We start from the raw sequence: 55,748 nt of genomic DNA on the forward strand, positions 1-55,748 counted from the left end.
ATCAACTCAGGCTTCGTAAGCTGCTCAAGTTCCTCGCGATTCATGGATAGTGTGAATCATAGACGCGACCCCTTGGCAAGGGGGTGGGTAATTACATCGAAGACGTGCGCCAGTGTGGCGAAACAAGGATGTAACGGAACGTCACAAGCATCCAGTTTCAATCCACCATCCCCACCATCATCACCCCCCCGCGCCGCCGCCTCCGGCTCAGCATCGCTCCTTCAGATACGCCCGCATCGCGGGCGGAGGCATCATCCGGCTGGTTCTGCAATCGGTGAGTGCGCCGCCCCATTAGCCCCCGATCAACCCGGCGACGATCACCGGAAACTCGTCAGGATCATTCGGATGGGCTCTCATCGCCAACATGGTCGCCTTGTTGAAAGGCATTACCCCGCCGTTCGACAGCCGCTCACGGCCCTTCCTCAACCACCCAAACCGACCCCTCCCAAAATCCTAACAAATAATTTACCCACCACCTGACCCGTTCACCCGCAATTCCGCGCTTATCCCTGTGAGGGCCGCATCCCGCTGTCCGGAAGGGGAATCATCATGTCGCGTATCGTCACCCGCGCACTGCTCATCGCCACTGCAGCACTCACCATCAACACCGCCGCCAACGCCGCCTATTTCGTCCGTCCCTATCTCTCCTACGATGGCGAGATCGTCGATGGCCTCATCCTCAATGGTGACACTTCGTCCAGCCAGAGCTTCAGCAACGGCTTCGTCTCGCTCCAGTCCGAAGCCAATCTGTCCGATGGCACGGTCAAGGCCTATCTCGACATGAGCGGCCCCAGCACCTCGTTCGGCATCGCCGCCGGCGTCATCGGCGAGCGCATCCGCTATTTCGGGGAGACCGGCACCGACGTCGAGTTCAACTTCAACATCGATGGCACGATCAGCGCCTATCAGGATCTGCTCGGCGGCACCGAGCCCGCCGGCGATCGCCAGATCCTCATCAATGCCTTTTTCGCCGTCTACGATTCCGCCGTGGGCGCCACATGGGACAATTGGAGCGTGGGCGGCAGCAAGTCGGAGTTCGCCCTCATCTCCCAGAACGTCCTGCTGCCGTTTTCCTCAAGCGACGAATATTTCTACGAGAACGTCTTCAACGACGAGCTCGGAGGCATCCTCAATCTCGTCAACGGCAATTCCTATGATGTCTTCGCCTCCTACAATCTGATCGCCATCGCCGGCTCCGATCCGGGCTATGTCACCATGGATTTCCTCAGCACCGGCAGGCTGGGCATTTCCGACAACCAGTTCACGTCGCAATCCGGCGCGTTCCTGGGCTTCGCACAGACCTCCGCCGTCCCCGAGCCCGCCTCCTGGGCCATGCTCATCGCCGGCTTCGGCCTCATCGGCGGCGCCGCCCGCCAACGCCGCCGGCGCACAGCGATCGCCTGATCGCACCTGACTACAAGCCTTTTGGGGTGCCCCCCCGCCGCCCGCCGGTCTAGAATCGGCGGGCGGCGACCAGGAGGCAGCACCGATGACGGAAGGCTTATCCGCGCTCACCGAGAAGGAGAAGGCGGTCCTGCGCCTCCTGCTCGGCGGCCATGATGCCAAGTCGATGGCGCGCCACCTCGGCCTGTCGGTCCACACCATCAACGAGCGGCTGCGTGATGCGCGCCGCAAGCTTTCCGTGTCGAGCAGCAAGGCTGCCGCGCGCATCCTGTTCGAGGCGGAAGGCGGCACCCCCCAATTGCTTGGGGACAGCGATTCAGGGGGTGCCGACCCGGTGCCCAGCGATCACACCACGCCCCGACGGCCAACCCGGGCCGCTGCCATCGGAGGATCCGCCATGATCGCCCTTTTCGTTGCCGCCCTTGCCCTTTCAGCCCCCCAGAACACCCCTTCCGCACCCCCCGCACCCACCCCGCAGATTGCCGAAAGCGACGCCACCCGCGCCGCCCGCGCCTGGCTGGCCCTCGTCGATGCCCGCGATTGGCAGGCAAGCTGGGCCGCGACCGGCGCCTCCTTCCGCACGGCCAACACCCTCGCCACCTGGCAGGCCGCCGCCGAAACCGTCCACGCCCGCTTCGGCCCCGCCCTCTCGCGCAATCTGGAGAACGACGAAGACATTCCCGCACCCCCGGGCAACTTCCGCAGCGTCCGCTTCCGCACCAGCTTCGCAAACAACCTCGGCAAGACCGAAGTCCTCTCCCTCGCCCGCGAAGGCAGCCAATGGCGCGTCGTCGGGATCTACGTCGAATGAGGACGGCCACCGCACAAACATTGTAATCGACGACGTCAATTATTGCCAACTCGCCCGCTTTGCCCCGCTGCACGAACAGTCATCCCGAATAGCATCGGACAACAGAAAAGGCCGCCGCACCCAGCGCCGACAAAGCACAACAGCACAAAACCTCGCCGGAACCGAAACAACCATTCCGATGTTCTTGGTTAATAATTCCAGGGCTTTGGGGAAATCTGCAATGGCTGTTCGGCCAGATAAAGTCTGTCATGCACCGCAGCATGGCTGAATCCGCACGCGATGCAGTCCTCGGAGCACCCTCCGGTGCTGCGGTCTCACGGCCATTCAGCATGGGTCTTCTGGCCATTCCGGTCGTCTGCGCCATGTCGCTCTGGAACGGTCATCCGCTCGTCTATGAAGACTCGCTGGCCTATATCGAGCGGCCAGCCACGGTTGCCGCAGCCCTCGGCTTCGACACCCAATGGGCAAACGACCGCAAACTGGCCTTGCTTGTCGACAAATCGGGCGAGGCGATCAATCCCGCCGCCGGTGGTGCCACCGTCCAGTCCGGCCGCTCCCTCTATTATGGCAGCGTCGCCTGGCTTCTCACGCTCGTCGGCGGACTCTGGGCAGTCGTCATCGCCCAGGCCGCGCTCCTCGGCATCGTCGTCGCCATGCTGTGGTACCGCTGCCTCGGTCTGCGCTCGCATGGCGGCTTCATCGGCGTCCTGCTCGGCCTCGCCCTCGCCACCTCCGCCGGCGTCTTCGCCAATTTCGTCATGCCGGATATCCTCGCCGGCATCCTCATCCTGTCGATGGCCATGCTGCTGGCCTTCTGGCGTCGGCTGAGCCGCGCCGAAGCCGCCTTCCTCTTCGTCGTCGCGGTCTTCGCCACACTCTCGCACGTCAGCCATCTGATCGTCGCCGCGGCCGTGCTGTCGCTGGCCGCCCTGCTCAAGCTCGCCCGTCCCGCCCGCCTTCGCTTTGAGCTGCCCAATCCGGCGCTGGGTGCCGCCGCCGCAATCACGTTCTTCGGCATCGCCGGCACGCTCGCCTTCGGCATCGTCGTCAAGTCCGTCACCGGCCGCACGCCCACGCATCTCCCGCACTTCACCGCGCATCTCGTCCAGCAGCCCATGCTCGCCGAATTCCTCCGCCAGAACTGTACCCCGCCACAGCCCCGCTGGGCGGTGTGCGCCTATCGCAACCGCCTGCCGCTGGTCTGGACCGATTTCCTCTTCAACAAGGACGCCGCGCAGGGCAGCTTCGCCACCGCAGACCCGCTCCAGCGCAGGGCAATCAGCGAGCAGGACGTGCCCTTGGCCCTCGCCGTCCTGCGCAGCGATCCCTTGCGCATGGCCGGCATGATGCTCGGCGAGAGCGGCAGGCAGCTCGCGCAGTTTTCGTACGAGGATCTTTCGCCACAGACCAAGCGCCGCTTCATCGACACCAGTTTCCCGCCCCGGGTGCGCGAAGACATCCACCAGTCCCGTCTCTGGCACGATGATTCAGCCCTGTGGGCCGGCTCGCGCATCCAGCAGATCGTCGTGCTCCTCGCACTCCCGTTGCTGCTGTTCGCCCTGCACGGCCTCGCCCGGTCGCGCAACGTCAGCAACGCGGTGCTGCTGGCAGCCATCGTCTGCAGCGGCGTCGTCTTCAACGCCATCGTCTGCGGCGTCCTCGCATCCCCCTATGATCGTTTTCAGGCGCGCGTCATCTGGCTCGTCCCGCTCCTGGCGATCACCCTTTTTGCAGCACTGCGCACGCGAGAGGCGAGTGTCCCGACAGTTGAGTAGGAGTGTTTTCCGCATGGCTTCCACAAACACCGCACGACAATCGACCCGATCGGTCCGCCTGGCCGACTATGTCGCGATCGCGCGGCTGGACCACATCACCAAGCAGGTGTTCATCATCCCGGGCATCGTCCTGGCCTATCTCATCAGCGAAGTCCGCTCGCCCGATGTGGTGATGACCGTCCTGCTGGGCTTCGTCTGCGCCATCAGCATCGCCTCCGCCAACTACACCATCAACGAATATCTCGACCGGGATTTCGATGCGCTCCACCCCACCAAATCGGCACGCACCGCCGTCCAGGTCGGCCTCGATCCGCGCATGGTCGCGCTGCAATGGCTCGTGCTCGTTCTCGTCGGGCTCGCAGCTGCAGGCTTCGCCGGCCGCGTCATGTTCATCATCGCCTGCGTGTTCGCCGCCCAGGGCATCGTCTACAATGTCCGGCCATCGCGCTCCAAGGATGTCCCCTATTTCGACGTCATCAGCGAGGCGATCAACAACCCGCTGCGCATGATGATCGGCTGGGCGATGATCGATCCCTACACGATCGCGCCCTCGTCGATGCTCCTCGTCTACTGGACCGGCGGCGGCTTCCTGATGACGGCCAAGCGCCTGTCCGAATATCGCGACATCACGGCGTCGCACGGTCGTGACCTGCTCGCCCGATACCGCGCCAGCTTCGCCGGCTATACCGCGGAAAAGCTCATCGTCGCCTGCCTCATCTACGCGCTGCTCAGCGGCTTCTTCCTCGCCGTGTTTCTCATCAAGTATCGCATCGAATATGTGCTGGCACTGCCGGTCTTCGCCGCGCTGTTCGGCCATTACATGTCCCTGTCGCTCCAGGCCAATTCGGTCGCGCAAAAGCCCGAGCATTTGTTCCGCGAAAGGCGGCTGATCGCGGTCGTGGCCATCCTCACCATGGTCCTCGCCTTCTGCACCTTCGTCGAGATGCCGTGGCTGGACATCCTCCTCAGAAAAAGCGTCATTGTCATCGCATGACGATGATGGACCCTGATTGGCAATCGATCCGGCTTGTCGTCTTCGACATGGATGGAACGCTCTACCGCCAGCGCCCCGTCCGCCTGGCGATGCTGCAGATGCTGCTTCGCGATGTGTTCCGCTCGCGCAGCACCCGGACGCTGCGAGTCCTCGCCGATTATCGCCGCACCCGCGAGCAACTCGCCGACGCCCGCACCGAGGATTTCGATGCCCCGCTCGTCGCCCGCGTCGCCGCACGCGCCGGCATCACCCAGCACGCCGTCGAGCAACTCGTCGAGGACTGGATCGAAACCCGCCCTCTCCCCCATCTCCGCCGCGCCATGGTGCCCGGCGCCGACGCATTGTTCGCCGCCCTGCGGAATTCCGGCCGCCGGATCGGCGTGCTGTCGGACTATCCCGCCGCCGGCAAGCTCGCCGCCCTCGGCCTCGCGGCCGATCATGTCGTCGCGGCACGCGATGTCGGCGTGATGAAGCCGCATCCCCGCGGCCTGCAGGCACTGATGGCAGCCGCCAGCGTCGAACCCGCCCATACGCTGATGATCGGTGATCGCCTCGATCGCGACAGCGCCGCCGCCGCAGCATGCGACGTTCGCGCACTTCTCCACAGCCCTGCCCCCATTGCCGGACAGCACTGCTTCACCAGCTTCCTCGATCCGCTGTTCGCCCCCCTGCTCACCCAGCCTCGCGCAACGGCCACAGCATGACCGGCAGCCGTCTCGCACGCCAGGGCAGCCGCTATCTGCTCACCGGCGGCACCGCTGCAGTCGTCGATATCGGCCTGTTCTGGGCCTTCACGACTGCGGGCATGGCTATCGTCACGGCAGCGCTGCTCAGCTTCCTCATCGCCACCGTCGTCAACTATCGCCTCACATCGCGCCATGTCTTCGCCACCCCGGCATCGCTGCGCGGCTATGCGAAATTCCTCGCGGCCGCCGGCCTCGGCCTCGTCCTCAACGTCGCCCTCACCGGGCTCCTGGCCGCCAACACCGCCATGCCGCCGCTGCTCGCCAAGATCATCGCCGTCGGCATCGCGTTCGTCGCCAACTTCCTGATGAACGCCTTGGTCGTCTTCCACAAACCAGCCGCACAACCCCCGTCCGACCGCCCCACCCGGTAGCGCCCGCTGCGAGCCCGCAACAGCCAACCGGCCATGGCTCGCAGCGCGCTTCGCCTACTTCGCAGGCACGATCGCCGGCATCATGACCGCGACGGGCGTCGCGACGACAGCAGCAGGAACCGCCACCGCAACCCCCAGCGGCGCCACTGGTGCGGCTGCAAACTGCAGCGGCACGTCTTCGTCGATGAAACTCTTCACCACCGTGCCGATCGGCAGCTTGGCGCTGGTCCCGGTCATGAAGAACCCGGCAGGCAGAAACACGACCGCCGAAACCGCGACCGCGCCGATTCCGCCGGCAACGCCCTTGTCATCGAATGCCCCGGTCAAGCGGATCTGCCGCCCATTGGCAGTCATGTAAAGAACTCGACCGGACAAATGGCCGGACTTGCCCCACATGCCCTTGTTCGTGATGTCGGTGATCTCGCCGACTGCAGGGCTGCCGGAAGGCACGACTGTCACTCCCTGCACGATCACCGCTTCCGATGTTTCAAGTCGGAAGCGCTGGCCGACCCGCAATTTCTTGCCTTTCGTCGTCAACTCTTCAACCAGCCGCAGCGGCACTTCTGTTCCAGTCCGCAACATCGCGCGGTCGCTTGCTGGCGCCGCAATTGCCGGAACGTCGGCAGTTGGCTGAATTTGTGCAAGCACCGGAGACTGTGCCAGCATAGCTGCGCACAACAAAAGGCCGATTTTCATGAAATACCCCCAAGTATCAGCCGACGCTGATACTGCCATTGCTACGATTTCATTAACGACGGTGTCAATGCACAAAACCCGCTGAATTTTCATATATTTCAGCGATGAATCCCAAAGCGTTGGAAGGCGCGCGCCAACCCCCGCCGCGGTACCCGACCCCCCTGCATCCGGCTATCCAACCGCCCCGCCCACCGCTACCATCGCCGGGCCAAAAGGATGCCCGCCAATGATGCTCTACACTGCCGCCGATCCCGCCCCCAACCCCCGCCGGGTCCACCTTTTCCTCGCTGCCAAGGCGCTCGAGCTTCCCCGCACCGAGCTGTCGCTCCTCAAGCGCGAGCACAAGTTGCCCGAGACGCTGGCGCGCAATCCGCGCGGCCAGGTGCCCTTTCTCGAACTCGATGATGGCCGCGTGCTCGCCGAGACCATCAGCATCTGCCGCTACCTCGACGAGCTGCATCCCGAGCCGCCGATGTTCGGCACCACCCCCTTCGAGCGCGCCGAGACCGACATGTGGATCCGCCGCGTCGAATCCGCCCTCGGCGTGCCCGTCGGGCTTGTCTGGCAGCATGGCCATCCCCTCACCGCCAGGCTCGTCACCCAGATCCCGGAGATGGCCGCCCAGGCACGGCTCCGCGTTGCCGAAGCCATGACGTGGCTCGATCAGCAGCTCGGCGAGGGCGCGTGGCTCGCCGGCGCGCGGCCGACCATGGCGGACATCACGCTGCTCACCACCCTCGATTTCGCCGGCTGGATCGGCCTGCCGCTACCCGAAACCCTCCCCGCCCTCCAGTCATGGCACGGCCGCGCCACCGCGCGTTTTGCAGCCCAGCCAGTCACGACCAGCTGAATCCCCGCCCGGCAAACCCCGCTTCATCATCACCGGCCCCGGCGGCCTGCCAGCGGAGACGCTTCATCGTCCGGCATAGCCGTTCCGAAAAGACTGAAGATCAGCGCGCGCTCCGCCGCCGAAGTCCGCGGCGGCACCGCCATCGCCGTCCCCGGCACCACCGAGTCCGGCGCATCCAGAAACCGCCCCAGCGCCGCCTTGTCCCACACCAGCCCCGCCGCACCCGCCGCCCGCATCGAAGGGGAATAGTCGAAATCCGGCAACGATCCCGCCCGTCGCCCCATCACGCCGGACCGGTTAGGTCCCGGCAGCCCGGTCTCGCCCGCCGTCACCGAATGACAGCTCAGGCACTTCTGGAACGCCCGCGTTGCCGCCGGATCAGCCGCGACGGCCGCCAGCACCAGCGCCAGGATCATCCGCCCGTCTGCACCAGCATCAGCCGGTCATGCGCCGATTCCGGCAGCCACACCTCGCCCTTGCGCCCGAGGATCTGCCGCACATTCGCTCCCGCCATCGACCCCGGAATCGTGGTCACGAACTTTTCCGTCTTCGGGTCGAACGCCAGCGTCGCATTGGCGCCCCAGTCGGACACCCAGACCATGTCGCGCTCGTCGACATACACCGCATAAGCGCGCGGCTTTTCGCCGGGCAGCTTCCACCGACTCCACGCCTTGGTCGCCGGCACGTAGCGCGCCAGATAACCGGTGTTCCATTCGGATACCCAGAGGTCGCCCTTGCTGTCAGCCCACACCCGCCGCGCGCCCTGCCCGCTTTCCGGATGCTCGATCATCCGTGCTTCCCCCGTGGCCCGGTCGATCTTCGCCAGATGGCTGCCCGCCAGCGACACATAGAAGATCTCGCCATCGGGCGAAGCATCGATGCCATAAGGCCCGCGCCCCTTGGGTGCGGCCCACACCCTCACCTCGTCGGTGCGCGGATCGACCTTGCCGTAAAAGCCGCTCTGTCCGGTAAACCAGATCACCCCGTCACGGTCGAACGCCGCGGTGTTGAGGTTGGCATAGCCGGTATCCTCGGGCAGCTTCCAGGTCTTCAGCGCCCGCGTTGTCGGGTCCCAGCGCACGATCGCATTCAGCCCGGAATCGGTGATCCACGCCGCCCCGTCCGGCCCCATGATCACGCCATGCGGCGCCGAGCCTTCGCCCAGCGGCACCTGCTCCACCTTGCCCGTGGCGGGATCGAGAATCCCGAGCGCCCCAAGTCCTTGTGCGGTGTACCACACCGTCCCCCCCGCACCGGGGGACACGTCATGCGGCTTCGCACCCTTGGGCACGTCGAAAACCTTGGTGGTCTGCGCCGCAAGCGGTGATGCGACAAGCAGCAGCGATGCGATGATCCGGGCAAGCATGGCGGGTCTCCTTCACCCGCCATTCTCGCCAATCGCGCCGCCGATGCAAGTCAGCGCGGAAGTGGCTTGCCACCCGGCAGATCGTCCACGGTCACCCAGCCAAAGACATAATTGGCAAAGAACACCGCAAAGATGGCCGCCGAAATCACCGTCGTCAGCAACAGCTTGCGGCCAAGCTGCGGGTTGCTCGGCGCCGAATCGGCCTGCCCCGCCACCTTGTCCTCGCCGGCCTCGTCGCTGGTCTTCACGCCGAGCGGCAGCACCGCAAACAGCGTCAGCACCCAGAACAGCAGGTAGATCGCCGCGACCGAGACCGGCTTCATCGCGCTCAGCCGAGCCGGACGATCTGCACTTCGGTCACCGGCTTCTTGCCCGTCCACTCCCGCGCCACACGCCGCACCGCCACACGCACATCATCGACCATCTTGTCGCCGCTCGGCGCATCGCCGTCGCCGCGCCCGCCCCGGCCATTACGACCGCCGCGTGGGGGACGTGCCGGCTTGCCGCCACCCTTCACCGCAGCGGCTGCCGCATCCGAGCATTCGGCCAGAAAGGCCTCCTTGTCGGCCTCCACCGGCACGCCCTGGGCATTCACCACCGGCGCCGCCGCCAGCTTGCCGTCGCGGTCGAGCACCACCGCCACTGCCATCAGCCCGTTCATCATCAGCCGCCGCCGCTCGACGATCGTCGCCCCATCGGCAGGCAAAATCACATCGCCATCGAGCAACAGCCGCCCGGCCTTCTCATGCCCCAGCAGCACCGGGCCATTGGGAGCCAGCCGGATGGCGGAGCCGTTGATCGGCACCATTGTCTTCTTCACCCCGCATTCGCGCGCGAAGCGCGCATGCTCTTCCATGTGGCGGCGCTCGCCGTGCACCGGAATCGCGATCTCGGGCCGGATCCACTCATACATGGCTTCCAGCTCGGGGCGGCCGGGGTGGCCCGACACATGCACATGCGCCTGCCGCTCGGTCACCACCTCGATGCCGCGCGTCGCCAGGGCATTCTGCACCCGGCCGATCGCCAGCTCGTTGCCCGGAATCTGCTTGGAAGAATAAACCACCAGGTCACCCGGCTCGAGCCGCAACGCCGGATGATTGCCCTCGGCAATCCGGCTGAGCGCCGCTGCCGGCTCGCCCTGCGCACCGGTGCAGAGGATGAGCAGCTTCTCCGGCGCCATGCCGCTCGCCTGGTCCCAGCTCATCACCGGCGGCAAGTCCTTCAGATAGCCGGTCGCCTTGGCAACTTCGGTGATCCGGTCCATCGAGCGGCCGGCGAGCACCAGATGCCGCCCGGTCTCCTTCGCCACATGCCCCAGCGTCGCGATCCGCGCCGCGTTGGAGGCAAAGGTCGTCACCAGCACCCGGCCTTTCTTGCGGGTCTTCACCAGCTGCAGCAGCCCGGCGCGCACATCGCTCTCGCTGCCCGACGCTTCCATGTTGAACACGTTGGTCGAATCGCCCACCATCGCCAGCACGCCGCTGTCACCGATGTCGGTCAGCATCTCGCCGCTCGCCGGAACCCCGAGCAGCGGGCCGTCATCCAGCTTCCAGTCCCCGGTGTGGAACACCCGGCCATAGGGCGTGTCGATGATCAGCGCATTGCCCTCGAGGATCGAGTGCGCCATCGCCACATAACGGAAGCCGAACGGCCCCAGCTGCAGCGATCCGCCCATCGGAATGATGTTGAGCTCGACTTCGCGCTCGATGCCCTCTTCCTTCAGCTTCTTGGCGATCAACCCGGCGGTGAACGGCGTCGCATAAAGCGGCACGCCCAATTCGGCCGCCATGTACGGGATCGCGCCGATATGGTCCTCATGCCCATGCGTCAGCACCACGCCGAGCAGATCGGCCCGCCGCTCCTCGATGAAAGCCAGGTCGGGGAGCACCAGATCGACTCCGGGGTAGCTCGGATCGGCAAAGGTCATGCCCAGGTCGACCATCACCCACTTGCCGTTGCAGCCATAGAGGTTGACGTTCATGCCAATCTCGCCGCTCCCGCCAAGCGGCAGGAAAATCAGTTCTTTACCAGGTTTCATTCATTTTTCTTTTCGTTGATTGCGTGGATGCGGATCAATCCGCTGATAGTCAGGTCACCGTCCACCACGTCGATGGTGGATGTATGCCGATTGAACAATGTGGCAAGACCGCCGGTGGCGATCACCGTCACCGGCTCGCTCATTTCGGCCTTGATGCGCTGAACCAGCCCTTCGATCAACCCCACATAGCCCCAGAAGACGCCGGACTGCATGGCATGCACGGTGCCCCGGCCAATCACCCCCAGCCCGTCTGCCGGCGGCTCCACCGCAATCCGCGGCAGTTTCGCCGCTGCCTGGTAGAGCGCCTCCATGCTCAGATTGATGCCCGGCGCAATCACACCGCCACAATAGGCGCCCTCGGCCGCCACCACATCGAAGGTCGTCGCAGTGCCGAAATCGATCACGATCAGATTGCCCGGATAGGCATGGTGCGCCGCCACCGTATTCACCAGCCGGTCCGCCCCCACTTCGGCCGGGTTCGGCACCGCCACCTTCACCCCCAGGTCGAGCGACCCCATCGCGACCACCATCGGCTCGACGTTGAAATACTTCCGGCACAGCCGCTGCAGGTTGAACAGTGTCGGCGGCACCACCGTGGCGATGATGGCAGCACTGATGTGCGTCCGCTCCACCCCCTCCAGCGCCATCAGCTGGTGCAGCCACACGGCATATTCATCCGCCGTCCGCTGCCCATCGGTGCTGATCCGCCACCGCCACCTGATCTCGTCGCCCTCGCAGATCGCAAAAACGATATTGGTGTTCCCCACATCAATCGCCAGCAGCATCTCGCCCTCCCAAAGCAAACACCTCGCCGGCATGCACCGGCCGCACGCGACCATCCCCCATCCGGAGCAGCAGCGCCCCATCATCGCCAAGCCCTTCGAAGATCCCGGTCAATGTTTCATGCCCCAGCCGCACCTCGATCCGACCACCAATCCCCTGCGCCGCCGCCAGCCAGGCCGCACGCACCGGCGCAAAGCCCTCCATTGCCCAGCGCCCGCGCCAAAGCGCGAAATGCCGGGCAAGCGCTGCAAAAAGCACCTCCACACTGCCCCCCACCGCCACCGCCGGCCGCTCCAGATCGTCCGGCGCCCAGCCGACATTCACCCCGATGCCCACCACCAGCGCATCGCCGGCGCGCTCGAGCAAGATCCCGCTCACCTTGGCGCCGTCGAACAGCAGGTCATTGGGCCATTTCAGCCGCGTCTCCACCCCGCACGCCTCGGCAATCGCGCCGCGCAGCGCCACCGCCGCCACGAACGAGAATTGCTGCACCGGACCTTCCGCCTTGACCAGCACGCTCGCCATCAGATTGCCGGCACCATCATGCCACACGCGCCCCCGCCGCCCGCGTCCCGCCGTCTGCCGGTCGGCGCGCACCCACCAGCCATCGGGCAGATCGGCGGCATGCGCCAGCAGCCAGTCATTGGTCGATCCCACCTCGGCAAGGTGGGTATGCACCGGCTCAGCCAAGCCCGAACAAGCTTGCAGTGGCGCGGCCGGTGGCCGCCGCGATCGGCGCCATCGCCAGCATCCCGATCGGCGAGCAGAACAGCGCCGCCCCCAGGATCATCACGCCATTGGCCCGGCTGCCGTCGGAGACCAGCCCCACCTTGTCCTCATCGAAATACATGATCTTGACGAGGCGAAGGTAATAATAGGCCGCCACCACCGACAGCACGAAGCCAATCACCGCCAGCTCGATCAGCCCGGCATCGATCACCGCCTGGAACACCGCCAGCTTCGGCCAGAACCCCAGCAGCGGCGGAATCCCCGCCAGCGAGAACATGAAGATCGCCATCGCCAGCGCGAGGCGCGGCTGCGAGCGCGAGAGCCCTGCCAGATCGGCCATCGCCTCCACCGGCCGGCCATCGGGGGTGCGCAGCTGCATCACCACCATGAAAGTGCCCAGCGTCATCGCCAGATACACCGCCAGATAGAAGAGCAGCGCCTCGATCCCCGTCGGCGTCGCCGCCGTCAGCCCCACCAGCGCAAAGCCGATATTGGCAATCGACGAATAGGCCAGCAGCCGCTTCAGGCTCGTCTGCGCAATCGCCGCCACGGCCCCCAGCGCCATCGACGCCACCGCCAGAAACGCGACGATCTGCTGCCAGTCGAACACCGCCGGCCCGAATGCCGTCACCAGCACCCGCACCATCAGCCCCAATGCCGCCGCCTTGGGGGCTGCCGAAAAGAACGCCGCCACCGGGGTGGGCGCGCCCTCATACACATCGGGCGTCCACATATGAAACGGCACCGCCGAAATCTTGAACGCCAGCCCGGCGACGATGAACACCAGCCCGAACACCATGCCAAGCGACTTCGATCCATCCGAAAGTGCCAGCGCAATCCCGCCGAAGTTCGTCGTGCCTGTAAATCCATAGATCAGCGTGATGCCATAGAGCAGAATGCCGCTCGCCAGTGCCCCCAGCACGAAATACTTCAACCCCGCCTCGGCCGATCGCCCCTCGCCGCGGTGGAACGCCGCCAGCACATAGGCCGCCAGCGACTGCAGCTCGAGCCCGAGATACAAGGACAGCATGTCGTCCGCACTCACCATCAGGCACATGCCGAGCGCGGCCAATGCGATCAGCACCGGATATTCGAAGCGCAGCGTCGCCGCCGCCTGCAACCATGGCAGCGCCAGCAGCATCGACGCCGCCGCGGCGCCCAGGATGAGCACCTTCAGGAACGCCGAATAGCCGTCCGCCACATAAAGCCCGGCAAACGCCTCGAAGCGCCCCGCCGGTGCATCGATCACCGCCCAGCCGGCAATGCCGAGGATGATCACCGCCGCCAGCGTCACGCCGCGGGCATTGATCACATTGCCCGGCGGGTTCGCGCCGCCGCCATAGGTGCCGAGCAGAAGCAGGAACAGGCTGCCCACCGTCAGCACCAGCTCGGGCGCTGCAATGATCGCGGAAGAGAAGATCGGATGCATCAGTGCGCCGCCTGCGTCTGAACAAGATGCCGCGCCGCCTGCCCCGCCGGCACCGGCTGGGGTCCCGCCGCCTGCAAGATGGTCATGTCGGTCGGCAGCGTGGCGAGCGCCACGCCATCGAACTTCGCCACCACGGCTGCAATCGCGGGCCGCATCGGGTCCTGGAATGCCTTCGGGTAGATCCCCATCCACAGCACCGCCGCCACCACCGGCAGCAGGATCACCACTTCGCGCGCCTTCAAATCGGGCATGGCGCGGGTATCATCCCCGGCCGCCGCCCCATAGGCCACACGGCGATACAGCCACAGCATATACGCCGCCCCCAGGATGATCCCGGTGGTCATCACCAGCGCCGCCCAGGTCGAGGTCTGGTAGAGCCCGAGCAGCACCAGAAATTCCGCCACAAAGCCGCTGGTCGCCGGCAGGCCCACGCTCGCCATGGTGAAGAACAGCAGCAGCAGCGCATAGCGCGGCATGGTGTCCGCCAGCCCGCCATAGCGGCTGATCTCGCGAGTGTGCAGCCGGTCATAGATCACGCCCACGCACAGGAATAGTGCCGCCGCCACAAGCCCATGGCTCAGCATCATCACCATGCTGCCCTCGATGCCCTGCTCATTGAGCGCAAACAGCCCGGCGGTCACGAACGCCATGTGCGCCACGCTCGAATAGGCGATCAGCTTCTTCATGTCCGCCTGCACCAGCGCCACCAGCGAGGTATAGACCACCGCCACCATCGACAGCCCGAACATCAGCCAGATCAGCTGCGCCGAGGCCTCCGGGAACATCGGAAGCGAAAAGCGGATGAAGCCATAGCCGCCGAGCTTCAAGAGCACGCCAGCCAGCAGTACCGACCCCGCGGTCGGCGCCTCCACATGCGCATCGGGCAACCAGGTGTGCACCGGCCACATCGGGATCTTCACCGCAAAACTCGCGAAGAACGCCAGGAACAGCCAGAATTGCGCCTGGACGCTGAAATCATGGTCGGTCAGCACGCCGATGTCGGTCGAGCCGGCATCATTGATCATCCACAGCATGCCCACCAGCATCAGCACCGATCCGAGCAGCGTGTAGAGGAAGAACTTGTAGCTGGCATAGATCCGCCGCGCCCCGCCCCACACCCCGATGATCAGGAACATCGGGATCAGCCCGGCTTCGAAGAACACAAAAAACAGCAGCATGTCGCGCGCCGCAAAGGTGCCGATCATCAGGCTTTCCATCACCAGGAACGCCGCCAGATATTCGGGCACGCGCTTCTGCACGCTCTCCCAGCCCGCCAGAATGCACAGCGGCATCAGGAACACCGAAAGCAGGATCAGCATCAGCGCAATGCCGTCGATGCCCAGATGCCATTCGAGCCATGGCCCGAACAGCGGCAGCCGCTCGACGAACTGGAAGCCGGCAGCATCGGTGGCATAGTCCTGCCAAAGCTGCATGCCCATCACGAACAGCAGAAGCGTCGTCGCCAGCGCCGTCCAGCGGGCAGCCCGCGCCTTGCCAGCCTCATCGCCCGGCAGCACCAGCACCAGCATCGCCGCGATCAGCGGCAGAACCACCATCAGGCTCAGGATCGGAAAGCCCATCACTGCACTAGGCCCATGAAGGCTTCGGGCACGAACCACGCCGCCACCGCCGCCAGGCCGATCAGCATCACCAGCGCATAGGCATAAAGCTGCCCCGATTGCAGCCGCCGCGCCGCCAATGCCCCGCCGGCAACCATGGCCGCAGCACCATCGGGCCCCAACGCATCGATCGTCTTCTGGTCACCGCGCACCCAGAAAAAGCGGCCGAGCGCCTTCGAAGGCTGCACGAAAATCCGGTCGTAAAGCCGGTCGAAATACCATTTCTCGCACAGGAACCGGTAAAGCGCCGGCACCGCCGCCACCACCGCCCCCGGCAGCCCCGGCCGCGCGATATACGCCACATAGGCCCCCACCAGCCCGGCAAAGAACGCCACGCTCGGCGCCGCCACCACCCAGCCCGGCACATGGTGGAGCGCATCCATCAGCGCCACATCGAAGGCAATCGACTGGTTCCAGAACGCCACCCCGCCTTCGGCACCCACGAATCCATCATGGAACACCCAGCCCGCGAACAGCGCGCCGACAGCCAGCAGCACCAGCGGCAGCGTCATCGTCCAGGGGCTCTCATGCGGATGATAGCCCGCTGTCGGATCGTCCGAATGGCCATGCTGGTGGCCATGGTCGTCATCATGCCCGTGCGCCGCATGGGCGATATGCTCGGAGCCCGCCCAGCGCGGCTTGCCGAAGAAGGTCAGGAACACCAGCCGCCACGAATAGAAGCTCGTCATCAGCGCCACCAGCGCACCCACGAAGAAGGCGAACTGCCCGGCATCGGTGCCGCTGGCAAACGCCGCCTCGAGGATCGCATCCTTGGAATAATAGCCCGCGGTGAAGAAGAAGCCCGTCAGCGCCAGCGTCCCCACCGTCATCATCGCGAAGGTCAGCGGGATGTGCTTCCGCAGGCCCCCATAGAAGCGCATGTCCTGCTCATGGTGCATCGCATGGATCACCGAGCCCGCACCCAGGAACAGGAGCGCCTTGAAGAACGCATGGGTGAAGAGGTGGAACATCGCCGCCCCATAGGCGCCCGAGCCCGCCGCAAAGAACATGTAGCCGAGCTGGCTGCAGGTCGAATAGGCGATCACCCGCTTGATGTCGGTCTGCACCAACGCCACCGAGGCCGCGAACAGCGCCGTCGCCGCGCCCACATAGGTCACCACCGCCAGCGCCGTCGCCGAAGCCTCGAACATCGGCGAGAGCCGGCACACCATGAACACGCCGGCCGTCACCATCGTCGCGGCATGGATGAGCGCCGACACAGGGGTGGGCCCCTCCATCGCGTCGGGCAGCCAGGTGTGCAGCCCGAGCTGCGCGGACTTGCCCATGGCGCCGATGAACAGCAGCAGGCACAGGCATGTCATCACATCGACGCGCGCGCCCAGAAACGAGAAGGTCGATCCCTGCACAAGCGGTACCGCGGCATTGATCGCATCGAGCGACACCGTGCCGAACACCATGAAAGTGGCGAAAATCCCGAGCGAAAAGCCGAAATCCCCCACCCGGTTGACCACGAACGCCTTGATCGCCGCCGCATTGGCCGAAGGCTTGTGATACCAGAAGCCGATCAGCAGATACGAGGCAAGCCCCACACCCTCCCAGCCGAAGAACATCTGCACGAGGTTGTCGGCAGTCACCAGCATCAGCATCGCGAAGGTGAACAAGGACAGATAGGCGAAGAACCGGCTCTGCGACGGGTCCTCCTCCATATAACCCCAGCTGTAGAGGTGGACGAGCGCCGAGACACTCGTCACCACCACCAGCATCACTGCGGTGAGCATGTCGACCTTGAGCGCCCAATCGACCGCCAGCGTCCCCGAGCGCATCCATTCGAGCACCAGCACCGTGCCCGGCGTCGAGCCACCCTGCCAGAATCCGATGAAGATCACCCAGGCGAGCGCTGCCGAAACGAACAGCCCGCCGGTGGTCACCAGCTTGGCCGCAGTCGCACCGATGATGCGGCCACCAAGGCCCGCGACCAATGCCGTGATGAGCGGCAGAAAGACCAGAAGCTGAATCAATGCGCTCAGCCCTTCAGCATCGTCGAATCATCGACGGCAATCGTGCCGCGATTCCGGAAATAGATAACGAGGATCGCCAGCCCGATCGCCGCCTCGCCCGCCGCCACGGTCAGCACGAACATCGCGAAGATCTGGCCATGCACCTGCCCCAGATGGCTGGCGAAGGCGACGAAGTTGATGTTCACCGCGAGCAGGATCAGCTCGATCGACATCAGGATGATGATGACGTTCTTGCGGTTGAGGAAGATGCCGAGCACCCCCAGCACGAACACCACCGCCGACACGGTGAGATAGTGCGAAAGCCCGATCACTTGTCCATGCCCTTCAGGTCGACACCGCCGCCGATCGCCGGCTGCACGGCCCGCGTCGACCCGCCCGGCGTCCGCGCGATCTGCGCGCCGATGTTCTGCCGGCGAACCCCCTCGCGGGTGCGGTGCGTCAGCACGATGGCGCCGATGAGTGCCACCAGCAGCACCATGCCGGCGGCCTGGAACACCAGCAGATAGTCGGTGTAGAGCACCGCCCCGATCCACTGGGTGTTGCTCATCCCCGCCGGCGGACCGCCGGGCTGCGCGCCCATCGCCACGACCCGCGCCGGCTCCCAGACGCCCACCGCCAGCACCATCTCGGCCAGGATGACACCCGAGACCGCCAGCCCCAGCGGCAGATTCTTCCAGAAGCCCTTGCGCAGCGTATCGAAATCGATGTCGAGCATCATCACCACGAACAGGAACAGCACCGCGACCGCGCCGACGTAAACGATGATCAGCAGCATCGCCAGGAACTCGGCGCCGAGCAGGATGAACAGCCCGCCGGCGTTGAAGAACGACACGATGAGCCACAGCACCGAATGCACCGGGTTCTTCGAAGTGATCACCAGCACCGCCGAGGTGATGAGCACGAAAGCGAAGAGGTAGAAGGAAAAGATTGCCGTCGTCACGAAACCATCGCCCCGGCTTGCCCGAGCGTCCCAAACTGCCGACACGATGTCGCAGGAGTCGCAGCGGCAGTTACCGCCACCGCGCGTCCGCCGCAAGGTTCGCAGCGATCGCCCGCTCCCATTTGTCGCCATTGGCGAGCAGCTTGTCCTTGTCGTAGATCAGCTCTTCGCGCGTCTCGGTCGAAAACTCGAAGTTCGATGTCTCCACGATCGCATCCACCGGGCACGCCTCCTGGCACAGCCCGCAATAGATGCACTTGGTCATGTCGATATCGTAGCGCGTCGTCCGGCGGCTGCCATCCTCGCGCGGCTCGGCCTCGATGGTGATGGCAAGGGCCGGGCACACCGCCTCGCACAGCTTGCACGCAATGCACCGCTCCTCGCCATTGGGGTAGCGCCGCAGCGCATGCTCGCCGCGAAACCGCGGGGAAAGCGGCCCCTTTTCATAAGGATAGTTGAGCGTCGCCTTGGGCTTGAAGAAATACTTCAGCGTCAACCCGAGCCCGCCGATGAACTCGAGCAGCAGCAACGACTTGGCGGCATTCAGAACGGCACTCACAGCAACACCCTTCCCGGCACGGTCGCGAACTTGTCGGTGAAGAACATCAGCCAGCCGCTCACCACGACCACCCAGAACAGGCTCAGCGGCAGGAAAACCTTCCACCCCAGCCGCATCAGCTGGTCATAGCGGTAACGCGGCACCGCCGCCTTCACCCAGGCGAAGCAGAAGAACATGACCGCCATCTTCGCCAGCATCCACACGAACCCCGGCACCAGATACAGCGGCGCCCAATCGAGCGGCGGCAGCCAGCCGCCCAGAAACAGCACCGGAATCAGCGCGCACATGAAAAGGATGTTGGCATATTCGCCGAGGAAGAAGAGCGCGAAGCTCATGCTCGAATATTCGACCTGATAGCCCGCCACCAGCTCTGCCTCGGCCTCGGGCAGATCGAACGGCGGCCGGTTGGTCTCCGCCAGCGCCACGATGAAGAACATGATCGCCATCGGAAACAGCAATGGATTGAAGATGTTGCCGTTCAGGATCCCCAGCACGTTGCCCTGCTGCGCCATCACGATATCGGACAGGTTGAGCGACTGCGCATACAGGATCACCGCCACCAGGATGAACCCCATCGACACTTCATAACTGACCATCTGCGCCGCCGAGCGCAGCCCGCCCAGAAATGGATATTTCGAGTTGGACGCCCAGCCCGACATGATGATCCCATAGACCCCCATCGAGCTTACCGCGAACACATAGAGCAGCCCCACATTCAGGTCCGCCAGCACCACCCCGGCATCGAACGGCATCACCGCCCAGATCGCCAGCGCCAGCACGAACGAGATCATCGGCGCCAGCATGAACACCGCACGGCTCGCCCCGGCGGGGATGATCGTCTCCTTCAGGAACAGCTTGGCGGCGTCGGCAAAGGTCTGCAGCAGCCCGAAAGGCCCCACCACATTGGGCCCACGCCGCATCTGCATCGCCGCCCATATCTTGCGATCGGCATAGACCGCCATCGCCACGCCAACCATCACCGGCAGCACGATCGCCAGGATCAGCGTCAGATTCGCCAGAAACCACCCCGGCCCGTCACCGAAATTGTTCTGGAACCAGCCGGTGTACGTCATTCGGCGGCCTCCAGCTGCGGCACCCCGAGAATCTGGTCAACACATTCGGCCATCGTCTCGCTGGCCCGCGCAATCGCATTGGTCAGGTAATAATTGTCGATCGACGTCCGCAGCACCCCCGATGGCGGCACCACCGGCGCCCCCAGCTTCGGCGGCGAAAAGTCGGGCACATCACCGTGCAGCACGCCGATCGCCGCCAGGTGCGGCCATTCCGAAGCTATGCGCGCCCGCAGCGACCCCAAGTCGTCATAAGGCAGCACGCCTCCCAGAACCGCACTCAGCGCCCGGAAGATCGTCCAGTCCTCGCGCGCCTCGCCGGGCGGGAACACCGCCCGCAGTCCGCGCTGCGCCCGGCCCTCCATGTTCACCCAGGTCCCCGGCTTCTCGGTGTAGGCAGCTCCCGGCAGGATCACATCGGCATGCCGCACCCCGGCATCGCCATGCGTCCCCACATAGACCGTGAACACATCCGCCAGCGCCGCCGTATCGATCTCGTCCGCCCCGAGCAGGAACACCGCCCCGAGCTTGCCCGCAGCCGCATCGTCGAGAATGCCCGCGACCCCGCCCTCGGCCACCAGCCCCAGGTCGAGCCCGCCCACGCGCGCCGCCGCTGTGTGGAGCAGGTTCCAGCCGTTCCAGCCCTCGCGCACAACATCATGCGTCCGCGCCAGCGCCTGCGCCGCCGCCCACACACCCGGTGCGCGCAGCGCCCCCATGCCCAGCACGATCGCCGGCCGCTCGGCCTTGGCCAGCGCCTCGGTCACAGCTTCGGGAAGCGCCCCCAGCAGCCCGGCATCATCGCCCAGCCATGTCGCGGGGTAGCTCAGCTCGACCGTCGGCCCGATGCCGAACACCTTCGCCCGCCGCTTCACCGCCGCCTTGCGCAGCCGCACATTGGCCAGCGGCGCCTCGCGCTTCGGGTCGGCGCCCACCAGCAGGATCACATCGGCGCTTTCGAGGCCACCCAGCCCGCTCCCCAGCAGATAATCCCCGCGCGATGCCGCCGCAATCAGCGCCCCGTCCTGCCGGCACTCGATGCGCGAAGCTCCCAGCGTGCCCAGCAAATCCTTGAACGCCACCATATCCTCGAGCGCACACAGATCGCCGGCAACCCCGGCAATCGCGCCGCCCGAAACCCCCGCCAGCCCGGCCTTCACCGCCGCAAACGCCTCCGCCCAGCTCGCCTTCACCAGCCGGCCGTCACGGCGCACCCAGGGGCTGTCGAGCCGCCGCTCGCGCAACCCGTCATGGGCAAAGCGCCCCTTGTCAGCGAGCCACTCCTCGTTCACATCGTCATTGATCCGGGGCGTCACCCGCATCACGGCCCGCCCGCGCGAGCCGATCACGATGTTCGAGCCCAGCGCATCCATCACGTCGATGCCGTCGGTCTTCTTCAGCTCCCACGGCCGCGCCTGAAACGCATAGGGCTTGCTCGTCAGCGCCCCCACCGGGCAAAGGTCGATGATGTTCGCCGAAACCTCGCTGGTGATCGCCTTTTCCAGATAGGTGGTGATCTGCATGTTCTCGCCGCGGCCGACCGCACCGATCTCCTCGACGCCGGAAACCTCCTCGGCAAAGCGCACGCAGCGGGTGCAATGGATGCAGCGGTTCATGCTGGTCTTCACCAGCGGCCCCATGAACTTGTCGGTCACCGCCCGCTTGTTCTCGTCATACCGGGATCCGCCGCGCCCATAGGCCAGCGCCTGGTCCTGCAGGTCGCACTCGCCGCCCTGGTCGCAGATCGGGCAATCGAGCGGGTGGTTGATGAGCAGGAACTCCATCACCCCCTCGCGCGCCCTCTTCACCTTCTCGGTGCGCGTGAACACCACCTGGCCATCGGCCGCGGGCATCGCGCAGCTCGCCACCGGCTTGGGCGCTTTTTCCATGTCCACCAGGCACATGCGGCAATTTCCGGCGATGCTCAGCCGCTCATGATAGCAGAAGCGCGGGATCTCGGCGCCCGCCGCCTCGCACGCCTGCAGAACCGTGGCGCCGGCAGGCACCTCGATCTCGATTCCATCAACGGTCAGCTTGGGCATTGGTCTTCCCGAAAACACCGCCGGGCGCGTCCGCCAGGCTCGGCCAAAAGGCTTGGCCGCAGGCTATAGCCATGCCTTTCCCGCGTGGGAAGCCAGCTTTCGCCGCACTTGCGAACTTGTGACCACCGCGCCATGCAGGCTGCATGACCAATCCAGTCCATATAATCGGTGGCGGCCTCGCCGGTTCCGAAGCCGCCTGGCAGCTCGCCGAGGCCGGCGTGCCGGTCATCCTCCACGAGATGCGGGGGGTGCATCGCACCGACGCCCACCACACCGACCAGCTGGCCGAGCTCGTCTGCTCCAACAGCTTCCGCTCGGACGATCCGGACAACAACGCCGTCGGCCTGCTCCACGCCGAGATGCGCGCCCTCGGCAGCCTCGTCATGGCCGCTGCCGACAAGGCGCGCGTCCCCGCCGGCTCGGCCCTCGCCGTGGACCGCGATATCTTCGCAACGCACGTCACAACCACGCTCGAATCCCACCCTCACGTCACCATCGTCCGCGAGATGGTCGAAGGCCTGCCGCCGGCCGAATGGGACAAGGTCATCATCGCCACCGGCCCGCTCACCGCCACGCCCTTGGCAGAAGCCATCCAGGCGCTCACCGGCCAGGAGAGCCTCGCCTTCTTCGATGCCATCGCTCCCGTCATCCACCACGAATCGATCGACCTCGACATCGCCTGGGCGCAATCACGCTGGGACCGCGAGAACCAGGACGGCGGCACGACCGACTATCTCAACTGCCCGATGGACAGGGACCAGTACAACGCCTTCATCGATGCGATGCTGGCGGCCGAAAAGACCAGCTTCAAGGAATGGGAAGGCACCCCCTATTTCGATGGCTGCATGCCCATCGAAGTGATGGCCGAGCGCGGCCGCAACACGCCGCGCTTCGGCCCGATGAAGCCCGTCGGCCTCACCAACCCCGCCACCGGCCGCCGTGCCTTCGGCGTAGTGCAGCTGCGACAGGACAATGCGCTCGGCACGCTGTGGAACATGGTCGGCTTCCAGACCAAGATGAAGCACGCCGAGCAGGTCCGCGTCTTCCGCATGATCCCCGGCCTCGAAAACGCCCAGTTCGCGCGGCTCGGCGGCCTGCACCGCAACACCTTCATCAAGTCGCCGGTGCTGCTCGACGCAACGCTGCGCTTGCACGCCGATCCGCGCATCAGGTTCGCGGGCCAGATCACCGGCTGCGAAGGCTATGTCGAGAGTGCCGCCATCGGGCTGGTGGCGGCCCGCTTTGCCATCGCCGAAGCGCGTGGCCAGGCCGCCGTGCCGCCGCCCGCAACCACCGCAATGGGGGCGCTGCTCGCGCACATCACCGGCGGCGCCGACGCAAAACACTTCCAGCCGATGAACGTCAACTTCGGCCTGTTCCCGCCGCTCGTCCCGCCACCGCTCTCCAAGGACCAGCGCAAGCCCCAGCTCGTCGCCCGCGCCCGCGCCGATCTGGCGGGCTGGATGGCGGCTTGAGCGGAGTCATACGCATCTTCGGCCGGCTGCGGGACTGGTCGCACACCGCCGCCGGCCGCCGCACCGGGCAATTCATCAGCATCGCCCTCTCGGGCCTCATCATCCTGCTGCTGGTGCGCGCCATCCAGCGCATCGGCTGGACCAACCTCATCACCGTCCTCCCCGATGCACCGCTTGCCGTGCTCGCCTTCTGGCTGTGCTTCGCCGGCCAGTATCTCATCCAGCCGGTGGCGGACTGGATGATCTTCCGCCGCTGGTGGAAGCTGCGCTTTGCCGATCTCGCCATCTTCCTGCGCAAGCACGCGCTCAACGAAACGCTCTTCGCCTATGCCGGCGAAGGCTGGCTGCTCGCCTGGGCCGCCCGCCGCCAGGGCCTCGAATTCGATCCCGACAACCCGCCGAGCATCGCCGGTCGCGGCACCGGCCCCGGCACCCCTCCCGGTGAAAACCCCTTCGCCGATGTGAAGGACGTGGCGATCACCTCGGGCCTTGCCGGCAATCTCTTCACCCTCGTCATGCTGCTGCTCGCCATCGCCATGGGGGCTGCGTCAGCGCTGGGCGGCAGCATCGAACCCAGCCTGCTCAGGCAGGCCGGTATCGGCTTTTCGGTGCTGGTGGTGCTCAACATCGTCATCCTGTTCAACCGCGGCCGGCTGTTCACCCTCCCCTTCGTCGCCAATGTCCGCAGCTTCGCCTGGCATTTCGGCCGCGTAAGCGTCGGCCATGCCCTGCTCGTCGGCAGCTGGATCGCCGCGCTGCCGCTGGTCGGTGTCGAAGCCTGGGTCTTGCTCGGCGCCCTGCGACTCGTCGTGGCGCGGCTGCCGCTCCCCAACAAGCAGCTTCTCTTCGCCACCACCGCCGCCGCCCTCGTCGGCGAAGCCGCCCCCGCCGTCGCCGCCCTCATGGCCGCCCAGGGCGTCCTCACCCTCGCCGGCCACGCGCTGAGCTGGCTCGCCGCCGGCGCCATCGACGCCCGCCGGGCTGCCTAACCCTCCTCCTCGCACTTGCACGCCGCCTTCGGCTTGCGCTTCACCGCCGTTGTCGCAAATTCGCGGCCATCGAGCGCCCGGTCGCCATCGCGGTCGGCCTTGGCAAAGCGTCGGCTCGTCACCACCGCAAACTCCTCGAAATCCAGCCGCCCGTCGCCATTCGCATCGGCGCGTGCAAACGCCTTGCGGCGGTTGGCCAGATATTCGTCGCGGCTGATCCGCTCGTCCCTGTCCTTGTCATAGCGGTCGAAGCGGCGCAGCTCGCGCTGTTCGGGGGTGATCTCGGCGCGCGGCGCCTTCATCGGCGGCGCATCCGCCTCCTCTTCGGCAGCGGGGGGCAGCGAGGTCTGGGCCACCGCCACCGGCCGGTCGCGCGTCCACACGAACCCCGCCGCCAGCAGCGCCACGAATGCCAAGCCAAGAGCCATCAGACGACGCATTCGCCCCCCTCCAACGACCCTTCTGCCAAGCTACTCCGGCTCAGCGCCCAAAGGCAACCGCCGCCATCATCCGCAGCTGCCGTCCGGCACTGGCCCGCGGCGCCCGCGCGCGCCCGGCCGCGGCATCGAGCGCATCGCGCACCCCCAGCGCCGCCAGCCCCAGCAGCGGCCGCAGCGTTCCCGGCACCCCCGATGGCAGCGGATCGCCCGCCGCCCAGCTCCGCCCCAAGCGCCCCGCCAAAGCCTCATCGCCGCCGAGCAGCCGCCCCGCCAACCCGAACAGCAACGCGCCACCCACCGCCTCGGCTTCATGCTCGGCCTCCGGCGACAAATCCCCCGCCAGCCGGCAGCCCCAGCGTTCTTCCAGCCCGGCCAGCTCGGCGCCGCTCATCGCCGGCAGCAGCTGCGCCGCGGCAGCCTGCAGGCGCGGCTCATCGGGCGCCCGCCCGCCATCGAGTGCGGCCAGCGCATCGCGCCACCACGCAAGCTTGATCGCCCCCACCATCGGATCGGTCGCCGTCATTGCCACCTCGGCCAGCGTGCGGTCGAGCGCGAACAGCGCCACAAGCCCCGGCCGCGCACGCGACGGGGCATACAGCGTCGCCAGCCACATCTCGCGGTCGCGCTGGCGCAGTTCGTCTGCAAGCAGGTCTGAAATCAGGCCGGCCCCATCCGGAAGGCGCACAGCTTGTTGCCATCGGGATCGCGGAAATAGGCGCCATAAAACGCCTGCTCCCCCTCCGGCCCACGCAGCCCCGGCGGGCCTTCGCAGCTGCCGCCGAGTTGAACCGCATGCGCATGCAGCGCATCGATCGCGTCACGGCTTTCCACCTGCAGCGCCACCATATTGCCATTGCCCGCCGTCGCCCGCTCGCCGTCATAGGGCGGTGCCACCGCCAGCATCGGGCTGCTCCAGTCGCGGCCCCATACAAAGCCGCCCTGCGGCATCGGCATCACCCGGCTCGCACCGAGCGGCGCCAGCAGCGCATCGTAAAAGGCGGTCGCCCGCTCGAGATCATTGGTCCCCAAGGTCACATAGCCGATCATGGTTCGTTATCCTCACCCGTGCTCGCAAGTTCCTGCATCACCATATCCTCGACCGCGCTGAAACTCGAGCCATCATGCGCCACCGAAAACGGATCTTCCGCACTTCCAGTCAGCGCATAGACGATCACCCGCCCCTTCGCCTCGTCGATCCATAGCCCGGCGAGCAGCCCATAAGCCTCGCCAAGATGCCCCCACCAGTGCGCACCCGCTACCGGCTGGTCGGTCGCCCCTGCCCGCCCCGAAAGGCACTGCGGCCCGGCAGCGTAGCAGAGCATCTGCCCCTTATACGTATCCCCCGGCACCCCCTGCCCCTCCCGCCACACCGGCGCCTTCATCGCCGCCACGGTCCCGGGCTCGAGCAGCCGCACCCCGTCCACCTCGCCCCCGCGCAGCAGCAGCCGGCCGATCTTCGCCAGCCCGAGCACCGAAATCCGCAAGCCCCCCTGCGGCGAGAAGATCGTGCCATTGGCCCCCGGCCGATACGCCGCCAGATCGCACCCCGCCCCACTGCGTGCGTCGCTGCGCACCGGGCACGCCGGCCGCACCCCCTTCATGTCATCGACCTGCGCCAGCCAGGGCGCACCCGCCTCCCATCCCCCCGGCGTCCGCCCCCGCCTATACAGCACCGCCGCCTGCGCCACCGCCGCGTCGCTCGCCCCCTGCCAGTTGTACCCGGCATCGAGCCCGAGCGGTGCCAGCACCAGCCGCGTCATCAGCCGGTCGAAGCGCTCCCCCGTCGCCGCCTCCATCACACTGGCGATGACGCCATAATTGAGATTGGCATATTCAAACCGCTGCCCCGGCGCCCCCGGCCCCCAATGCGCCGGCACCAGCGGGTCCCGCAGCGTCGCCTCGAGCGGAAAAGCGTATCCCGGCCCATCGACGATCCCCGAACTATGGCTCAGCAGCTGCCGCAGTGTCACCGGCCGATCGGCAAAGCGCGGATGCCGCAGCCGCCAGCCAAGAACAGCCGACACATCGGCATCAAGATCGAGCGTTCCCGCCTCCACCAGCCGCCAGGCGCCGATCGCCACCACCAGCTTGGAAATGCTCGCCACCCGCATCGGCGTGTCCGGCCGCAGCGCCCGCCCGCCAATCTCGGCTTCGCCATGGGCTTCGGCGCGCACCACCCGCTCGCGGTCCGCAACCACCGCCGCCAGTCCGGACAGCCCTGCCGTTGCCGGCGTCTGCCCGGCCACGATCTCCGCAAGATCCGTCGCCGCAGCCGGAGCAGCCAGAAACAGCAGCAGAAGCGTCGCAACCTTCATGCGAGCAGTTTTCCAATCGCCGCCCGACCTTGCAACCTGTTTCGCAGCAACCGGGAACCGCCGTCCGCTTCACCACTTCTCAACCTGTGCCGGCACAATTGTGACGGCCTTTATCAGTTGCGAAGGATTATTTCCCCATGGCCGTCCGTTTTGCTGCCACCATCAATGCCTTCAACCGCGGCATCGAAGACATGAAGCCCGCCGCCGCCGTCTCGCTCATCGAGGATTGGGAAACCGCCCTTGCCGATGTCGATGTGCCCGGCGCCAAGGGCATCGCCCGCGATCTCGCCTCGCTCCGCAAGCAGATCGAAAGCGGCTCGCCCGATGGCGAGCGAATCGCCGCCATCATCGGCCGCCTCGGTGAATCCGTTTCGCGGATCGCACCCCGCGCGGATAGGAATGGCGAGAAGCTCACCACCCTCGCCGAAGTCCTGAATGAATCGGGTTCCGCCCAGGCCGATGAAGAAATCGACGAGGCCGCCGCAGCATCCGCCCGCCGCAAGAAAGCGGCCTGATTCCGTCCCCGGCAGGCCCCCAAGGCCTGCCGGGCGATATCCCTGGACTGCCCCCGAACACCCCTCGATGCCCCCCGAAAGCCCCTGATTTGCACCCCGCCGCAACAGCACCCATATCAAGCCCATGAGCGTGGCCTTCACCAAGGAATCCGATGCCGAGGCCGTGGCAGCCGATCTGCCCGACCGGCCGATCCCCAGCCACGCCAACCTCGTCACCCCCTCCGGCCTCGCCCTGATCGACGCCGCCCTTGCCACCGCGCGTGCCGCCTATGCCGAAGCCCAGGCCTCGAGCAGCATCACCTCGGATCGCACCGCCATGGCGCAGGCCACGCGCGAGCTGCGCTATTGGGCTGCCCGCCGCGCCTCCGCCCAACTCATTGAAAACAGGCCGCCGGAAGGTCGTGCCGGCTTCAACACCCATGTCCATTTCGAGCATGAAGACGGCCGCACCGGCCAATGGCATATCGTCGGCGATGATGAAGCCGATCCCGCCCGGGGCCGCATCTCCTGGGCCTCTCCGGTGGCACGCGCGCTCACCGGCCGCGGCATCGGCGACACCGTCCGCCTCCCCGCCGGCGAGGCCGAGATCATCGCAATCGACTGATGCGACTGCTGATTTTCATCGTTGTGCTCGCAGCAGCGCTGGCCTTCGGCTGGCAACAATTCCAGAAATGGGTTGCCGCCAACCCAGAGAAGGTCCCTTGGACACCACTCTCGCTCGCCCACCCCATCGGCCCCTTCACCGCGCAAAAGCTCGGCGGCCTTGCCGACGACACCCCGCAATGCCTCACCCTTCTCGAAGCCGCCAAGGTTGCCCATACCCCCCTTCCGCCGCTCTCGGCAGATCGCTGCGGCTATGACAATGCCGTCACGCTGAACCCCGGCGGCGCCATCGCCCCGGCCCTCGCCCCCGCCGATCCTGGCCTCTCCTGCCCCGTCGCCGCAGCGCTAACTCTCTGGGAACGCGACATCGTCCGTCCCGCAGCCCAGCGCCATTTCGGCAGTGATGTCGCCCGCATCGATCACTATGGCACCTACAGCTGTCGCAACATCGCTGGCGGCAGCAACCGCTCGGAACACTCCACCGCGAATGCCATCGACATCGCCGGCTTCCGCCTCGAAGACGGCACCCGCATCACCGTCGCCGCCGACTGGACGCGCGACAATGAAAAGGCCGCCTTCCTCCGCGAAGTCCGCGACGGCGCCTGCCAGCTGTTCGGCACAATCCTGTCGCCCGACTACAACGCCGCCCACGCCGATCACTTCCATTTCGACCAGGCCAACCGCATGCGGCCCTTCTGCCGCTAGCGAAGCGCGGTGATCCCCAGCTTGTCGGCCTTGGCGCGCGCCTTCACCGATTCCTCGCTGCGCGTCAGCGCCTTGGCGATCGCGCGGATCGGCATGCCCTTCTTGGCCAGCGTGTGCAGCTTCTGCACTTCTTCCGTGGTCCACGGCTGCTTGTGCCGCTCGAATTTCTCACCCATCGCCGCACTCATTGTTTCGGGCACTTGCCAACGCTCCCGCTCTCGGCTGCATAGGCGCGCATGACAAGCTTTTATCTGGTTCTGGCTCTTCTCATCGCCCTCGCCCTCAACCACCGCCGCCCGCAAGTCCGCGCGCTCGGCATGGGGACTGCGGGGCTGGCGTTGTGCTTCATGGCCGGCTCGATCGCCCTCGCCTGGACCGATGGCACCTTCGCCGCCGCCACGGGCAGCACGCCCGTCTGGCTGAGCATCGAGGCGCTGGTGCTCATCGCGATCGCCGGTGCGGCCTTCTGGGCCATCCCCAAGCAATTGCGCGTCGCTCCGGCCGAAGCGCCGCCGCTGCGCGGCACCAAGGCCGCCTATGGCCTCACCACCCGCGCGCTGCACTGGGCCAGTGCGGTGCTCATCTTCGCCGCCTTCACCATGGGCCAGTTCGTCACCGTCCTCTCGCCCGCGCTGCCCGAGCATGCGATGTTCCTCGCCACCCATCTCGCCATCGGGGGCGCCATCTTCCTGCTCACCTTCGGTCGCATGATCGAGCGGCTGCTCCGCCCAAGCCCGCCCACGCCGGGGCGCGTCAAGCTCGCCCATACAGCCGGATATGCGCTCATCATCGCCACCTGTGTTTCGGGGCTGGCGATGATCGATGCCCCCGTCGATCTCTATGGCCTGAAGCTGCCCAACCTGCCCGCCGATCCGCTCGCCGAGACCATGCACCGCGACCGGCTTCCGCTGCTCTTCGGCCTCTTCATCCTGGCGCATCTGGCCGGGGCTTTCCGTGCCATCGGCCGCATGGTGCGTTAGAGTTCGAGCATGGCCATCCAGATTCGCACCAGCCTCGCCGAGCCCGAAACCAGCGAGGCTTTCGTTCCCCACCGCCCTGCCCGCCCCGAAAAGTCGGAAGGCGGCCGACCCTTCGTTCTCGCGTCGGAATATCAGCCCGCCGGCGACCAGCCCGCCGCCATCGCGCAGCTGGTAGCCGAAGCCAATGCCGGCGAGCGCGACCAGGTCCTCCTCGGCGTCACCGGCTCAGGCAAGACCTTCACCGTCGCCAAGGTCATCGAAGCCGTGCAGCGCCCGGCCCTTGTGCTCGCGCCGAACAAGATCCTCGCTGCCCAGCTCTATGGCGAGTTCAAGAGCTTCTTCCCCGACAATGCGGTGGAATATTTCGTAAGCTATTATGATTATTACCAGCCCGAAGCCTATGTCCCCCGCTCGGACACCTATATCGAGAAGGAATCCAGCGTAAACGAAGCCATCGACCGGATGCGCCACAGCGCCACCCGGGCACTTCTCGAACGCGATGATGTCATCATCGTCGCCTCGGTCAGCTGCATCTATGGCATCGGCTCGGTCGAGACTTATTCGGCGATGACCTTCAGCCTCAAAAAGGGCGGCACCGCCGACCTGTCGGACATCGTCCGCAAGCTCGTGGCGCTGCAGTACAAGCGCAACGAAATGTCCTTCGCCCGCGGCAACTTCCGCCTGCGCGGCGACTCGCTCGAGCTGTTCCCGTCGCACTATGAAGACAGCGCCTGGCGCATCAGCTTCTTCGGGGACGAGATCGAGGCGATCACCGAATTCGACCCCCTCACCGGCCAGACCATCGCCAAGCTCGATTTCATCAAGATCTACGCCAACTCCCACTATGTCACCCCCGGCCCCACCCTCAAGCAAGCCAGCGAAGCCATCCGCCACGAGCTCACCGAGCGGCTGAAGGAGCTCAACATCGAGGGCAAGCTGCTCGAAGCCCAACGCCTCGAACAGCGCACCAACTTCGATCTGGAAATGATCGCCGCCACCGGCTCGTGCGCGGGCATCGAGAATTACAGCCGCTTCCTCACCGGCCGCCTCCCCGGCGAGCCGCCCCCCACCCTCTTCGAATACATCCCCGAAAATGCCATGCTGTTCATCGATGAGAGCCATGTCACCGTGCCCCAGATCGGCGGCATGTCGAAGGGCGATCACCGCCGCAAGCTCACCCTCGCCGAATATGGCTTCCGCCTGCCCAGCTGCATCGACAACCGGCCCTTGAAGTTCGAGGAATGGGAGGCGATGCGCCCGCAGACGGTCTTCGTCAGCGCGACCCCCGGCCCCTGGGAAATGAACCAGACCGCCGGCGTCTATGTCGAGCAGGTCATCCGCCCCACCGGCCTCGTCGATCCCCCGGTCACCATCCGCCCGGTCGAGGACCAGGTTCAGGACCTCATCATGGAAGCCAAGGCCACCGCAGCCAAGGGCTACCGCAGCCTCGTCACCACGCTCACCAAGCGGATGGCCGAGGATCTCACCGAATATCTCCACGAATCCGGCCTGCGCGTCCGCTACATGCATTCGGACGTGGAAACCCTCGAACGCATCGAGTTGATCCGCGACCTGCGCCTCGGGGTCTATGACGTCCTCGTCGGCATCAACCTGCTGCGCGAAGGCCTCGACATCCCCGAATGCGGCCTCGTCGCGATCCTCGATGCCGACAAGGAGGGCTTCCTCCGCTCCGAAACCAGCCTCATCCAGACCATCGGCCGCGCCGCGCGCAACGTCGATGGCCGCGTCATCCTCTATGCCGATCACATGACCGGCAGCATGGAGCGCGCCATCGCCGAGACCGACCGCAGGCGGACCCGGCAGGAAGCCTACAACCTCGAGCACGGCATCACGCCCGCCACCATCAAGCGCGACATTGCCGATCTGCTCGCCGACACCAGCCAGAAGGATGGGCTTATCGTCCCCACCGGCGACGATGAGACCCCCCATCTCGTCGGCCACAACCTCAAGGCCTATATCGCCGATCTCGAAAAGCAGATGGCCGCCGCCGCCGCCGATCTGGAGTTCGAGACCGCCGCCGCCATTCGCGACCAGATCCGCCGGCTGGAGATGGACGAGCTCGGCCTGCCACCGTCGGACCGTGTCGCGTCGCCAAAGGGCCGTGCGATGGGCGGCCAGCCCGGCACCCGCACCACCCGGTTCGAGAAAATGAAGAAGAAGGCCAGCCGCGGCCGCAGTTGATGCTGGCGCCCCCGAAACCGAACGTCGCGCTCACAGCGGTGCCTGCAGCGATGCCTGTAGGTAGTTTCCGAAGTCCCTGCTACCGTCGTCACCATGGGGTATTGGCCGGAGCTTTTCTGGCATTATCGGGGCAGCAAGGCGAATGCAGATCGACGGGCCGCATTCTGCTGCCAGGTGGCAAGCTCTCCAGGCCGAGCTGGCGCTCACACGGGCGAGCCTTGCAACCGCCATGGCGCAGATCGACGCGCAGCACGACGATGTTCCAGCGAAAGGGGACGCGCTCACTGGCATGCGCGCTGAAATCGCCAGCCTCACCGCCGATAATGCGCGGCTGACGTCGACGGCCGAGACCGAGCACGACGCCAATGAAGCCAAGTCGGGTTTTCTGGCGGCTGCCAGCCATGATCTGCGCCAGCCGCTGCAGGCAATGGCCAGCCTGCAGGCGCTGCTCGCCCAGTCGGCCCGCGACAAGGGATCGAGGATCCTCATCGACAAGCTCGATATCAGCCTGAATGCAATCGCCACGCTGCTCGACACGCTGCTCGACAAGGGCCGGATCGAGGACGGCACCGCCAGCATCGACATCCAGCCGGTCAGCCTCGACGCTCTATTCGCAAGGCTTGCCGAGATGCACCACCTCACTGCAGAGGCCGGGGGCAGCAATCTGGTCTTCGCCCCCACCCAGGCGCTGGTGGCGAGCGACCCGCTCCTTCTCCAGCAGATGCTCAGCAACCTGATTGGCAATGCGCTGCATTATGCGCCGGAGGGCAAGGTGCTCGTCGGCGTACGCCCGCGTGGCGATTCCGCCATCATCGAGATCTGGGACAACGGCATCGGAATCGCCCCGGAAGACGCCGAAGCCATTTTCGAAGCCTATGCGCAGGTCGATCCCGACGATGGCCATGCCGGCCATGGGCTCGGCCTGTCGATCGTGCGCAGTCTCGGCCTTCTGCTCGGCCATGCGGTGTCACTGCGCTCGGTGCCGGGCAGCGGCTCGGTCTTTTCCGTCGAAGTGCCATTGGCGCCCCCCGAAGCCGAAGCGGCACCGCTGGCACCACCACAGGCACAGCCCGCCGGCCGCGGAGTGATCGTGCATGTGATCGATGATGATCCTGCCGTGCTGGAAAGTCTCGAAGCGCTGATCACCGCCGCTGGCCATCTGGTGCAGTGCCACGGCTCGGCGGAAGCGTTCGTGCGGGACTGGTCCCCGGCAAGGGCCGCCTGCCTGCTTGTCGATGCCGGGCTTCCGGGGCAGGACGGGCTTTCGCTGCTGCGCAGCCTAAAGGAGCAAGGCATCATGCCCCCGACGATCATCATCACGGGCAAAGGCGATGTCGCCACTGCGGCTGCCGCGATGCGCCTCGGCACGCTCGATTTCATCGAGAAGCCCACCCCGCCGGCGGAGCTGCTCGCCGCCATTGCCAATGCACTCGCCATCGATGGAACACGGCGCTCGGCGGCCCGCGTACGCGGCAGCGCGCGCCGGGCGATCGAGGCGCTCACCCCGCGTGAGCGCGAGGTGCTCGATGAAGTGCTGCGCGGCCATCCCAGCAAGAATATCGGTTTCGATCTTGGCATCAGCCAGCGGACAGTGGAAAACCACCGTGCCTCGATGATGCGCAAGACCGGTTGCAAGTCGCTTCCCGCGCTGGTCCGCCTCGCGATAGCCGCCGAACTGGACACAGACACGCTGGCCAATTGACCCTCGGACTGGCGTTTCGCGCCCTTTTGATGATCTTCGATTGCTTGCAACGACGCACCCATCAGGGCGCGGCAAAACTCACACCAGGCAGCCGATGCCTGTGCGCAAAAGCTCGGCCACAAGGGCCGGATCGCCATCGGCAGCAAGCTGGCGGGCAATGTCCTCGACGCGCATCCGCTCGATGCGATTGCCGTTCATCCGTGCCAGCCGATCGAGGCTGCGCAGCTGCGATGTGCTCAGCCGCTGCTGCAGCCGCACACCCATGCACTGCGCCTGCCCTTGTGGCACGCCGACTTCGACAAGCTTGCGCTCGATCCGCTGCGCCGGGCTGGCGCATCCCGCCAACAGCAAACCCACCCCTGCCATCGCAACCAAACCACGCATGATCGTCTCCACCTGCGGCAACTGACACCTCGCCAAGACCTGCGCCCAGGGCTATTGAGGCGGCATGAACGACATCATTCATATGTGGCCGCAGGTCAATTTTCTGGAGGGGCTGGGCATCGTCCTGCTCGTCGTCGCCATCATGGAGATCGTCGCCATCGTCAGCCACAAATGGGTGATGCACGGCTTTCTCTGGAGCCTGCACAAATCGCATCATGAACCCCGCCACGGCAATTTCGAAAAGAACGACTGGTTCGCCGTCATGGGCGCGGTGCCGTCGATCATCCTCCTCGTCTGGGGCACCGGCTGGAACGAGCCGTTCATCACCGCGATCGGCGCGGGCATCACCGCCTATGGCGCCATCTATTTTGGCTTCCACGACATTCTCGTCCATCGCCGCATCAAGCACAGCTGGAACCCGCAGGGACGCTATCTCAAGCGCATCGTCCAGGCGCACCGCCTCCACCATGTTGTCGAATCGAAGCACGGTACCGTGAGCTACGGCTTCCTCTGGGCACCCCCGGTGCGCGAGCTGCTCGCCCAGCTCGAAGCCTCGGGGGCCGGCAAGCTGCGCTCAAACAAACTCTCCCGCGACATGGCGGTCTCCGAAGTCGAGGTCTGATGAAGCTGCGCCGGCAAGTCGTCCTGCCCGCACCCTTCGCTGCCGTGGCCGATGCGCTCCAGCGCCCGGCGCTGATGCGCGCCGCCACCGCTCCGCTCATGCAGCTCCGCTCGGCCGAACCCGGCGGCTATCCCGACCGCTGGCCCGGCGGCGTGCACCGCGTCACGCTCCACCTGTTCGGAATCCTGCCCCTTGGGCCGCAGATCATCGATGTCAGCTGGCCCGCCGCCCCGCCCGGCGAAGCCCGGCTGCGCGACAATGGCCGCGGTCCGCTCATCAAGCGCTGGGACCATGCAATCACCGTGCGCGACAATGGCGACGGCACCAGCACCTATATCGACGAGCTCGACTTCGGCGCCGGGTTGCTCACGCCCCTCGTCTGGTTGTCAGCGAAGGCGCTGTTCATCCACCGGCAGCGGCGGCTGCTGGCGCTGGCGAAGCAGGGGTTGCATACACTTCACTGAGCAGCCGCAACAGCGGCACCAGCGACCGATCGGGCGCCTCCTCCATCGGGATATGCCCCACGCCATCGAGCACCGTCACCCGTGCGTTCGGCAGCCGCTCGGCAAACCAGTCGGCCACCGTCACCGGGATCAGCCGGTCCTCGCGTCCCCAAAGGATTACCGTCGGCACATCGAGTTTGCGCAGCGCCTCGCCGTCCCCCGGTGGGTTGTACTGGCTGAAGCGATCGAGCGTCGCCTGCCTGTTCTCGGGGTAGAGCAGCAGCTCCCAGTAGCGGTCGATCATCGCATCATCGACAATCCCCGTCACCGACACCGACTGGATGAGCGATCGTTCGATGATCCAGCGCGGCGTCACACTCGCCAGAATGTCGCGCGCCATCGGAATGCGCGCCAGATAGAAGCCCAGCGGCGGCTTCGACCCCGCCGGCATCGGCTTGCCGCTGGCATCGACCAGCACCAGTCCGGCCAGCCGCTCCGGGTGCGCCACCGCATAGCGCCACGCCACCCCGCCACCCATCGAATTGCCGCCCAGCACCATCCGGTCGATCTTCAGCTTCAGTCGCACCGCCTCGACGATCGCCACATAGGAATCGGTCGAATAATCCCGGTTCGGCACAGCGCCCGAAAGCCCATGCGCCGGAAAGTCGAGCGTCACCACCCGGTAGCGGTCCACCAGCCGCGCCACCCAGGGCTCCCAGGTGTGCAGCGAGGCGTTGGAGCCATGCAGCAGCATCACCACCGGTCCATCGCGCGGGCCCTCATCGCGCACATGCACCCGTGTGCCGGGCGAAAGCTCGATGAACTGCGACGCGGCATTGGTGTATTTGGCGCGCATCGCTACCCCATCGGTATCCGGCTCGCGCAGCGCCAGCAGCACCAGTGCCAGCAGCACGACGATCACCAGGATCCCCAGCCCAAGCCATATCAGCAGCCGAACGCCAAGCGGCCGCCGCGCCTTCGTTGCCGGGCTCAAAGCGTTTCGAACCGCACCGGAAGCCCATCCTTGGGCCGCGGAATCGGGAACATCTGGAACTCGCCCGTCGCCCCCTCGCCCAGCACGATCCGCTGGCTCTGCAGCACCGTGAAGAAAAACGCCTTCACCTGCATGTAGGCAAAGTGCAGCCCCAGGCACATGTGCGCGCCGCCACCAAAAGGCACCCAGGCATATTTGTGCCGCCCCTTGCTGTTCTCGGCCGTAAACCGATCGGGGTCGAACCGCTCAGGGTCCGGCCAGACATCTGGAAGCCGGTGCGTCACCATCGGGTTGATCCCCACATGGCTGCCCGCCGGGATGGACTGGTTCATGAACACGAACGCCTTCACCGCGCGCCGCGGCATCGAAGGTACCGGCGGGATCAGTCGCAGCGATTCCTTGAACACCCGCTCGGTCACTTCCATCTCGCCAAGTGCTGCATAGGGCAGCTTGCCGCCATGCCGCCCGGCGACGCCCATCACCTCGGCGCGCATCGCCTCCTGCCATTCGGGGTGCCGCGCCAGGAAGTGCACCATCGACGTCATCGAAGACGTGATCGTGTCATGCGCCGCCATCATCAGGAAGTTCATGTGATCGATGATGTCCTGGTCGCTCAGCAGCTTGCCATCCTCGTCACGGGCGTTGCAGATATGCGTGAAGATGTCGTCGCTGCTGCTCCCGCGCCGGCCCGGAATTTCCTTGCCGAAGAACTCGCTCATGAAGCGCCGGCCTTCCACCCCGCGCTTCATCTGCGTGAACGGCAGCGGCTTCCTCACCACTGCGATCGACGCGAGCACCATGTCCATGAAAGCCTTGTTGATCTTGTCGGCATCCGGTCCCCATGGCACGCCCAAAAAGCTTGCCGCCGCCAGGTCGAGCGTCAACGCCTTGATCGCCGGGTAGAATTTGAAATTGCCCTTGGCACTCCAGTCCGCCGTACCCTTGGCAATGCCCTCGAGCAGCCCGCCCAGATAATGCTGCATCGGCTCGGTCTTGAACGCCACCGACAGCGTCTTGCGGTGCACCCGATGCTCCTCGAAATCCATCAGCATCAGCCCGCGCGGAAACAGCCGGTCGAGGATCGGATTCCACCCCAGCGCGCTCGAGAAAATCTTGTCCTTGTTGAACAGCACGAGCTCATTGGCTTCGGGCCCGATGAGGCTAACCCCCCAACCACCGAAATCCTGCCGGCGGAACACCCGGCCATACTGCTCCACCAGCCGCATCGAATTGCCCAGCGGGTCCTTGAGAAAGCTGATCGTGCGCAGCATCTTGATCCGCGCCGGTGGCATCCCTGGCAAATGCGCCAGGTCCGCCATGCTCGGCTCGGGCAGATCCGCCGGCACAAAGGCCGATGCAGCGTGCGGCGCGTTCATCAATTGCTCCCGGGTTCAATCAAGCCAGACTCAAATCACGCACCATCGATACGCAAATTGCTCCACCGCCGCAATGCGACATCGGCCTGAAGCCGGCGCGAAGCTCAGCGCTTCCAAAGCTCCGGCTCGCGCCCTGGCGCTGTCAACAACATCGAACGCGGGTATACTTCCATGGCCAAGCGCCAACGCCAGCCGTTGTCGGCTTCCAGCTCAAGCGTGTTGCCTTTCGCTTTCCATCGCCCCCGCTCTGCCGCCGGCACACCCTGTTCCAGATCCTGTCCGATCATCTCGCCTGTGCTGCTTCGGTGAACCATGCTCACGAAAGACTGCGACCCCTCGACATATCTTCCGTCGCGCCCGAAAAAGCGCGAAGTCGTGCTCACATGGCTGAAATCGTCCGATGAATAGTGGCGGCTATGGTGCCAGCTTCCCAACAGCCGTTCATCGAACCCGCTGCCAAGGCCAGCAATGTCCAGCCTGCGTTGCAGTCGCGCAACATGCTCCTCGCCCAGCAAAATCCCGGAAAGTTCGATGGCCGTGTCAATCGCCAAGCCTTCCGGCAGTGTCATTCCTTGATCCCGGCACCAACGCAGCGCCGACCCGACACTCCACAAGTGAAAGAGCAGCCCGTAGAGCCCTTCCTCGTCCTCCGTGGCCAGCACCGCGCGCTCGGCGTCCACCAGGAACGAAGCCACATCCTCCCGACCGGACATCAACTGGAACATCTCGGGGATATGGACCATGTGATATCGCAATAGCGCGACAATCGCATCGGTGCTTTCAACCATGTCCTGATGGCCGATTTCCTCCAGCGTGCCCCGCACGAACCAGCGAGCGAAGTCACCGTCATCGCCCGCACTGATACGCTGGACAATCGACTTCATCGCCACGATGTCGAAATCTTCGGCCATGGCCTTCATGGTACCACACACCGCTGGAGTCGTCACGACCACGCCCGCGCCTTCAGATCAGTGCAAGGAAACGAACGACCCGCTGCTGCGTTGATCATCGATGCTGTTCGACAATCTCCAGGGCGTGCTGCGCGTCGTCATCATGGGCGCGCTCGCCTATGTCGCCCTCATCGCCATCTTGCGCTCGAGCGGCAAGCGCACGCTTGCCAAGATGAACGCCTTCGATCTGGTGGTCACCGTGGCGCTCGGCTCCACGCTGGCCACCATCCTGCTCTCGAAGGACGTGGCCCTGGCCGAAGGCATCGCCGCCCTGCTGGTGCTGGTGCTGCTGCAATATGCCATCGCCGCAATGTCGGTGCGCTGGCGCTGGGTCGCCGAACTGGCGAAGTCCGACGCCCGTACCCTGCTCCTTGACGGCGTCATCGACAGCGCCGCATGCCGTGATGAGCGCGTCACCGAAGAGGAACTGCGCAGCGCCGTCCGCAGCGCCGGCCATGGCGACCTTGACGGCATCGCCGCCGTCGTCATCGAAACCGACGGCCGCTTCAGCGTCATCCCGCAAGGTCAGGCCGGATCTCGCTCCGCCTTTCCTGCCCGCCCCGAAAAGCAGTGAGCGCCGACAATCACAACGATCTCGCCGAAGATCGCACCGATCTCGCCGAAGATCGCACCATGCTGGCACATGAGCGCAGCTTCGCCGGCTGGCTGCGCACCGGTATGGCCGCCGTCGGCATCGCGCTGGGGTTCAACGCGCTGTTCCAGTCGCTGCAGCCAGTGTGGCTGCCCAAGGCCATCGCCACCACCTTCCTGCTGCTCGCCATCTTCATCTTCATCTCGGCCGAGCGACGGGCGCGCAGCTCGACCGACCGGCTGGAATCGCACCACATCGAGCGCCTGCGCCCGGTGCGCATCCGCATGGTGACGTGGGGGCTGGTGATCGCCACCACCGCGCTCGGCGTGGCGCTCTGGCTTCCGGAAGCGACCTGACCGTCCGCAGGCCGTCGCACATTGTCACGCTGGCCTTCCGCCGCTGCTTCACCTAACCAGACAGAGCATGCAGCACGACCTCATTCTCGCCGGCGGCGGCCTGGCCAATGGCCTCATTGCCTATCGGCTGGCGCAGCTGCGCCCCGATGTGAAAGTGACGATCATCGAAGCCGGCCCAACCATCGGCGGCAACCACACCTGGTCGAGCTTCGCCCATGATCTCACGCCTGCGCAGCAGGAATGGACAAGTCCTTTCTTCCGCCATCGCTGGGATCGCTACTCCATCCGCTTCCCCGAGCACGGCCGCACCATCGAGGCCGGCTATGGCAGCATACCCTCCGAAGCCTTTGCCGAGGAGCTGGCCAAGGTGCTGCCGCCCGAGCGCATCATCACTGGCATGCCTGTCGTCGCCCTCGATTCGACCAGCGTGACGCTCGCCGACCAGTCGGTGCTGCGCGCCGGCTGCGTGATCGATGCGCGGGGCCAGCGGCCCGCAAAATCGCTCGACCTGCGCTGGCAAAAATTCCTCGGCCTCGAAGTCGAGCTGGCCGAGCCCCACGATCTCACCGGCCCGATCATCATGGACGCCACCGTGCCGCAGTATGACGGCTATCGCTTTGTCTACACCCTGCCCTATGGCCCCAGGCACGTCCTCATCGAAGACACCTACTTTTCCGATGGCAAGGATCTCTCCCCCCAGACGCTGCGCGATCATCTCGCCGATTATGCCAAGGCCCAGGGCTGGGAGATCGTCCGCATCATCCGCGAGGAAGTCGGAATTCTGCCCTTGGGCATCGGCGGGGACATCAAGGCCTTCTGGAACGAAGACAGCATCCCTCGCGCCGGCCTGCGCGCCGGGCTGTTCCACCCCGTCACCGGCTACAGCTTCCCCGATGCAGTGCAGGTCGCCGATCTGGTGGCCTCGCTTCCCGATCTGTCGGCAGGCCCGGTCTTCCGCGCCATCCGCGCTCACAGCATCCGCGCCTGGGAAGCACGCGGCATGTACCGCATCCTCAACCGCATGCTCTTCCTCGCAGCGCACAACGAGGAGCGGCGTACCATCCTCAGCCGCTTCTACCGCCACCCCGATGCGCTCGTTGGCCGCTTCTACGCCGCCAAGCCCGAATGGCGGGACTGGACCCGCATCCTTTCGGGCAAGCCGCCGATCCCGCCGGTGCGCGCCCTGAAGACCTTGCTGAACTATGAGCTGAAGCGCCGGGGATCAAAGCAGCCGTGACCGATGTCCTCTCCCACGCCAAGGCCGCCATCGCCCGCGGCTCCAAAAGCTTCGCACTGGCCTCCAGATTGTTCGACGCGCCCACGCGGGACCATGCGATGCTCCTCTATGCCTGGTGCCGCCACACCGATGACGTGATCGACGGCCAGGTGCTCGGCGAAGGCCGCAACGACGATACCCGCCCCCCCGCCGAGCGGCTTGCCGAAGTCGAGCGCCTGACCGAACTCGCCCTGGCCGGCACGCCGGAGGGGGACCCGGCCTATCATGCACTCGCCCGGGTGGTGCACGAGACCGGCATGCCGCCGCAGTATCCGCGCGATCTCATCCATGGCTTCCGCATCGACATGGAGGAGCGGCCGTTCCACACGCTCGAGGACACGCTCACCTATTGCTATCATGTGGCCGGCTGCGTCGGCGTGATGATGGCGATCGTTATGGGCGTCGACCCCAAGGACCGCGCCACGCTCGTCCGCGCGTCGGACCTTGGAATCGCCTTCCAGCTCAACAACATCGCCCGCGACATCATCGAGGATGCGATGAACTCGCGGCGCTACATTCCCGATGACTGGCTGGCGAATGTCGGCCTTACGCCCACCAACTTCGCCTTCCCCGCCCAGCGCCGCCAGCTGTTCCGGCTGCTCATCCGCCTCGTCGACCAGGCCGAGGACTATGAGCTGTCCGCCCGCCACGGCACGCCGGCCTTGCGCAACCGCGCCGCCTGGGCGGTGCTGGCTGCCGCAAGCATCTACGGGGGCATCGGCCGCAAGCTGCGCAAGGCCGGCCCCGAAGCGCTCGAATCGCGGATGCGCACGACGATGCCCGAAAAGCTGCAGGCCGTCAGCCTGGCGGCCAGCCAGACGCTCGTGCGCAAGCGCCGCTGGTCGGGGACGCACGATCGCTCAGGCCTGTGGACGATGCCCGACAACGCGTAGCGACAGCTTCAGCCCGAGCGACCAGCCAAGCGCAACCACTGCTGACGTGTAGCGTTGATGCATCACGGCACCTCGGATCATCATGAGTGGCAGAGTGCATGGCAGTCATGTCCTCGCACCTCTGCATGGCGGCGGCGCCTTTCAATGCAGGAGCGCAGGCATGAGCATGGACACCGGGGCAGCTGCCTGCATCCTTGTCGTGGAAGATGAATGGCTGATCGGCGACCTGATCGAGGACATTCTCTCCGAGGCAGGTTTTCGCGTCTGCGGCCCAGCCGGCTCGGTCGAGCAGGCGTTGCTGCTGCTGAAGAACAAGACAATCGATGCGGCAATCCTCGATATCAATCTCGGCACGGAACGCAGCTTTCCTATTGCCGAGCGACTGAAGGAGCAGGGCACGCCGTTCATGTTCATGACGGGCTATACGGCTTCGGAAGTTCCTGAAGAGTTCAGCGGCAGCCCAATCATGTCGAAACCCTTGGCACCGGTGCATCTGATTACTGCCGTACAGCAGCTCCTGCACCGCTGAAGGACGCCGGCGAGGGGCAGCAGCATCATTCCGCCCGCGCCGGCTTTGCAGCGGAAGCCTTCACCCGCACCGGCACCGCCTTATAGGCCGGCGTATGGGCCTGGATATCATGGTGACCCAGTGGCACGAGCGGCGACGTCTCCGGAAAATACGCCGCGCACGAGCCCTGCGGGATATCATATTCCACAACGCGCAGCGCCTGCACGACACGTTCATGCCCATCCTCGATCGCACAGCTCAGATCGACGAAATCACCGTCCACAAGCTCTATCGCCGCAATGTCGGTAGCATTCATGAACACCACCATCCGGGTGCCGTTCACACCGCGGAACCGGTCATGATAGCCATAGATGGTGGTATTGAACTGGTCGTTGCTCCGCACCGTGGTCAGCTGCAGCACGCCCTCCTCGCCGTAGCGTTCCGCCGCACCACCGAACATCTCCGTCGGCAGCAGGAAGTTCGCCTTGCCGCTTCGCGTGTTCCACTTGCGCTCCCGTGCCGCGATCGGCCGGGTAAGCCCGCCGGGATCGAACATGTGCGCGTCGAGGCCGCCGAACGTCGCCGGCCAGGTCTTCTCGATGGCAAGGCGCACTTTCGAATAATCGCCTGTCCACGCCGCCCAGGGCACATGCGGGTTGTCGGGCAGCGTCGCCGCCGCAATCCCGGCAATGATCGCCGGCTCGGACATCAGCTCCGGCGACGCCGGGGTCACGCGCCCCCGCGAGCCATGGAACTGCGCCAGGCTGCTCTCGATCGACACCGCCTGCGGACCGCTGGCCTGCACATCGACCTCGATCCGGCCAAGGCACGGCAGCAGATAGGCAATCTCGCCATGCACCAGATGGCTGCGGTTGAGCTTGGTGGCAATCGCCACCGTCATCCGCAGTTTGCCCCAGGCGTCCTCCACACGCGGAATATCGGGCACCGCGCGGGTATAATTGCCGCCCAGCGCGATGAAGGCCTTCACCTTGCCCTCGATCATCGCTTCGCAGCCGGTCACCGTCGTATAGCCCTCATGCCGCGGCGGCTCGAAATCGTAGAGCTCCTTCAGCTTGTCGAGCGGCGCCAGCTCGGGCTTTTCGGTGATGCCCACCGTGCGTTGCCCCTGCACATTCGAATGGCCGCGCACGGGGCAGATGCCGGCGCCCGACTTGCCTATGTTGCCGCGCAGCAGCAGAAGATTGACCAGCATCTGCACCGTCTCGGTGCCATGCACATGCTGCGTCAGCCCCATGCCATAGATGCACATCACCTTTTCGGCCTCGGCATATTGCTTTGCCACCGCTTCCAGCTGGTCGCGGGAAAGCCGCGAGATCTGCTCGATCTGCAACCAGTCCGCCGCCCGGCAATAATCGGCAAAGGCCTCGAAGCCGCTGGTATGCTCGGCGATGAAATCATGGTCGAGCACCCGCCGCGCCTTCGAGGCAGCCGCACCCGCCTTGATGCTGAAGCCGCCATCGTCGTCGGTATCCGCCAGGATCGCCTCGCGGTCGGTCGCCCCCGCCTTGCCGACGTCCTGGCAGGCATCGTCCATTTCCACCAGCGCCTTGCAGATGCCGGTCAGCGCCGCCAGGTCACCGCCCACCGCCACCTGCAGGATCGAGTCCGAAATCACCGTCTCGCCGCCCGTCAGCATCTGCTTGGGCGATTGCGGATCGGTGAACCGCTCCAGCCCGCGCTCACGCATCGGGTTGATGCTGATGATGCCGGCGCCGCGCTTCTTGGCATCCTGGAACTGGTGCAGCATGCGCGGCGCATTGGTCGCCACATTGTGCCCGAGATAGATCATCAGGTCGGTCGTCTCGAAATCCTGCAGCGTCACCGTGCCGACCGAAACGCCGATGCTCTCCGGCAACGCCACGCTCGTCGATTCATGGCACATGTTCGAGCTGTCGGGCAGGTTGTTGGTCCCATACATCCGCGCCAGAAGCTGGAACATGTAGCTGGCCTCGAGGCTGGCACGGCCGCTCACATAGAAGATCGTCTGGTCCGGATCGCCCTGCAGCGCGCGCAGCTCCTGCCCGATCTCCGCAAAGGCGGTTTCCCACGCCACCGGCCGATAACGGTCGGTCTCGGGGTCCCAGCGCATCGGCATGGTCAGCCGGCCCGCTTCCTCCAGATCATGGTCGAGCCAGCCCCGCAGCTCGGACAGGGTGTGCGTCTCGAAAAACTTCTGGTCGGCACGCTTGCGCGTCACCTCCCACGCCGTTGCCTTGGCACCATTCTCGCAATATTCGAACGGCAGCGGCTTGGCCGGCTTGCCCCATGCACAGGACACGCACATGAAGCCATCGGGCTTGTTCTGGTAGCCGAGCGTGATCGCCGCATCGGGAACATGCTCGCTGATCAGCTTGCGTGCGACCGAGCCGAGCGACCCGTAACCACCCGACGGGCCGGAATATTCCTCGATCTTCGGGTCGTCCTTGGGGCCGCTCATGGCAAGGTCCTTTCTGTCGTGAAATGGGCTGAATGCATCGTCAGTCCGTCGCCGTTCCGGGCCGCTTGCGCAGATAGGCAAACCAATAGGCACCCCCGACGGCAAAGCCGCCGATGATGTTGCCGATGGTGACGGGCAAGAGATTGCCGAGAAACGAGGCCAGGGTAACGGCCGCATAGTCGCCGGCAGACGCGCCGGCTGTTGCCCAGAAGCCGGCGTCGGCAAACTGCTGCACCATCCAGCCGAACGGGATGATGAACATGTTGGCGATCGAATGCTCGAGCCCCGCCGCGACAAAGGCCGCAATCGGCAGGATCATCACCAGTACCTTGTCGGCAGCGCTGCGCGCCCCGAACGCCAGCCACACCGCAAGGCACACCAGCATGTTGGCAAGAATGCCGCTCGCCAGCGCCGGGCCGAAGGCCAGCCTGACCTTGGCATCCGCCATCTCGAGCGCGGCAATCCCGACCGCGCCGTCGCCCGCCACATGCGCGCCGGCCATCAAGGCGAGCGCCGCAATGCTCAGCGACCCGACAAGGTTGAAAACATATGCCAGCCCGAGCGCCCGCAGCAAGGCCCCGAACCCGACTTTGCCCTCGGCAAGGGCGATGATCAGCAGCGTGTTGCCGGTGAACAGCTCCGCGCCGCCAACGATCACGAGAATCAGGCCAAGCGAAAACCCCAGCCCGGCAACGAATTGCGCCGCCCCAAAGGCCATGGTGCCATCGCTCCCGGCGAGCGAAACGATCGCGAACAGGCCCCCGAAGCTGATGTAGACGCCGGCCAGAAGGGCGAGCACCGCCAGCGTGCCGAAATCGAGCTCCGCCTTGGTCGTGCCCTTCGCGCAGGCTTCGGTGGCGATCTCGTCAGGCGGCCGCACTTCGACGACATCGACTGCAGCATCGGCCGGCATCAGCCGAACTCTTCCGGGAAGACCATATCTCGCACGGCCAGGGCCTCTCCATGTTCGGGTGTGGCGGAGGGTGCCGCTGGGCGGCAGCGTGTTCCATTGGAACATCCGACCATGCCGATTGTTCCCCGAGACCATGGCACGGCATCCGTTCCACATGGCGCGGAGAGCACGACCGGCAGGCCGGAAATCACCATCGCAAACAGCCCGGCAGCGGCAGATCCCCGTGCCAGCCAGTCGAGCAGCGCAATCTTGCCGGGTGCGGCGCGCCACTGCAGCCAGGTCCAGGCGGCAATCGACCCGACACTCACGATCCAGGCAAAAGCCAGCACCAGCCGCTGCAGATCGACCGGGCCGATCCGGATCGCCGGCCAGCCGAGCGCGCAGGCGACGCCGTGAAGACCATAAAGGATCGAGAACCCGACCGCCCAGGCGAGCCACCCGCCAATCGCGCGCAGCAGTGCGCTCATGCCAGCATCGCCGGCACCTTGGTGGCAAGCAGCACCACCGCAGTCACCGCCAGCGCATAGCCGTGCCACATCGCGGCGACGCGGACATCGACCGTCCGCTGGTCCGACACGAAGCCGGCCCTGATGCGCGCCAGCGCGAAGCCGGTCAGCAGCAGCGCCAGCGCGACATGGAAGGCGGCATAGACGAACAGCACCATCACCGTCGCGGCATAGGCATGGCTGGAGGGCGGCGGAATGGCGGTTGCCGTCTCATGGATCAGCAGCGCCAGCGCCACGACCTGCGCCCCCGTCATCATCCAAAGGAATCGCCGCCTCTCGGTCAGCGTCGCGCGAACAGCCGTCGCCTTGCGCGCCGCCAGGCTGGCACCCGCGAGAACCGCCAGGGCGACAATACCGCCTATCGGCGATGCCGCGATCAGCGCCGGCGGTGGCCAGCCCCCGGCGATCGTCCACAGATAGGCGTAGCCGAACACGAGCGTCGCAAACAACGTCCCGTCGGCGACGATGGCGAACACGCTCCCCCAATGGCCGGGCGAGCCCGGGGCCTCGGCATGGACCGGCAGCGCCAGCTCATGCCCCGCGTCGAGCAACCCGAAATTCTTGCCGTTCGTCGTCGTCCAGGCCCAGCGCCATGCGCAAATGGCGACCGCGACCAGGAACACCGGCGCCAGAGCATAGACCCCGGCGAGGATCGAAACGAAAAACCCGCCCGTCATCACCGCCGTCAGCAGCGGCAGCAACGTGTTGCCCGGCAGCAGCACGATATATTCGGGGCGACCGGTCAGCATGTGGCTGCCCATGGTCTCGCGCCAGCCGTGGCGCGGCTCCCCGAGAAAGCCCTCCCCGCAAGCCAGTTTGAGGGCAAGCTGTGGATCATCGGTCACCGGCTCGAAGTCGGACACGCTCGGCAGGCTGGCGAAATTGTAGCTGGGCGCCGGCAGCGGCATCGCCCATTCGAGCGTTCCCGCCCGCCACGGATTGCGCTGCGTATGGCGCCCGAGCCAGATCTGCAGCGCCACGTCGAGCGCGAACAGTGCAAAGCCGAACGCCATGATGAAGCTGCCGAACGAAGCGAGCAGATTGTACCACGTCCAGCCCATCGCCTCGGGATAGCTGTAGATGCGCCGCGGCTGGCCGAGCAGCCCCACCATGTGCATCATCAGGAAGGTCAGGTTGAAGCCGATGAAGATCAGCCAGAACGCCGCCTTGCCCAGCCGCTCGATCGGTTGCCGCCCGGTGAAGTGCGGCAGCCAATAGACAGCCCCCGCCAGCATCGGGAAGACAAAGCCGCCGACGAGCACATAGTGAAGATGCGCGGTGACGAAAGCCGTGTCATGCGCCTGCCAGTTGAATGGCACCATCGCCAGCATCACCCCGGTCAGCCCGCCGATGATGAAGACGACGAAGAATCCCAGGATATGGAGCATCGGCAACTTGAGCTCGGGGCGCCCCGCCCAGATCGTGCCGATCCAGGCAAAGATCTGGATGCCGGTGGGAATGGCGACGAGCGCCGATGCCGCCGAAAAGAAGCCGAGCGCCATGTGCGGGATGCCGGTGGTGAACATGTGGTGCACCCACAGCCCGAAGCTGAGGATCGCCAGCGCCAGGATTGCAGCGATGATCCAGCCATATCCGATGATCCGCGTGCGTGCCATCACCGGCAGCACCGTCGACACCACCCCGGCCGCCGGCAGGAAGATGATATAGACCTCGGGATGGCCGAACAGCCAGAACAGGTGCTGCCACAGCAGCGGATCGCCGCCACGGTTCGGATCGAAGAACGGCCAGTCGAACGCCCGCTCGAGCTCGAGCAGAATCGATCCCAGGATCAGCGGTGGAAAGCCGATCAGCATCATCAGCGCAGTCACGAGCAAGTACCAGGCGAACAGCGGCATCCTGTCGATCCGCAGGCCCGGCGCGCGGAGCTTGAGCACCGATACCATGATCTCGATGGCGGCGGCCATCGCCGACACCTCGACAAAGGTCACCCCGATCAGCCAGACATCGGCGTTGATCCCCGGCGTGAACGGCTTCGACGAGAGCGGCGTGTACATGAACCAGCCGCTGTCCGGCGCCACGCCGAAGAACAGCGACAGGACCAGGATCGTGCCGCCGAACAGATAGCACCAATAGCCGAATGCCGAGAGCCGCGGAAACGCCATGTCGCGCGCACCCAGCAGCTTGGGCAGCATGTAGAATGCCAGTCCCTCGATCATCGGGATGGCGAACAGGAACATCATGATGCTGCCGTGCATCGTGAACAGCTGGTTGTAGATCGCCGGCCCCACAAAGGCACTGCCCGGCGTCGCCAGCTGGGTGCGGATCAGCATCGCCAGCACCCTGCCGATGCAGAAGAACACGAAAGCGGTGATGATGAAGCGCCGCCCGACATCGCTGTGGTTCACTGTCCCCAGCGCGCCGCGCAAGCCGGGCCCGCGGTCCCAGATGGCATGCATCGCCCGGTGGCGGCGAAGCGCCGTCACGACGCCGCCGCCAAAACGCCGGCCCAGCTCGCCGGATCATGCGCAATGACGAGGAAACGGTTGCCGCTATGCCCGATCCCGCAGAACTCCGCACAGACGCCGCCATAGCGGCCGGGCTGCGCCGCCACCAGCCGCAGCCGGTTGGTCTTGCCCGGAATGGCATCCATCTTGCCCGCCAGCGCCGGCACCCAGAAACTGTGAATCACGTCCTCGGAGCGCACGATCACATCGACCGGACGCCCGGCGGGAATGTGCAGCACGCCGATGGTTTCTTGTCCCCGGCCATCGGCAAGCACCGGCCGGAAGCGCCAATGCCATTGCCGCGCAATGGCCTCGATCTCGACGACATCGGCCGCCGCCACCGGCTGCAGCCGTTCGCCGATCACCAGTCCGTAGAGAAGCAGCACGATGAGCACGGTCGTTGGAAAGGCGATGCCGAGCCCGATGATCCACAACCGAACCGATGCCGGGCCGCCGTTGCGAACCAGAAAGGCCATCCCCAACAGCCCGGTCGTCAGCCCGAAGATCGCCACCGCCCCCGCCAGCATGACCCACCACAGGTTCGCGATCGCCCCGGCCGACGGTCCGCCCGGAGCCAGTGTCGACAAGGGGCCGGCGCACCCGGCCAGTGCAACCAGGGAACAAACCCCCACGACCGCGCGTTGCCAGATTAACAAAGGAGACCTCCGTGCCAGCCGAACTGCCTCCCGAGCTCGTCGATCCCATCCAGGCCCACCCCGAATTCAACGAGACCGGCTCCAAGATCGCCGTCGCCGGCCATCCGATCCACGCGATGCTCGTGGCATTTCCCGTCGCCCTCGCCTTTTGCACGTTCGGCGCCGATGGCTTCTACTGGTTGACCGGCGAGCTGTTCTGGGCGCGGGCTGCCCTGTGGGCGAGCGGCATGGCATTCCTGATCGGCGTCCTCGCCGGCATTTCCGGCACTGTCGAGCTGTTGATGGTGCCCGGCATTCGCCGCCGCGCCGCGAGCTGGTCGCACTTCATCTTCGCGATGATGCTGCTCTCCGTGCTCGGCGCAAACTGGGGTTATCGCCTCGATGGTTACGAGCAGGCGGTGCTGCCATGGGGCATATTGGTGTCGGCGCTCGCGGCCGGCGCCACGGCGCTCACCGGTTGGCACGGCGGCAAGCTGGTGTTCGACTATCAAATCGGCACCTCGTCGAAAGGCAGGTGAATGTCGCGCGGCGTCATCAGCCAGTCCGGCACCAGGTCGAGCGGGATGACCGGCTTGCCCAGCACAAGGACAAGGATGACCGCCATCAGCCCCAGCGCCGCCACGAAGCGCGGCACCGCGAGCTGCAACCGCGCCCGCTCGGGGTTTTCGCCAATGTCGATGATCGCATGCCCCGTTAGGCCATGCAGCCCGACCAGAAAACCGACCGCAACCAGCTTGGCAAACATCCAGGGAACGTAAACCTCGGCCAGGAAAATCAGCGCAGTGCCGGCAAACACCGCAATCACGGCGGCAGGGGTGATGACCCAGATATAGGTGGCCTGCAGCGTGAGCCGCAGCCGCGTGTATTTCTCCTGCGATTGCCCCTGATGATCCGCCGCAAGCATCAACGGCAGCGCGAGCATCCCCGCACACCAGATCACCAGCGTGGTGATGTGCAATGTCTTCACTGCCAGCAACAGCATCAGGACGCTGCTGTCCGCCAGCTCCGCCGTGCCAGCACGCCGCCGACAACGGCATAGGGCAACATGCCCGGCACCCACATCAACAACCCGGCCAGTTGCTGATCAGCCAGCGGGCCAAGGCCCCAGGGCAGTGTCGATGCAAGATGCGGCGGATAAAGCGGCGTCGGCGCAAAGGCCAGCAACGCCCCGAGCAATCCCATTTGCGCTGCGGCACCCACCACCGACAGCACGCCCTGCGCCGGCTGGCCGGACAGCAAAGTCGCACGCCAGAACAGGAACGCCGTCACTACCAGGCTCGCCTGCATCGCCCAATAGATCGCCGTATTCTCGAGCGCCGCCGTGTAAAGCACCGGCACATGCCATGCCCAGAACACCATGGTCGCAACGACAAAACTGCCCCCCGCCGACGCAGTGGCGCGTGCCGCAAATGTCAGCGCCAGCAATGGCGCGGCGACGGCCACAAGCAGCAGATGGTGCAAAACCCGCGCTGAAAACAATGCAGTTGTAAGCGCGCACAGGGGCGAAAGGAACAGGATCGCAAAAACGCCAACCGCCATAACCAGGCTGCGTTGACGATCCGGATGGTCACGCTGCGCCCGGAATCCAGCACCCAGCAGCAGCAACAACCCACCAATCACAAAAGGATCGAAATTCCATTGCGACACCCAATCCATCGGGGTCGGCGGCGGGCCGCAATAGGCATTCATCAACGGCTCCCCTGGCGGCTCGACTGATTTCGAACAGGGAATGAACGATATTCGCCGCCAAGCGTTCCCCAAGGATATTGTCATGCAACGGGAAGGGGACGACGTGGCGATCGACGAAGACATCGCACCCCCACTGCCGACCGCCTCCGACCATGATGTCACGGCGGACGTGGCTTTCGAGCGCATCGATGCCACAGGCGAAAGCCGACCGATCATCCGCACCCTCGCCCATGAAACGCCGATCGCGATCGAGGTGAACGGCTTCGGCTATGCCGTCCTCATGGCCACCCCGGCCGATCTGCACGACCTGGCCTGCGGCTTCGTCCTCTCCGAACGCCTCATCGACGGCATCGACGACATTCTCGACATCGACACCCACGCCACCCCCGACGGCATCCTTGCCCGGCTCACCCTCGCCCCCCGCGTCGCCGACCGCGCCCTCGACCGCGTGCGCCACCGTGTCTCGGACTCCTCCTGCGGCCTGTGCGGCATCGAGAACCTCGAACAGGCACTGCGGCCCTTGCCCAAGATCGTCACGAAATCGCGGGCCGGCAACGCCGAAGTCTTCCTTGCCCTTGCAGCCCTGTCCGATCACCAGCCGCTCAATCGCATCACCGGCGCTGTCCATGCCGCCGCCGCCTGTGCCGCCGATGGTGCGATCAGGCTGGCCCGCGAGGATGTCGGCCGCCACAATGCCTTCGACAAGCTGATCGGCGCCATTCTGCGTTCCGGCATGGCGTGGGACGGCGGGTTCGCGCTGCTGTCGTCCCGCTGCTCGTTCGAGCTTGTCGAAAAGGCGGTGCTCGCCGGCTGCCCGATGCTGGCCACCATCTCGGCCCCCACGCACCTCGCCGTGCAGCGCGCCGCTGCCGCCGGCCTCGCCCTGCGCGTCCTCGCCCGCGCCGATGCGCTGCTCGCCACCGATCAGCATGAGGAGTCCAGCCCTTGACCCGCATCCTCGGCGCCATCCTCGCCGGCGGCCAGTCGCGCCGCTTCGGCACCGACAAGGCCGTCGCCTGCCTCGATGGGCGTCCCCTCATCGAGCATGTCGTCGCTGCCCTGCGGCGCCAATGCGATGCCATCGTCATCGTCGGCCGCCCCTTTCCCGGGCTCGAAGCGCTCGCTGATCGTCCGCATCCCGGCCTTGGCCCGCTGGGAGGGCTTGCCGCTGCGCTGCACGCCGGCCAGGCCCGCGGTTTCGAAATGGTTCTCACCGCCCCCTGCGACACCCCGAGGTTGCCGCGCGACCTCGTCGACATCCTCTCGCCATCGCCCGCCTATCTGGCGGATACGCAGGTCATCGGCCTCTGGCCCTGTGCAGCGGCGGCGCTGCTCGATGCGCACATTGCGTCGAATCCACGCCGGTCGATGCTGGGATGGGCGGTCAGCATCGGTGCCGCACCGCGCCGGCTGGCGCTGCCGATCGTCAACATCAACACGCCCGAAGACCTGCAGGGGCTCGCCGATGCGCCTTGAGAGAACGACATGTGAGAGAACGACATGTGAGACAGCGCCCCGTGAGGCTGTTAACCGTGAGACGGCACCGCGGCTGACCGTCACGCAGGCGCTCGCCTTGATCCGCGCCACGGTGAAGACACTCGGCAGCGAGATCGTCCCGGTCGCATCGGCAGCCGGCCGCGTGACTGCATCGCCCGTGCATGCCGGTGCAGACACGCCCCGCTTCCCGGCCTCGGCCATGGATGGCTATGCCGTCGCCAGCCACGATCTCGCCGTGGCAACGCTCGCGGCGCCGGTCCTGCTCCCGCTCGGCCCCATGGTCCCCGCCGGCACCACGCCGCCGCCTCTTGCCCGCGGCACCGCCGTGCCGATCGCGACCGGCGCGCCCGTCCCGCCGGGGGCCGATGCCGTGGTCATGCGCGAGACCGCCACTCTGTATGGAGACAGGGTCGCCATCTGCCGGCCGGCAGCCCCCGGCCACAATGTCCGCGCCATCGGGGAGGATTGCAGCACGGGCAGCCTCGTCCTCGCGGCCGGCGTCCGCATTCCCCCCGATGCCGTCGGCGTACTGACGGCCTTCGGCATCCGCCATGTCGGCGTCCGCCGGCAACCATGCCTGGCACTGCTGGCAACCGGCAGCGAACTCGGCCCCGGCGACGAGCGCGCCTCCGGAGCAGAGCTTGTCGACAGCAACAGCCCGATGATCGCTGCCTGTGCCGCCGCAGCGGGACTTGCCTGCACCCTTGTGGGCCGCGTCGCCGACAGCCCGGCCGCCCTCGACGCCGCACTCGCCACCGCGCTGGCGCCAGGCAGCGGCGACATCATCCTGTCGACCGGCGGCGTTTCGGTGGGCCGCTTCGATCTGGTGCGGGACCGTCTCGAAGCACTGGGTGCGTCGGTTTTGTTCCACGGCATAGCCATGCGGCCCGGCAAGCCCCTGCTGTTTGCCTTGCTGCCCGATGGCCGCCCCTATTTCGGCCTGCCGGGCACGCCGCTGGCCGCACTGGTGGCATTTCGGTTCTTCGTGGCGGCCGCCCTCCGGCAGATGCTCGGCCTGCCCCCGGAAACCGGGATCGCCGTGCACGAACACCCCGCCGGCCGCCCGGGCATCACGCTGTTCCTGCGCGGCCGGCGCGGCCGGGACAGCGGCAAAGGGCTGGTCGTCGATACCGACCTCGATCAACGCTCGCACATCCTGCACTCGCTGCTCGACGCCGATTGCTGGCTCCGCATCGACGACAGCGACGCCGCCGCACCTGTCGCCCGCTGCTATCCCCGGGAGCTTCTGCTCGGTTGAAGCGGGACGAGTCTCACACCGGCGAGAACTGCTCGGCGAAGCGCCCCAGCCACGCCATCATCGCACCATGCGCCGTGTCCGAAAGGTCGATCCAGGTGCGCCGCGCATCGGCAACATCGGTCACCCGCGCGAAGATGCCCGCTTCGGCGAGGCTCCTGATCCAGCGCAGCGCCGTCGTCGTCGGCACGCTGGCAGCGATGCACAGGCTGGAGACCGATACCCGCCGGCCCTCCAGCCGCGCCGCCACCAGATCGAGCAGCATGTCCCATGCCGGATCGGCAAAGATCTCGGCAGGAAAATACCTGTCACGGTCCCGGCGCAACCTGATGAGCTTGCGCACCAGCGTGCTGTCGACGCGCGCCGGTTGGCCCGGCGACCGCGCCTCGGCGGCGAGCCGCGCCAGCGCCTCGGCAATCCGCGCAGCTTCGAGCGACAGGGCGGAAATGATTGCCGGGTCATCGGCGCGCTCGCGCCAGCCCGCCGTCGGCCGCGCCGCAGCGCGCGCAAGGATCATTGCCACCACATCGGCAGGGTCATCGGCAAACACATGATGAGCCGTCGAGTCGACCAGTGCCGCGGGCGTTTCCGCATCAATGGCGACCACCAGCGGCACCCCCTTCGCCGCCAGCGCCGTGATCGACCCCTCCCGCCATGCCAGCACGCAATCGATGCCCAGGGCATCCGCCCGCCACGGCACCTCCGCCCAGCGCGCGTCGGCCGTGAGGCGATCGGGATAATCAGTTGCAATGCGCAGCGCCGGCAAAGTGTCAATCTGGTTGTATCTCATGATAATGCTGTCGCCACCCCATTCATTTCGGAAAAGTAATTGTTCAAAAACTATTGAAGATAGTTTTATCAAAGGCAAGTGGCTGAAGAGGGACACAAGTTATTAGTATTCTGTTAACTTGTAGCAACGCTCGAGTGGGATAGCCCATGCAACGACACGCCCTCAGAGCAAGTCGGCATCTCGCAACATTGATTGGCGTCAGCCCGCCAATGGTCGCCATTCGCAATGAAATCGACAAGGTTGCCGACAGTCCAGCATCGGTGCTGATCACCGGCCCTTCCGGATCGGGCAAGGATGTTGCGGCACAATTGCTCCACCAGAAGAGCCGACGCGCCGGCGCGCCCTATATCGCCCTCAACTGTGCAGCCGTCGCCGCGGATTTGCTCGAGAGCGAGATGTTCGGGCATGAGGCCGGCGCCTTCACCGGCGCCACTCGCGCGCGCACCGGCCGTTTCGAAGCGGCGCACACCGGCACGCTATTTCTCGATGAAGTGGGAGACATGCCGCTGGCGATGCAGGCCAAGCTGTTGCGCGCGCTGGAAACGCGTGTCGTCGAGCGGGTCGGCGGGATGATCCCCATCACCGTCGAGGTCCGGCTGATCTCGGCGACGAGCGTCGATCTGCTTGCAGCCATCGATCGCGGGCTGTTCCGCTCCGATCTTCTCTATCGTCTCGATGTCATCCGCATCGAAATGCCCCCGCTCGCAGACCGCCCGCAGGACATTCCGCTGCTCGTCGAGCATTTCTGCCTCACCGCGGGCGCCCCGCCGATCCGCTTCGAAAAAGCTGCCATGGCGTTGCTCATGGACCATCCCTGGGCCGGCAACGTCCGCGAGCTCAAGAACTTCGTCGAGCGCACCCGCGCCCACCACCCCGGCGAGGTGATCACGCGTGATGCGCTACCGCGGCTGCTGCGCCCCACTGGCGCCAGTGTCGTTGGCGGCAGTGTCGTCGGCGGGAGCGCAACGCGCGTCACCGAGACCATGAACGACGTGCTC

At 65.9% G+C, this 55,748-nt stretch carries 59 protein-coding genes (1 of these 59 running past the window's edge); 27 read left to right on the top strand and 32 right to left on the bottom strand.

Annotated elements, in window-relative coordinates; genetic code table 11:
• Window positions 1–549: 549 nt before the first annotated feature.
• From FHS79_RS18640 to FHS79_RS02150, 6 genes are all read left to right on the top strand, one after another.
• Complete coding sequence (locus tag FHS79_RS18640; protein WP_243452592.1) at window positions 550–1,404, top strand: PEPxxWA-CTERM sorting domain-containing protein; 855 nt, start codon at window positions 550–552, stop codon at window positions 1,402–1,404.
• Between the two features lie 85 nt (window positions 1,405–1,489).
• The gene (locus FHS79_RS02130; RefSeq protein ID WP_184194685.1) at window positions 1,490–2,215 is read left to right on the top strand and encodes a helix-turn-helix domain-containing protein; all 726 of its coding nucleotides are present in this window, start codon (window positions 1,490–1,492) and stop codon (window positions 2,213–2,215) included.
• Window positions 2,216–2,544: 329 nt separating this feature from the next.
• Complete coding sequence (locus FHS79_RS02135; RefSeq protein WP_184194688.1) at window positions 2,545–3,990, top strand: hypothetical protein; 1,446 nt, start codon at window positions 2,545–2,547, stop codon at window positions 3,988–3,990.
• A gap of 13 nt (window positions 3,991–4,003) precedes the next feature.
• Window positions 4,004–4,984 carry a UbiA family prenyltransferase gene (locus FHS79_RS02140; RefSeq protein ID WP_184194691.1) on the top strand — a complete coding sequence of 327 codons (981 nt, stop codon included), beginning with the start codon at window positions 4,004–4,006 and terminating at the stop codon, window positions 4,982–4,984.
• Window positions 4,981–5,688 (top strand): HAD family hydrolase, encoded by a 708-nt coding sequence (locus FHS79_RS02145; RefSeq protein WP_184194693.1) that lies wholly within the window; start codon window positions 4,981–4,983, stop codon window positions 5,686–5,688. The genes FHS79_RS02140 and FHS79_RS02145 overlap by 4 nt, the downstream gene beginning before the upstream one ends.
• Window positions 5,685–6,101 (top strand): GtrA family protein, encoded by a 417-nt coding sequence (locus tag FHS79_RS02150; protein WP_184194696.1) that lies wholly within the window; start codon window positions 5,685–5,687, stop codon window positions 6,099–6,101. Before FHS79_RS02145 ends, FHS79_RS02150 begins: the two co-directional genes overlap by 4 nt.
• A 54-nt stretch (window positions 6,102–6,155) precedes the next feature.
• On the opposite strand, the gene FHS79_RS02155 is transcribed toward FHS79_RS02150, so the two are convergent.
• Complete coding sequence (locus FHS79_RS02155; RefSeq protein ID WP_207792186.1) at window positions 6,156–6,797, bottom strand: hypothetical protein; 642 nt, start codon at window positions 6,795–6,797, stop codon at window positions 6,156–6,158.
• A 226-nt stretch (window positions 6,798–7,023) separates the two neighbouring features.
• Between FHS79_RS02155 and FHS79_RS02160 the strand changes: the two genes are divergently transcribed.
• The gene (locus tag FHS79_RS02160; protein ID WP_184194703.1) at window positions 7,024–7,647 is read left to right on the top strand and encodes a glutathione S-transferase family protein; all 624 of its coding nucleotides are present in this window, start codon (window positions 7,024–7,026) and stop codon (window positions 7,645–7,647) included.
• 29 nt (window positions 7,648–7,676) lie between these two features.
• Here the strand turns inward: FHS79_RS02160 and FHS79_RS02165 are convergent, their stop codons facing one another.
• From FHS79_RS02165 to nuoG, 14 genes are all read right to left on the bottom strand, one after another.
• Entirely contained in the window at window positions 7,677–8,063 is a 387-nt protein-coding gene (locus FHS79_RS02165) for a c-type cytochrome (RefSeq protein WP_184194706.1), read from the bottom strand.
• Window positions 8,060–9,013, bottom strand: a complete 954-nt coding sequence (locus tag FHS79_RS02170) for a Vgb family protein (protein WP_184194709.1) — start codon at window positions 9,011–9,013, stop codon at window positions 8,060–8,062. Before FHS79_RS02170 ends, FHS79_RS02165 begins: the two co-directional genes overlap by 4 nt.
• Window positions 9,014–9,063: 50 nt before the next feature.
• On the bottom strand, window positions 9,064–9,336 hold the full coding sequence (locus FHS79_RS02175; RefSeq protein WP_184194712.1) for a DUF1467 family protein: 273 nt from the start codon (window positions 9,334–9,336) through the stop codon (window positions 9,064–9,066).
• 5 nt (window positions 9,337–9,341) lie between these two features.
• The gene (locus tag FHS79_RS02180) at window positions 9,342–11,051 is read right to left on the bottom strand and encodes a ribonuclease J (protein ID WP_184194714.1); all 1,710 of its coding nucleotides are present in this window, start codon (window positions 11,049–11,051) and stop codon (window positions 9,342–9,344) included.
• Window positions 11,048–11,836, bottom strand: a complete 789-nt coding sequence (locus FHS79_RS02185; protein ID WP_184194717.1) for a type III pantothenate kinase — start codon at window positions 11,834–11,836, stop codon at window positions 11,048–11,050. The genes FHS79_RS02180 and FHS79_RS02185 overlap by 4 nt, the downstream gene beginning before the upstream one ends.
• Entirely contained in the window at window positions 11,820–12,512 is a 693-nt protein-coding gene (locus tag FHS79_RS02190) for a biotin--[acetyl-CoA-carboxylase] ligase (protein ID WP_341534401.1), read from the bottom strand. Before FHS79_RS02190 ends, FHS79_RS02185 begins: the two co-directional genes overlap by 17 nt.
• A gap of 4 nt (window positions 12,513–12,516) precedes the next feature.
• Complete coding sequence (gene nuoN / locus FHS79_RS02195; RefSeq protein WP_184194723.1) at window positions 12,517–13,992, bottom strand: NADH-quinone oxidoreductase subunit NuoN; 1,476 nt, start codon at window positions 13,990–13,992, stop codon at window positions 12,517–12,519.
• On the bottom strand, window positions 13,992–15,575 hold the full coding sequence (locus FHS79_RS02200) for an NADH-quinone oxidoreductase subunit M (protein WP_184194726.1): 1,584 nt from the start codon (window positions 15,573–15,575) through the stop codon (window positions 13,992–13,994). The genes nuoN and FHS79_RS02200 overlap by 1 nt, the downstream gene beginning before the upstream one ends.
• Entirely contained in the window at window positions 15,572–17,590 is a 2,019-nt protein-coding gene (gene nuoL, locus FHS79_RS02205; protein ID WP_184194729.1) for an NADH-quinone oxidoreductase subunit L, read from the bottom strand. Before nuoL ends, FHS79_RS02200 begins: the two co-directional genes overlap by 4 nt.
• Window positions 17,591–17,595: 5 nt before the next feature.
• Window positions 17,596–17,901, bottom strand: a complete 306-nt coding sequence (gene nuoK / locus FHS79_RS02210) for an NADH-quinone oxidoreductase subunit NuoK (RefSeq protein ID WP_184194732.1) — start codon at window positions 17,899–17,901, stop codon at window positions 17,596–17,598.
• Entirely contained in the window at window positions 17,898–18,530 is a 633-nt protein-coding gene (locus FHS79_RS02215; protein WP_341534402.1) for an NADH-quinone oxidoreductase subunit J, read from the bottom strand. Before FHS79_RS02215 ends, nuoK begins: the two co-directional genes overlap by 4 nt.
• Before the next feature lie 70 nt (window positions 18,531–18,600).
• Entirely contained in the window at window positions 18,601–19,089 is a 489-nt protein-coding gene (gene nuoI, locus FHS79_RS02220; RefSeq protein WP_184194737.1) for an NADH-quinone oxidoreductase subunit NuoI, read from the bottom strand.
• Window positions 19,086–20,162, bottom strand: a complete 1,077-nt coding sequence (nuoH, locus tag FHS79_RS02225) for an NADH-quinone oxidoreductase subunit NuoH (RefSeq protein ID WP_184194740.1) — start codon at window positions 20,160–20,162, stop codon at window positions 19,086–19,088. Before nuoH ends, nuoI begins: the two co-directional genes overlap by 4 nt.
• Window positions 20,159–22,201, bottom strand: a complete 2,043-nt coding sequence (gene nuoG, locus FHS79_RS02230) for an NADH-quinone oxidoreductase subunit NuoG (protein ID WP_184194743.1) — start codon at window positions 22,199–22,201, stop codon at window positions 20,159–20,161. The genes nuoH and nuoG overlap by 4 nt, the downstream gene beginning before the upstream one ends.
• 143 nt (window positions 22,202–22,344) lie before the next feature.
• Between nuoG and trmFO the strand changes: the two genes are divergently transcribed.
• The gene (gene trmFO, locus FHS79_RS02235) at window positions 22,345–23,676 is read left to right on the top strand and encodes a methylenetetrahydrofolate--tRNA-(uracil(54)-C(5))-methyltransferase (FADH(2)-oxidizing) TrmFO (protein WP_184194746.1); all 1,332 of its coding nucleotides are present in this window, start codon (window positions 22,345–22,347) and stop codon (window positions 23,674–23,676) included.
• On the top strand, window positions 23,673–24,665 hold the full coding sequence (locus tag FHS79_RS02240) for a hypothetical protein (protein ID WP_184194748.1): 993 nt from the start codon (window positions 23,673–23,675) through the stop codon (window positions 24,663–24,665). The genes trmFO and FHS79_RS02240 overlap by 4 nt, the downstream gene beginning before the upstream one ends.
• On the opposite strand, the gene FHS79_RS02245 is transcribed toward FHS79_RS02240, so the two are convergent.
• From FHS79_RS02245 to FHS79_RS02260, 4 genes are read right to left on the bottom strand one after another with little or no spacing between them, the layout of a single operon-like run.
• A complete protein-coding gene (locus FHS79_RS02245; protein WP_184194751.1) occupies window positions 24,662–25,105 on the bottom strand; it encodes an EF-hand domain-containing protein in 444 nt (147 codons plus the stop codon). The two genes, FHS79_RS02240 and FHS79_RS02245, sit on opposite strands and share 4 nt — an antisense overlap.
• A 40-nt stretch (window positions 25,106–25,145) precedes the next feature.
• Complete coding sequence (locus FHS79_RS02250) at window positions 25,146–25,790, bottom strand: squalene/phytoene synthase family protein (RefSeq protein WP_184194754.1); 645 nt, start codon at window positions 25,788–25,790, stop codon at window positions 25,146–25,148.
• Window positions 25,763–26,152, bottom strand: coding sequence for a VOC family protein (locus FHS79_RS02255; protein WP_184194757.1), 390 nt, complete (start codon window positions 26,150–26,152; stop codon window positions 25,763–25,765). The genes FHS79_RS02250 and FHS79_RS02255 overlap by 28 nt, the downstream gene beginning before the upstream one ends.
• Complete coding sequence (locus FHS79_RS02260; RefSeq protein ID WP_184194760.1) at window positions 26,149–27,420, bottom strand: serine hydrolase domain-containing protein; 1,272 nt, start codon at window positions 27,418–27,420, stop codon at window positions 26,149–26,151. The genes FHS79_RS02255 and FHS79_RS02260 overlap by 4 nt, the downstream gene beginning before the upstream one ends.
• 137 nt (window positions 27,421–27,557) lie before the next feature.
• Between FHS79_RS02260 and FHS79_RS02265 the strand changes: the two genes are divergently transcribed.
• The 3 genes from FHS79_RS02265 (at window position 27,558) to FHS79_RS02275 (ending at window position 29,243) form a co-directional block, all read left to right on the top strand.
• Window positions 27,558–27,935 (top strand): hypothetical protein, encoded by a 378-nt coding sequence (locus tag FHS79_RS02265; RefSeq protein WP_184194763.1) that lies wholly within the window; start codon window positions 27,558–27,560, stop codon window positions 27,933–27,935.
• A 124-nt stretch (window positions 27,936–28,059) separates the two neighbouring features.
• Window positions 28,060–28,539: a transcription elongation factor GreA gene (greA, locus tag FHS79_RS02270; protein ID WP_184194766.1), complete on the top strand. Its 480-nt coding sequence runs from the start codon at window positions 28,060–28,062 to the stop codon at window positions 28,537–28,539.
• Window positions 28,539–29,243, top strand: a complete 705-nt coding sequence (locus tag FHS79_RS02275; RefSeq protein ID WP_184194768.1) for an extensin-like domain-containing protein — start codon at window positions 28,539–28,541, stop codon at window positions 29,241–29,243. The genes greA and FHS79_RS02275 overlap by 1 nt, the downstream gene beginning before the upstream one ends.
• Here the strand turns inward: FHS79_RS02275 and FHS79_RS02280 are convergent.
• A complete protein-coding gene (locus tag FHS79_RS02280; RefSeq protein WP_184194771.1) occupies window positions 29,240–29,419 on the bottom strand; it encodes a hypothetical protein in 180 nt (59 codons plus the stop codon). The two genes, FHS79_RS02275 and FHS79_RS02280, sit on opposite strands and share 4 nt — an antisense overlap.
• Window positions 29,420–29,479: 60 nt before the next feature.
• Between FHS79_RS02280 and FHS79_RS02285 the strand changes: the two genes are divergently transcribed.
• The 3 genes from FHS79_RS02285 (at window position 29,480) to FHS79_RS02295 (ending at window position 34,127) form a co-directional block, all read left to right on the top strand.
• Window positions 29,480–30,223: a cytochrome b/b6 domain-containing protein gene (locus FHS79_RS02285; protein WP_184194774.1), complete on the top strand. Its 744-nt coding sequence runs from the start codon at window positions 29,480–29,482 to the stop codon at window positions 30,221–30,223.
• A 9-nt stretch (window positions 30,224–30,232) separates the two neighbouring features.
• Window positions 30,233–32,425: an excinuclease ABC subunit UvrB gene (gene uvrB, locus FHS79_RS02290; protein WP_184194777.1), complete on the top strand. Its 2,193-nt coding sequence runs from the start codon at window positions 30,233–30,235 to the stop codon at window positions 32,423–32,425.
• 142 nt (window positions 32,426–32,567) lie between these two features.
• Window positions 32,568–34,127 carry an ATP-binding protein gene (locus tag FHS79_RS02295; RefSeq protein WP_207792188.1) on the top strand — a complete coding sequence of 520 codons (1,560 nt, stop codon included), beginning with the start codon at window positions 32,568–32,570 and terminating at the stop codon, window positions 34,125–34,127.
• A 78-nt stretch (window positions 34,128–34,205) separates the two neighbouring features.
• Here the strand turns inward: FHS79_RS02295 and FHS79_RS02300 are convergent, their stop codons facing one another.
• A complete protein-coding gene (locus FHS79_RS02300; protein WP_184194784.1) occupies window positions 34,206–34,511 on the bottom strand; it encodes a hypothetical protein in 306 nt (101 codons plus the stop codon).
• Between the two features lie 64 nt (window positions 34,512–34,575).
• On the opposite strand from FHS79_RS02300, the gene FHS79_RS02305 reads away from it, so the two are divergent.
• Together FHS79_RS02305 and FHS79_RS02310 are read left to right on the top strand one after the other, a co-directional pair.
• Entirely contained in the window at window positions 34,576–35,133 is a 558-nt protein-coding gene (locus FHS79_RS02305; RefSeq protein WP_243452593.1) for a sterol desaturase family protein, read from the top strand.
• Window positions 35,133–35,597 (top strand): hypothetical protein, encoded by a 465-nt coding sequence (locus tag FHS79_RS02310; protein WP_184194786.1) that lies wholly within the window; start codon window positions 35,133–35,135, stop codon window positions 35,595–35,597. Before FHS79_RS02305 ends, FHS79_RS02310 begins: the two co-directional genes overlap by 1 nt.
• On the opposite strand, the gene FHS79_RS02315 is transcribed toward FHS79_RS02310, so the two are convergent.
• The 3 genes from FHS79_RS02315 to FHS79_RS02325 form a co-directional block, all read right to left on the bottom strand.
• Entirely contained in the window at window positions 35,536–36,570 is a 1,035-nt protein-coding gene (locus tag FHS79_RS02315) for an alpha/beta fold hydrolase (RefSeq protein ID WP_243452594.1), read from the bottom strand. The genes FHS79_RS02310 and FHS79_RS02315 overlap by 62 nt on opposite strands.
• Window positions 36,567–37,946: a cytochrome P450 gene (locus FHS79_RS02320; protein WP_184194789.1), complete on the bottom strand. Its 1,380-nt coding sequence runs from the start codon at window positions 37,944–37,946 to the stop codon at window positions 36,567–36,569. Before FHS79_RS02320 ends, FHS79_RS02315 begins: the two co-directional genes overlap by 4 nt.
• A 104-nt stretch (window positions 37,947–38,050) precedes the next feature.
• Complete coding sequence (locus FHS79_RS02325; RefSeq protein WP_184194791.1) at window positions 38,051–38,857, bottom strand: hypothetical protein; 807 nt, start codon at window positions 38,855–38,857, stop codon at window positions 38,051–38,053.
• 100 nt (window positions 38,858–38,957) lie between these two features.
• Here FHS79_RS02325 and FHS79_RS02330 point away from each other — a divergent pair, with 100 nt between their 5' ends.
• The 5 genes from FHS79_RS02330 (at window position 38,958) to FHS79_RS02350 (ending at window position 42,542) form a co-directional block, all read left to right on the top strand.
• Window positions 38,958–39,470 carry a DUF421 domain-containing protein gene (locus tag FHS79_RS02330; protein ID WP_184194794.1) on the top strand — a complete coding sequence of 171 codons (513 nt, stop codon included), beginning with the start codon at window positions 38,958–38,960 and terminating at the stop codon, window positions 39,468–39,470.
• The gene (locus FHS79_RS02335) at window positions 39,467–39,844 is read left to right on the top strand and encodes a YidH family protein (RefSeq protein WP_341534403.1); all 378 of its coding nucleotides are present in this window, start codon (window positions 39,467–39,469) and stop codon (window positions 39,842–39,844) included. Before FHS79_RS02330 ends, FHS79_RS02335 begins: the two co-directional genes overlap by 4 nt.
• Before the next feature lie 67 nt (window positions 39,845–39,911).
• A complete protein-coding gene (gene crtY, locus FHS79_RS02340) occupies window positions 39,912–41,081 on the top strand; it encodes a lycopene beta-cyclase CrtY (RefSeq protein ID WP_184194797.1) in 1,170 nt (389 codons plus the stop codon).
• Complete coding sequence (locus tag FHS79_RS02345; RefSeq protein ID WP_341534404.1) at window positions 41,078–42,013, top strand: phytoene/squalene synthase family protein; 936 nt, start codon at window positions 41,078–41,080, stop codon at window positions 42,011–42,013. Before crtY ends, FHS79_RS02345 begins: the two co-directional genes overlap by 4 nt.
• A gap of 160 nt (window positions 42,014–42,173) precedes the next feature.
• Complete coding sequence (locus tag FHS79_RS02350) at window positions 42,174–42,542, top strand: response regulator (protein WP_184194800.1); 369 nt, start codon at window positions 42,174–42,176, stop codon at window positions 42,540–42,542.
• A 25-nt stretch (window positions 42,543–42,567) separates the two neighbouring features.
• Here FHS79_RS02350 and FHS79_RS02355 read toward each other — a convergent pair whose 3' ends face one another.
• Genes FHS79_RS02355 through FHS79_RS02375 form a run of 5 tightly spaced genes read right to left on the bottom strand, consistent with a single transcriptional unit; the run spans window position 42,568 to window position 49,450 of the window.
• Window positions 42,568–44,979, bottom strand: coding sequence for an FdhF/YdeP family oxidoreductase (locus FHS79_RS02355; protein ID WP_184194803.1), 2,412 nt, complete (start codon window positions 44,977–44,979; stop codon window positions 42,568–42,570).
• 40 nt (window positions 44,980–45,019) lie between these two features.
• Window positions 45,020–45,892 carry a formate/nitrite transporter family protein gene (locus FHS79_RS02360; protein WP_184194806.1) on the bottom strand — a complete coding sequence of 291 codons (873 nt, stop codon included), beginning with the start codon at window positions 45,890–45,892 and terminating at the stop codon, window positions 45,020–45,022.
• Window positions 45,892–46,359 carry a hypothetical protein gene (locus tag FHS79_RS02365; protein WP_184194809.1) on the bottom strand — a complete coding sequence of 156 codons (468 nt, stop codon included), beginning with the start codon at window positions 46,357–46,359 and terminating at the stop codon, window positions 45,892–45,894. The genes FHS79_RS02360 and FHS79_RS02365 overlap by 1 nt, the downstream gene beginning before the upstream one ends.
• Window positions 46,356–48,842 (bottom strand): cytochrome c oxidase subunit I, encoded by a 2,487-nt coding sequence (gene ctaD, locus FHS79_RS02370; protein ID WP_341534405.1) that lies wholly within the window; start codon window positions 48,840–48,842, stop codon window positions 46,356–46,358. Before ctaD ends, FHS79_RS02365 begins: the two co-directional genes overlap by 4 nt.
• The gene (locus tag FHS79_RS02375; RefSeq protein WP_243452595.1) at window positions 48,839–49,450 is read right to left on the bottom strand and encodes a cytochrome c oxidase subunit II; all 612 of its coding nucleotides are present in this window, start codon (window positions 49,448–49,450) and stop codon (window positions 48,839–48,841) included. Before FHS79_RS02375 ends, ctaD begins: the two co-directional genes overlap by 4 nt.
• An 80-nt stretch (window positions 49,451–49,530) precedes the next feature.
• Between FHS79_RS02375 and FHS79_RS02380 the strand changes: the two genes are divergently transcribed.
• Window positions 49,531–50,037 carry a DUF2231 domain-containing protein gene (locus tag FHS79_RS02380; RefSeq protein ID WP_243453437.1) on the top strand — a complete coding sequence of 169 codons (507 nt, stop codon included), beginning with the start codon at window positions 49,531–49,533 and terminating at the stop codon, window positions 50,035–50,037.
• On the opposite strand, the gene FHS79_RS02385 is transcribed toward FHS79_RS02380, so the two are convergent.
• The gene (locus FHS79_RS02385; protein ID WP_184194811.1) at window positions 50,007–50,501 is read right to left on the bottom strand and encodes a CopD family protein; all 495 of its coding nucleotides are present in this window, start codon (window positions 50,499–50,501) and stop codon (window positions 50,007–50,009) included. The genes FHS79_RS02380 and FHS79_RS02385 overlap by 31 nt on opposite strands.
• Entirely contained in the window at window positions 50,501–51,208 is a 708-nt protein-coding gene (locus FHS79_RS02390) for a cytochrome c oxidase assembly protein (RefSeq protein ID WP_184194814.1), read from the bottom strand. Before FHS79_RS02390 ends, FHS79_RS02385 begins: the two co-directional genes overlap by 1 nt.
• 82 nt (window positions 51,209–51,290) lie before the next feature.
• Between FHS79_RS02390 and fdhD the strand changes: the two genes are divergently transcribed.
• The 3 genes from fdhD to FHS79_RS02405 are packed head-to-tail and all read left to right on the top strand — an operon-like array spanning window position 51,291 to window position 53,963.
• Complete coding sequence (fdhD, locus tag FHS79_RS02395; RefSeq protein ID WP_184194816.1) at window positions 51,291–52,157, top strand: formate dehydrogenase accessory sulfurtransferase FdhD; 867 nt, start codon at window positions 51,291–51,293, stop codon at window positions 52,155–52,157.
• Window positions 52,154–52,684, top strand: coding sequence for a molybdenum cofactor guanylyltransferase (mobA, locus tag FHS79_RS02400; protein WP_184194819.1), 531 nt, complete (start codon window positions 52,154–52,156; stop codon window positions 52,682–52,684). The genes fdhD and mobA overlap by 4 nt, the downstream gene beginning before the upstream one ends.
• Entirely contained in the window at window positions 52,674–53,963 is a 1,290-nt protein-coding gene (locus tag FHS79_RS02405; protein ID WP_274603684.1) for a molybdopterin molybdotransferase MoeA, read from the top strand. Before mobA ends, FHS79_RS02405 begins: the two co-directional genes overlap by 11 nt.
• A 13-nt stretch (window positions 53,964–53,976) precedes the next feature.
• On the opposite strand, the gene FHS79_RS02410 is transcribed toward FHS79_RS02405, so the two are convergent.
• On the bottom strand, window positions 53,977–54,750 hold the full coding sequence (locus FHS79_RS02410) for a hypothetical protein (RefSeq protein WP_184194825.1): 774 nt from the start codon (window positions 54,748–54,750) through the stop codon (window positions 53,977–53,979).
• Window positions 54,751–54,896: 146 nt separating this feature from the next.
• Between FHS79_RS02410 and FHS79_RS02415 the strand changes: the two genes are divergently transcribed.
• Window positions 54,897–55,748, top strand: the 5' portion of a protein-coding gene (locus tag FHS79_RS02415; protein ID WP_279380410.1) for a sigma-54 interaction domain-containing protein. 213 nt of this gene lie beyond the right edge of the window; only the first 852 of its 1,065 coding nucleotides appear in the window; its start codon is at window positions 54,897–54,899; its stop codon lies off the right edge, out of view.

This window comes from Polymorphobacter multimanifer (assembly GCF_014205635.1).
GTDB classification, from domain to species: domain Bacteria; phylum Pseudomonadota; class Alphaproteobacteria; order Sphingomonadales; family Sphingomonadaceae; genus Sandarakinorhabdus; species Sandarakinorhabdus multimanifer.

Bases quoted from the DNA above. Each gene is read 5' to 3' on its own strand.
- FHS79_RS18640 (WP_243452592.1), top strand. From the start codon at position 550: ATGTCGCGTATCGTCACCCGCGCACTGCTCATCGCCACTGCAGCACTC.
- FHS79_RS02130 (WP_184194685.1), top strand. From the start codon at position 1,490: ATGACGGAAGGCTTATCCGCGCTCACCGAGAAGGAGAAGGCGGTCCTG.
- FHS79_RS02135 (WP_184194688.1), top strand. From the start codon at position 2,545: ATGGGTCTTCTGGCCATTCCGGTCGTCTGCGCCATGTCGCTCTGGAAC.
- FHS79_RS02140 (WP_184194691.1), top strand. From the start codon at position 4,004: ATGGCTTCCACAAACACCGCACGACAATCGACCCGATCGGTCCGCCTG.
- FHS79_RS02145 (WP_184194693.1), top strand. From the start codon at position 4,981: ATGACGATGATGGACCCTGATTGGCAATCGATCCGGCTTGTCGTCTTC.
- FHS79_RS02150 (WP_184194696.1), top strand. From the start codon at position 5,685: ATGACCGGCAGCCGTCTCGCACGCCAGGGCAGCCGCTATCTGCTCACC.
- FHS79_RS02155 (WP_207792186.1), bottom strand. From the start codon at position 6,797: ATGAAAATCGGCCTTTTGTTGTGCGCAGCTATGCTGGCACAGTCTCCG.
- FHS79_RS02160 (WP_184194703.1), top strand. From the start codon at position 7,024: ATGATGCTCTACACTGCCGCCGATCCCGCCCCCAACCCCCGCCGGGTC.
- FHS79_RS02165 (WP_184194706.1), bottom strand. From the start codon at position 8,063: ATGATCCTGGCGCTGGTGCTGGCGGCCGTCGCGGCTGATCCGGCGGCA.
- FHS79_RS02170 (WP_184194709.1), bottom strand. From the start codon at position 9,013: ATGCTTGCCCGGATCATCGCATCGCTGCTGCTTGTCGCATCACCGCTT.
- FHS79_RS02175 (WP_184194712.1), bottom strand. From the start codon at position 9,336: ATGAAGCCGGTCTCGGTCGCGGCGATCTACCTGCTGTTCTGGGTGCTG.
- FHS79_RS02180 (WP_184194714.1), bottom strand. From the start codon at position 11,051: ATGAAACCTGGTAAAGAACTGATTTTCCTGCCGCTTGGCGGGAGCGGC.
- FHS79_RS02185 (WP_184194717.1), bottom strand. From the start codon at position 11,836: ATGCTGCTGGCGATTGATGTGGGGAACACCAATATCGTTTTTGCGATC.
- nuoN (WP_184194723.1), bottom strand. From the start codon at position 13,992: ATGCATCCGATCTTCTCTTCCGCGATCATTGCAGCGCCCGAGCTGGTG.
- nuoH (WP_184194740.1), bottom strand. From the start codon at position 20,162: ATGACGTACACCGGCTGGTTCCAGAACAATTTCGGTGACGGGCCGGGG.
- nuoG (WP_184194743.1), bottom strand. From the start codon at position 22,201: ATGCCCAAGCTGACCGTTGATGGAATCGAGATCGAGGTGCCTGCCGGC.
- trmFO (WP_184194746.1), top strand. From the start codon at position 22,345: ATGACCAATCCAGTCCATATAATCGGTGGCGGCCTCGCCGGTTCCGAA.
- FHS79_RS02245 (WP_184194751.1), bottom strand. From the start codon at position 25,105: ATGCGTCGTCTGATGGCTCTTGGCTTGGCATTCGTGGCGCTGCTGGCG.
- FHS79_RS02255 (WP_184194757.1), bottom strand. From the start codon at position 26,152: ATGATCGGCTATGTGACCTTGGGGACCAATGATCTCGAGCGGGCGACC.
- FHS79_RS02260 (WP_184194760.1), bottom strand. From the start codon at position 27,420: ATGAAGGTTGCGACGCTTCTGCTGCTGTTTCTGGCTGCTCCGGCTGCG.
- FHS79_RS02265 (WP_184194763.1), top strand. From the start codon at position 27,558: ATGGCCGTCCGTTTTGCTGCCACCATCAATGCCTTCAACCGCGGCATC.
- greA (WP_184194766.1), top strand. From the start codon at position 28,060: ATGAGCGTGGCCTTCACCAAGGAATCCGATGCCGAGGCCGTGGCAGCC.
- FHS79_RS02275 (WP_184194768.1), top strand. From the start codon at position 28,539: ATGCGACTGCTGATTTTCATCGTTGTGCTCGCAGCAGCGCTGGCCTTC.
- FHS79_RS02280 (WP_184194771.1), bottom strand. From the start codon at position 29,419: ATGGGTGAGAAATTCGAGCGGCACAAGCAGCCGTGGACCACGGAAGAA.
- FHS79_RS02285 (WP_184194774.1), top strand. From the start codon at position 29,480: ATGACAAGCTTTTATCTGGTTCTGGCTCTTCTCATCGCCCTCGCCCTC.
- uvrB (WP_184194777.1), top strand. From the start codon at position 30,233: ATGGCCATCCAGATTCGCACCAGCCTCGCCGAGCCCGAAACCAGCGAG.
- FHS79_RS02295 (WP_207792188.1), top strand. From the start codon at position 32,568: ATGCAGATCGACGGGCCGCATTCTGCTGCCAGGTGGCAAGCTCTCCAG.
- FHS79_RS02300 (WP_184194784.1), bottom strand. From the start codon at position 34,511: ATGCGTGGTTTGGTTGCGATGGCAGGGGTGGGTTTGCTGTTGGCGGGA.
- FHS79_RS02305 (WP_243452593.1), top strand. From the start codon at position 34,576: ATGAACGACATCATTCATATGTGGCCGCAGGTCAATTTTCTGGAGGGG.
- FHS79_RS02310 (WP_184194786.1), top strand. From the start codon at position 35,133: ATGAAGCTGCGCCGGCAAGTCGTCCTGCCCGCACCCTTCGCTGCCGTG.
- FHS79_RS02320 (WP_184194789.1), bottom strand. From the start codon at position 37,946: ATGAACGCGCCGCACGCTGCATCGGCCTTTGTGCCGGCGGATCTGCCC.
- FHS79_RS02325 (WP_184194791.1), bottom strand. From the start codon at position 38,857: ATGGCCGAAGATTTCGACATCGTGGCGATGAAGTCGATTGTCCAGCGT.
- FHS79_RS02330 (WP_184194794.1), top strand. From the start codon at position 38,958: ATGCTGTTCGACAATCTCCAGGGCGTGCTGCGCGTCGTCATCATGGGC.
- crtY (WP_184194797.1), top strand. From the start codon at position 39,912: ATGCAGCACGACCTCATTCTCGCCGGCGGCGGCCTGGCCAATGGCCTC.
- FHS79_RS02350 (WP_184194800.1), top strand. From the start codon at position 42,174: ATGAGCATGGACACCGGGGCAGCTGCCTGCATCCTTGTCGTGGAAGAT.
- FHS79_RS02355 (WP_184194803.1), bottom strand. From the start codon at position 44,979: ATGAGCGGCCCCAAGGACGACCCGAAGATCGAGGAATATTCCGGCCCG.
- FHS79_RS02360 (WP_184194806.1), bottom strand. From the start codon at position 45,892: ATGCCGGCCGATGCTGCAGTCGATGTCGTCGAAGTGCGGCCGCCTGAC.
- FHS79_RS02365 (WP_184194809.1), bottom strand. From the start codon at position 46,359: ATGAGCGCACTGCTGCGCGCGATTGGCGGGTGGCTCGCCTGGGCGGTC.
- FHS79_RS02385 (WP_184194811.1), bottom strand. From the start codon at position 50,501: ATGCTGTTGCTGGCAGTGAAGACATTGCACATCACCACGCTGGTGATC.
- FHS79_RS02390 (WP_184194814.1), bottom strand. From the start codon at position 51,208: ATGAATGCCTATTGCGGCCCGCCGCCGACCCCGATGGATTGGGTGTCG.
- fdhD (WP_184194816.1), top strand. From the start codon at position 51,291: ATGCAACGGGAAGGGGACGACGTGGCGATCGACGAAGACATCGCACCC.
- FHS79_RS02405 (WP_274603684.1), top strand. From the start codon at position 52,674: ATGCGCCTTGAGAGAACGACATGTGAGAGAACGACATGTGAGACAGCG.
- FHS79_RS02410 (WP_184194825.1), bottom strand. From the start codon at position 54,750: ATGAGATACAACCAGATTGACACTTTGCCGGCGCTGCGCATTGCAACT.